General features: G+C 64.7%; 55 protein-coding genes and 1 pseudogene (1 of these 56 cut by a window edge). 31 read left to right on the forward strand and 25 right to left on the reverse strand.

Annotated features, from left to right (window positions below):
• Positions 1–316 (forward strand): annotated as a pseudogene (locus ABWL39_RS17060) (D-glycero-beta-D-manno-heptose 1-phosphate adenylyltransferase); the annotation flags it as partial.
• Positions 317–421: 105 nt separating this feature from the next.
• On the opposite strand, the gene ABWL39_RS17065 reads toward ABWL39_RS17060, so the two are convergent.
• Positions 422–568 (reverse strand): lipoprotein, encoded by a 147-nt coding sequence (locus ABWL39_RS17065; protein ID WP_367794059.1) that lies wholly within the window; start codon positions 566–568, stop codon positions 422–424.
• A 74-nt stretch (positions 569–642) separates the two neighbouring features.
• Between ABWL39_RS17065 and cyaY the strand changes: the two genes are divergently transcribed.
• From cyaY to ABWL39_RS17105, 8 genes are all read left to right on the forward strand, one after another.
• Complete coding sequence (gene cyaY / locus ABWL39_RS17070; RefSeq protein ID WP_367794062.1) at positions 643–954, forward strand: iron donor protein CyaY; 312 nt, start codon at positions 643–645, stop codon at positions 952–954.
• Positions 955–968: 14 nt separating this feature from the next.
• Positions 969–1,346 carry a YqaA family protein gene (locus ABWL39_RS17075; protein WP_367794065.1) on the forward strand — a complete coding sequence of 126 codons (378 nt, stop codon included), beginning with the start codon at positions 969–971 and terminating at the stop codon, positions 1,344–1,346.
• Between the two features lie 108 nt (positions 1,347–1,454).
• A complete protein-coding gene (locus ABWL39_RS17080) occupies positions 1,455–5,285 on the forward strand; it encodes a DUF3683 domain-containing protein (protein WP_367794067.1) in 3,831 nt (1,276 codons plus the stop codon).
• Positions 5,286–5,470: 185 nt separating this feature from the next.
• On the forward strand, positions 5,471–5,956 hold the full coding sequence (locus ABWL39_RS17085) for an asparaginase domain-containing protein (protein WP_367794069.1): 486 nt from the start codon (positions 5,471–5,473) through the stop codon (positions 5,954–5,956).
• 207 nt (positions 5,957–6,163) lie between these two features.
• Positions 6,164–6,547 (forward strand): HIT family protein, encoded by a 384-nt coding sequence (locus ABWL39_RS17090; protein WP_367794333.1) that lies wholly within the window; start codon positions 6,164–6,166, stop codon positions 6,545–6,547.
• Positions 6,548–6,588: 41 nt separating this feature from the next.
• Positions 6,589–8,202 carry a hypothetical protein gene (locus ABWL39_RS17095; protein ID WP_367794072.1) on the forward strand — a complete coding sequence of 538 codons (1,614 nt, stop codon included), beginning with the start codon at positions 6,589–6,591 and terminating at the stop codon, positions 8,200–8,202.
• 15 nt (positions 8,203–8,217) lie between these two features.
• Positions 8,218–9,192 carry a quinone oxidoreductase gene (locus ABWL39_RS17100; protein ID WP_367794075.1) on the forward strand — a complete coding sequence of 325 codons (975 nt, stop codon included), beginning with the start codon at positions 8,218–8,220 and terminating at the stop codon, positions 9,190–9,192.
• A gap of 328 nt (positions 9,193–9,520) precedes the next feature.
• Positions 9,521–11,191 (forward strand): thiamine pyrophosphate-binding protein, encoded by a 1,671-nt coding sequence (locus ABWL39_RS17105; RefSeq protein ID WP_367794078.1) that lies wholly within the window; start codon positions 9,521–9,523, stop codon positions 11,189–11,191.
• Between the two features lie 86 nt (positions 11,192–11,277).
• Here the strand turns inward: ABWL39_RS17105 and ABWL39_RS17110 are convergent, their stop codons facing one another.
• Genes ABWL39_RS17110 through hda form a run of 3 tightly spaced genes read right to left on the reverse strand, consistent with a single transcriptional unit; the run spans position 11,278 to position 13,296 of the window.
• The gene (locus ABWL39_RS17110; protein WP_367794081.1) at positions 11,278–11,847 is read right to left on the reverse strand and encodes a hypothetical protein; all 570 of its coding nucleotides are present in this window, start codon (positions 11,845–11,847) and stop codon (positions 11,278–11,280) included.
• Between the two features lie 5 nt (positions 11,848–11,852).
• Positions 11,853–12,518 (reverse strand): HAD family hydrolase, encoded by a 666-nt coding sequence (locus tag ABWL39_RS17115; protein WP_367794084.1) that lies wholly within the window; start codon positions 12,516–12,518, stop codon positions 11,853–11,855.
• Between the two features lie 19 nt (positions 12,519–12,537).
• On the reverse strand, positions 12,538–13,296 hold the full coding sequence (hda, locus tag ABWL39_RS17120; RefSeq protein ID WP_367794087.1) for a DnaA regulatory inactivator Hda: 759 nt from the start codon (positions 13,294–13,296) through the stop codon (positions 12,538–12,540).
• A gap of 138 nt (positions 13,297–13,434) precedes the next feature.
• Between hda and purM the strand changes: the two genes are divergently transcribed.
• From purM to ABWL39_RS17140, 4 genes are all read left to right on the forward strand, one after another.
• Positions 13,435–14,481 carry a phosphoribosylformylglycinamidine cyclo-ligase gene (purM, locus tag ABWL39_RS17125; protein ID WP_367794089.1) on the forward strand — a complete coding sequence of 349 codons (1,047 nt, stop codon included), beginning with the start codon at positions 13,435–13,437 and terminating at the stop codon, positions 14,479–14,481.
• A 244-nt stretch (positions 14,482–14,725) separates the two neighbouring features.
• Positions 14,726–15,358, forward strand: coding sequence for a phosphoribosylglycinamide formyltransferase (gene purN / locus ABWL39_RS17130; RefSeq protein WP_367794091.1), 633 nt, complete (start codon positions 14,726–14,728; stop codon positions 15,356–15,358).
• Positions 15,359–15,378: 20 nt separating this feature from the next.
• On the forward strand, positions 15,379–16,584 hold the full coding sequence (locus ABWL39_RS17135) for a DUF3108 domain-containing protein (RefSeq protein ID WP_367794093.1): 1,206 nt from the start codon (positions 15,379–15,381) through the stop codon (positions 16,582–16,584).
• A 49-nt stretch (positions 16,585–16,633) separates the two neighbouring features.
• Complete coding sequence (locus ABWL39_RS17140) at positions 16,634–17,881, forward strand: RsmB/NOP family class I SAM-dependent RNA methyltransferase (protein WP_367794095.1); 1,248 nt, start codon at positions 16,634–16,636, stop codon at positions 17,879–17,881.
• Between the two features lie 12 nt (positions 17,882–17,893).
• On the opposite strand, the gene fliD is transcribed toward ABWL39_RS17140, so the two are convergent.
• Positions 17,894–19,309 carry a flagellar filament capping protein FliD gene (fliD, locus tag ABWL39_RS17145; protein ID WP_367794097.1) on the reverse strand — a complete coding sequence of 472 codons (1,416 nt, stop codon included), beginning with the start codon at positions 19,307–19,309 and terminating at the stop codon, positions 17,894–17,896.
• A gap of 435 nt (positions 19,310–19,744) precedes the next feature.
• Complete coding sequence (locus ABWL39_RS17150; protein WP_367794100.1) at positions 19,745–21,238, reverse strand: YdgA family protein; 1,494 nt, start codon at positions 21,236–21,238, stop codon at positions 19,745–19,747.
• Positions 21,239–21,439: 201 nt separating this feature from the next.
• Here ABWL39_RS17150 and ABWL39_RS17155 point away from each other — a divergent pair, with 201 nt between their 5' ends.
• From ABWL39_RS17155 to ABWL39_RS17170, 4 genes are all read left to right on the forward strand, one after another.
• The gene (locus ABWL39_RS17155; protein WP_367794103.1) at positions 21,440–22,729 is read left to right on the forward strand and encodes a mechanosensitive ion channel family protein; all 1,290 of its coding nucleotides are present in this window, start codon (positions 21,440–21,442) and stop codon (positions 22,727–22,729) included.
• Positions 22,730–22,891: 162 nt separating this feature from the next.
• Positions 22,892–24,073 carry a fatty acid desaturase gene (locus ABWL39_RS17160; RefSeq protein ID WP_367794106.1) on the forward strand — a complete coding sequence of 394 codons (1,182 nt, stop codon included), beginning with the start codon at positions 22,892–22,894 and terminating at the stop codon, positions 24,071–24,073.
• Between the two features lie 193 nt (positions 24,074–24,266).
• The gene (locus tag ABWL39_RS17165; RefSeq protein WP_367794108.1) at positions 24,267–24,614 is read left to right on the forward strand and encodes a RidA family protein; all 348 of its coding nucleotides are present in this window, start codon (positions 24,267–24,269) and stop codon (positions 24,612–24,614) included.
• Entirely contained in the window at positions 24,578–25,204 is a 627-nt protein-coding gene (locus ABWL39_RS17170) for a YceI family protein (RefSeq protein ID WP_367794111.1), read from the forward strand. The genes ABWL39_RS17165 and ABWL39_RS17170 overlap by 37 nt, the downstream gene beginning before the upstream one ends.
• Before the next feature lie 12 nt (positions 25,205–25,216).
• Here the strand turns inward: ABWL39_RS17170 and ABWL39_RS17175 are convergent, their stop codons facing one another.
• Positions 25,217–26,272, reverse strand: a complete 1,056-nt coding sequence (locus tag ABWL39_RS17175) for a trans-acting enoyl reductase family protein (protein ID WP_367794114.1) — start codon at positions 26,270–26,272, stop codon at positions 25,217–25,219.
• Positions 26,273–26,345: 73 nt separating this feature from the next.
• On the reverse strand, positions 26,346–27,671 hold the full coding sequence (locus ABWL39_RS17180; RefSeq protein ID WP_367794117.1) for a 3-oxoacyl-ACP reductase: 1,326 nt from the start codon (positions 27,669–27,671) through the stop codon (positions 26,346–26,348).
• A gap of 279 nt (positions 27,672–27,950) precedes the next feature.
• Between ABWL39_RS17180 and ABWL39_RS17185 the strand changes: the two genes are divergently transcribed.
• Positions 27,951–28,847, forward strand: coding sequence for a DMT family transporter (locus ABWL39_RS17185; RefSeq protein WP_367794120.1), 897 nt, complete (start codon positions 27,951–27,953; stop codon positions 28,845–28,847).
• 7 nt (positions 28,848–28,854) lie between these two features.
• Here ABWL39_RS17185 and ABWL39_RS17190 read toward each other — a convergent pair whose 3' ends face one another.
• From ABWL39_RS17190 to ABWL39_RS17225, 8 genes are all read right to left on the reverse strand, one after another.
• Positions 28,855–29,835 carry a serine/threonine protein kinase gene (locus tag ABWL39_RS17190; protein ID WP_367794123.1) on the reverse strand — a complete coding sequence of 327 codons (981 nt, stop codon included), beginning with the start codon at positions 29,833–29,835 and terminating at the stop codon, positions 28,855–28,857.
• A gap of 36 nt (positions 29,836–29,871) precedes the next feature.
• Entirely contained in the window at positions 29,872–31,101 is a 1,230-nt protein-coding gene (locus ABWL39_RS17195) for a 6-phosphofructokinase (protein ID WP_367794125.1), read from the reverse strand.
• Between the two features lie 118 nt (positions 31,102–31,219).
• Complete coding sequence (gene adk, locus ABWL39_RS17200; RefSeq protein ID WP_367794128.1) at positions 31,220–31,876, reverse strand: adenylate kinase; 657 nt, start codon at positions 31,874–31,876, stop codon at positions 31,220–31,222.
• 99 nt (positions 31,877–31,975) lie between these two features.
• Entirely contained in the window at positions 31,976–32,749 is a 774-nt protein-coding gene (gene kdsB, locus ABWL39_RS17205) for a 3-deoxy-manno-octulosonate cytidylyltransferase (RefSeq protein WP_367794131.1), read from the reverse strand.
• 16 nt (positions 32,750–32,765) lie between these two features.
• Positions 32,766–32,945: a Trm112 family protein gene (locus ABWL39_RS17210; protein WP_367794134.1), complete on the reverse strand. Its 180-nt coding sequence runs from the start codon at positions 32,943–32,945 to the stop codon at positions 32,766–32,768.
• Entirely contained in the window at positions 32,926–33,936 is a 1,011-nt protein-coding gene (lpxK, locus tag ABWL39_RS17215) for a tetraacyldisaccharide 4'-kinase (RefSeq protein ID WP_367794137.1), read from the reverse strand. Before lpxK ends, ABWL39_RS17210 begins: the two co-directional genes overlap by 20 nt.
• An 82-nt stretch (positions 33,937–34,018) precedes the next feature.
• The gene (locus ABWL39_RS17220; protein WP_367794140.1) at positions 34,019–34,438 is read right to left on the reverse strand and encodes an ExbD/TolR family protein; all 420 of its coding nucleotides are present in this window, start codon (positions 34,436–34,438) and stop codon (positions 34,019–34,021) included.
• A 12-nt stretch (positions 34,439–34,450) separates the two neighbouring features.
• Complete coding sequence (locus ABWL39_RS17225; protein WP_367794143.1) at positions 34,451–35,059, reverse strand: MotA/TolQ/ExbB proton channel family protein; 609 nt, start codon at positions 35,057–35,059, stop codon at positions 34,451–34,453.
• A gap of 366 nt (positions 35,060–35,425) precedes the next feature.
• Between ABWL39_RS17225 and xseA the strand changes: the two genes are divergently transcribed.
• Positions 35,426–36,772, forward strand: a complete 1,347-nt coding sequence (gene xseA, locus ABWL39_RS17230) for an exodeoxyribonuclease VII large subunit (RefSeq protein WP_367794336.1) — start codon at positions 35,426–35,428, stop codon at positions 36,770–36,772.
• Positions 36,773–36,812: 40 nt separating this feature from the next.
• On the opposite strand, the gene ABWL39_RS17235 is transcribed toward xseA, so the two are convergent.
• Complete coding sequence (locus ABWL39_RS17235) at positions 36,813–37,733, reverse strand: alpha/beta fold hydrolase (RefSeq protein ID WP_367794146.1); 921 nt, start codon at positions 37,731–37,733, stop codon at positions 36,813–36,815.
• Positions 37,734–37,962: 229 nt separating this feature from the next.
• Between ABWL39_RS17235 and ABWL39_RS17240 the strand changes: the two genes are divergently transcribed.
• The 5 genes from ABWL39_RS17240 to ABWL39_RS17260 are packed head-to-tail and all read left to right on the forward strand — an operon-like array spanning position 37,963 to position 40,501.
• Complete coding sequence (locus ABWL39_RS17240) at positions 37,963–38,436, forward strand: SRPBCC family protein (RefSeq protein WP_367794149.1); 474 nt, start codon at positions 37,963–37,965, stop codon at positions 38,434–38,436.
• 38 nt (positions 38,437–38,474) lie between these two features.
• On the forward strand, positions 38,475–38,672 hold the full coding sequence (locus tag ABWL39_RS17245) for a hypothetical protein (protein ID WP_367794152.1): 198 nt from the start codon (positions 38,475–38,477) through the stop codon (positions 38,670–38,672).
• A 59-nt stretch (positions 38,673–38,731) separates the two neighbouring features.
• The gene (locus ABWL39_RS17250) at positions 38,732–39,436 is read left to right on the forward strand and encodes an aspartate/glutamate racemase family protein (RefSeq protein WP_367794155.1); all 705 of its coding nucleotides are present in this window, start codon (positions 38,732–38,734) and stop codon (positions 39,434–39,436) included.
• Positions 39,437–39,491: 55 nt separating this feature from the next.
• A complete protein-coding gene (locus ABWL39_RS17255) occupies positions 39,492–40,184 on the forward strand; it encodes an AzlC family ABC transporter permease (protein WP_367794158.1) in 693 nt (230 codons plus the stop codon).
• Positions 40,181–40,501, forward strand: coding sequence for an AzlD domain-containing protein (locus tag ABWL39_RS17260; RefSeq protein ID WP_367794161.1), 321 nt, complete (start codon positions 40,181–40,183; stop codon positions 40,499–40,501). Before ABWL39_RS17255 ends, ABWL39_RS17260 begins: the two co-directional genes overlap by 4 nt.
• On the opposite strand, the gene ABWL39_RS17265 is transcribed toward ABWL39_RS17260, so the two are convergent.
• The 6 genes from ABWL39_RS17265 to ABWL39_RS17290 all read right to left on the reverse strand — a co-directional run bounded on the left by ABWL39_RS17265 (position 40,498) and on the right by ABWL39_RS17290 (position 46,132).
• The gene (locus tag ABWL39_RS17265; RefSeq protein WP_367794164.1) at positions 40,498–40,695 is read right to left on the reverse strand and encodes an Arc family DNA binding domain-containing protein; all 198 of its coding nucleotides are present in this window, start codon (positions 40,693–40,695) and stop codon (positions 40,498–40,500) included. The two genes, ABWL39_RS17260 and ABWL39_RS17265, sit on opposite strands and share 4 nt — an antisense overlap.
• Entirely contained in the window at positions 40,695–41,549 is an 855-nt protein-coding gene (locus tag ABWL39_RS17270; RefSeq protein ID WP_367794166.1) for an SPFH domain-containing protein, read from the reverse strand. The genes ABWL39_RS17265 and ABWL39_RS17270 overlap by 1 nt, the downstream gene beginning before the upstream one ends.
• A gap of 94 nt (positions 41,550–41,643) precedes the next feature.
• A complete protein-coding gene (gene miaA / locus ABWL39_RS17275) occupies positions 41,644–42,582 on the reverse strand; it encodes a tRNA (adenosine(37)-N6)-dimethylallyltransferase MiaA (protein WP_367794169.1) in 939 nt (312 codons plus the stop codon).
• Complete coding sequence (locus tag ABWL39_RS17280; RefSeq protein ID WP_367794172.1) at positions 42,579–43,343, reverse strand: hypothetical protein; 765 nt, start codon at positions 43,341–43,343, stop codon at positions 42,579–42,581. The genes miaA and ABWL39_RS17280 overlap by 4 nt, the downstream gene beginning before the upstream one ends.
• 47 nt (positions 43,344–43,390) lie before the next feature.
• Positions 43,391–45,205, reverse strand: a complete 1,815-nt coding sequence (gene mutL, locus ABWL39_RS17285) for a DNA mismatch repair endonuclease MutL (RefSeq protein WP_367794175.1) — start codon at positions 45,203–45,205, stop codon at positions 43,391–43,393.
• Positions 45,206–45,319: 114 nt separating this feature from the next.
• Positions 45,320–46,132, reverse strand: a complete 813-nt coding sequence (locus ABWL39_RS17290) for a cytochrome c (RefSeq protein ID WP_367794339.1) — start codon at positions 46,130–46,132, stop codon at positions 45,320–45,322.
• Positions 46,133–46,545: 413 nt separating this feature from the next.
• Between ABWL39_RS17290 and ABWL39_RS17295 the strand changes: the two genes are divergently transcribed.
• Together ABWL39_RS17295 and ABWL39_RS17300 are read left to right on the forward strand one after the other, a co-directional pair.
• The gene (locus ABWL39_RS17295; RefSeq protein ID WP_367794178.1) at positions 46,546–46,968 is read left to right on the forward strand and encodes a hypothetical protein; all 423 of its coding nucleotides are present in this window, start codon (positions 46,546–46,548) and stop codon (positions 46,966–46,968) included.
• Positions 46,969–47,109: 141 nt separating this feature from the next.
• Complete coding sequence (locus tag ABWL39_RS17300; protein ID WP_367794181.1) at positions 47,110–49,887, forward strand: MASE3 domain-containing protein; 2,778 nt, start codon at positions 47,110–47,112, stop codon at positions 49,885–49,887.
• A gap of 7 nt (positions 49,888–49,894) precedes the next feature.
• Here ABWL39_RS17300 and ABWL39_RS17305 read toward each other — a convergent pair whose 3' ends face one another.
• Positions 49,895–51,229, reverse strand: coding sequence for an N-acetylmuramoyl-L-alanine amidase (locus ABWL39_RS17305; protein ID WP_367794183.1), 1,335 nt, complete (start codon positions 51,227–51,229; stop codon positions 49,895–49,897).
• Entirely contained in the window at positions 51,205–51,693 is a 489-nt protein-coding gene (gene tsaE, locus ABWL39_RS17310) for a tRNA (adenosine(37)-N6)-threonylcarbamoyltransferase complex ATPase subunit type 1 TsaE (protein ID WP_367794186.1), read from the reverse strand. Before tsaE ends, ABWL39_RS17305 begins: the two co-directional genes overlap by 25 nt.
• A 33-nt stretch (positions 51,694–51,726) precedes the next feature.
• Between tsaE and queG the strand changes: the two genes are divergently transcribed.
• The 5 genes from queG to purB all read left to right on the forward strand — a co-directional run.
• A complete protein-coding gene (gene queG / locus ABWL39_RS17315) occupies positions 51,727–52,794 on the forward strand; it encodes a tRNA epoxyqueuosine(34) reductase QueG (RefSeq protein ID WP_367794189.1) in 1,068 nt (355 codons plus the stop codon).
• The gene (locus ABWL39_RS17320; RefSeq protein WP_367794192.1) at positions 52,791–53,648 is read left to right on the forward strand and encodes a hypothetical protein; all 858 of its coding nucleotides are present in this window, start codon (positions 52,791–52,793) and stop codon (positions 53,646–53,648) included. The genes queG and ABWL39_RS17320 overlap by 4 nt, the downstream gene beginning before the upstream one ends.
• An 85-nt stretch (positions 53,649–53,733) precedes the next feature.
• A complete protein-coding gene (murI, locus tag ABWL39_RS17325; RefSeq protein ID WP_367794194.1) occupies positions 53,734–54,543 on the forward strand; it encodes a glutamate racemase in 810 nt (269 codons plus the stop codon).
• Between the two features lie 146 nt (positions 54,544–54,689).
• Positions 54,690–55,163 (forward strand): hypothetical protein, encoded by a 474-nt coding sequence (locus ABWL39_RS17330; RefSeq protein WP_367794196.1) that lies wholly within the window; start codon positions 54,690–54,692, stop codon positions 55,161–55,163.
• 174 nt (positions 55,164–55,337) lie between these two features.
• A protein-coding gene (purB, locus tag ABWL39_RS17335) for an adenylosuccinate lyase (protein ID WP_367794198.1) crosses the window boundary here: on the forward strand, positions 55,338–55,822 show its start. 886 nt of this gene lie beyond the right edge of the window; 485 of the gene's 1,371 nt are visible here — the first part of the coding sequence; the start codon lies at positions 55,338–55,340; its stop codon lies off the right edge, out of view.

Genomic DNA, 55,822 nt, shown 5'->3' on the forward strand with positions numbered 1-55,822 from the left:
GATCGTTGCGGTCAACACCGATGCATCGGTCAAGCGACTCGGCAAGGGCGAGGACCGGCCGATCAATTGCACCGAAGACCGCAAGGCGGTGCTGGCTTCGCTGGAAGCCGTGGATCTGGTCGTCGAGTTTGATGAGGATACCCCCCTTGCTGTAATCCTCGAGAGCAAGCCAGATGTGCTCGTGAAGGGTGGGGACTGGGCTATCGACAAGATAGTCGGAGCCAAGGAGGTCCAGGGCTGGGGCGGGCAGGTCTATTCGATCCCGTTCCTGTTCGAACGCTCGACGACAGCGACGATCAAGAAAATTCGCGGGTAAAGGCGCGACGTATTTGCCTTGCACCGTTATGCTGGCAGGCAAATGAGATGGCGGGGGCGCCCTTAGAGGGCATCGTCGAGATGGGGGCTACTTGCCGCTGCGGACCTAGGGTTTGGCTTGAGGTGCCGTGCTGGTTTGATCGGGCTTGGGAAGGAATAATGGGCCCTTGTAACCGCAGCCGGCCAAGGCGAGCACGGTGAGTGTCAGCAGGCAGATCAGGCGCATGGTAGGGCTTTGTGGCAAAATCGACATGTTAACATGAAGCGCCAAAAACCACCTTTACCACGCATATTCATGCGAATGGTTCTTTTTTCGAGAGCGGATGGATGACCGAAAATGATTTCCTGGAGCAGGCCGAGGCCGTATTTGAACGAATTCAGTCGACGATAGACGGCGGTGATTCGGATATCGAGTGCAATCTCAACGAGGCGGTGCTTGAGCTGGAACTCGATGATGGTGGCAAGATCATCATCAACCGTCATGCTCCTAATCAGGAGCTCTGGATTGCGGCAAAAACCGGTGGTTTTCATTTTGGCTGGCGCGATGGTGCTTGGCGCAACACCCGCGATGGTTCGGAATTCTTTGCCAGCTTGTCCGATCTGATTCAGCAGCTTGCTGGTGAAACGCTTCACTTCTGATGGTTGAGTGGGGGTTGGCCGGTCTGTTCATATCGGCCTTTGTGTCTGCTACCGTGCTGCCTGGCAATTCAGAGCTCGCGCTGCTCGCCATCCTCAAGCTTTTTCCACAACAGTGGACCGGTGCATTGATCGTAGCCACGTTAGGCAACACCTTGGGCGGGATGACCTCCTACTGGCTTGGCTGTCTCGCCCCCAGGCTGGAGGAGCGCCGTGGCGTGGCTTGCGTCAAGCGCTGGGGCGCGTGGAGCCTCTTGCTCTCCTGGGTGCCCATCGTAGGCGATGCGCTCTGCCTCGCTGCGGGGTGGTTGCGACTGGGATGGCTGGCGTGCTCGCTGGCCATGCTCGTCGGCAAAGGGGCCCGATATGCTGCAATTGCATACCTGAGTCTTTAAATCCCTACGGATCATATTGTTTTCCTGAAATTTTTTGTTAACCAAGCGCTCAGTTCCGGTAAAATTTAGCACTTTCCTTGTGCTTTGCAGCAAACCCACTGGCCCATAATGAACGCTCGATTGCGCGAAATACCCTATAACTACACCTCGTTTTCTGACCGGGAAATCGTTATCCGCTTGCTTGGCGAAGCTGCCTGGCAACAGCTCGACCTGCTGCGCGAAGAGCGCAAGACCGGTCGTTCGGCGAGGATGCTGTTCGAAGTGCTCGGCGATATCTGGGTGGTGCAGCGCAATCCGTATCTGCAAGACGACCTGATGGAGAACCCGAAGCGGCTCACCGCGCTGGTCGAGGCCATGCGCCACCGTCTGGGCGAAATCGAGACGCGTCGCCAGGGTAACCCGCAGGTGGGTGAATTGTTGCGTGCCGCGGAGCAGGCCGTTGGCCGCTTCCACATGTGGTTCGACGAGACACGTGCCTTGCGCGGCAAGATTCAGAAGCGTATGGGCGGCATCACGCGCAGGGACAACATCCTGTTCGATGGCTTGGCGCGCGTGTCGCATGTCACCGATGCCACCGACTGGCGTGTCGAATACCCGTTCGTCGTGCTGTCACCCGATACCGAGGCAGAAATCGCGCCCCTGGTGAAGGCCTGTATCGAGCTTGGCCTGACGATCATCCCGCGTGGTGGCGGCACCGGCTATACCGGCGGCGCGGTACCGCTGACGCCGTTCTCCGCTGTCATCAATACGGAAAAGCTCGACCGCCATCTGGGTGTCGAATACATCGACCTGCCGGGCCTCGAAGGCAAGCGCGCGACTATTCAATGCGGTGCCGGCGTGGTGACTGCCCGGGTCAGCGAGGCGGCATCGGCTGCAGGCCTGGTGTTCGCCGTTGACCCGACCTCGGCGGAGGCCTCGTGTATCGGCGGCAATGTTGCCATGAATGCCGGTGGCAAGAAGGCTGTGCTGTGGGGAACGGCGCTCGACAATCTGGCCTCTTGGCGGATGGTCGACCCCGATGGCCACTGGTTGTTCATCGAGCGTATCGATCACAATTTCGGCAAGATTCATGACGTCGACGTTGCTAGATTCCGCGTCACGCGGCTCAAGGAAGATGGCAAGACGACGCTGTCCGAAGAGGTGTTGGAGATACCCGGGCGCCAGTTCCGCAAGGTGGGTCTCGGCAAAGATGTGACCGACAAGTTCCTCGCTGGCCTGCCCGGCGTGCAGAAGGAAGGTACTGACGGCATCATCACCTCGGCGCGCTTCGTGCTGCATCGCATGCCGAACCAGATTCGCACCGTCTGCCTGGAATTCTTCGGCGAGGTGTCGCGTGCGACGCCAGCCATCGTCGAGATCAAGGATTATCTCGATGCCCACCCCAGCGTGCAGCTGGCTGGCCTGGAGCACCTGGACTGGCGCTATGTGCGTGCTGTTGGTTATGCCACCAAGGCCAAGTCGCGCGGTCGCCCCAAGATGGTGTTGATCGCCGACATCGTCTCTGACGACGAGAGTGCCGTCGGCGAGGCCGCATCGCATGTGGTCAAGCTGGCCAATGCGCGTGCCGGCGAGGGCTTCATCGCCGTCAGCCCGGAGGCACGCAAGAAATTCTGGCTCGACCGGTCGCGCACTGCCGCGATCGCGCGCCATACCAACGCCTTCAAGATCAACGAGGACGTGGTCATTCCGCTCGACCGCCTCGGCGATTACTCCGATGGGATCGAGCGCATCAATATCGAGCTGTCGATCGGCAACAAGCTGAAGCTGATGGACAAGCTCGATGGCTTCTTCCGTGGCGACTTGCCGGTGGACGATGCCGATGCACCGGCGATCGGCCATGACGAGCTGATCGGCGATCGCCGTGCAGCGGCGCTGGACCTGATCGGTGCGGTGCGCGAGCGCTGGCAGTGGATTTACGACAATCTCGACTCGGCTTTCGAGCTCTACCTGTCGTCTTATCCCGCTGCGCCGCTGGAGAAGGATCTCGAGTCCGAAGAGACGCCGCAGAGCGTGTTCCACGCACTGCGCGACTTCGTGCTGCGCGTGAGCTGGAAGCGCGAACTGCTGGAAGACCTGGAGGCGCTGTTCTCGGGCAAGACCGACGAGCCCATCCTCAAGGCGGTGCACCAGATTCACCAGCGCATTTTGCGGGGCCGCGTATTCGTGGCCTTGCACATGCATGCGGGCGACGGCAATGTGCACACCAACATTCCGGTCAACTCCGACGATTACGAGATGCTGCAGGCAGCCCACCATGCGGTGGCGCGCATCATGGTGCTGGCGCGCGATCTCAATGGCGTGATCTCGGGCGAACACGGCATCGGCATCACCAAGCTGGAGTTCCTCACCAACGAGGAAATCTCCCCCTTCGTCGACTACAAGAAACGCGTTGATCCGAACGGCCATTTCAACAAGGGCAAGCTGCTGCCGGGCGCCGACCTGCGTGCCGCGTATACGCCTTCGTTCGAGTTGCTCGGTGTCGAATCGCTGATCCTCGAGCAGTCCGACATCGGCAAGATCGCTGATTCGGTGAAGGACTGCCTGCGTTGCGGCAAGTGCAAGCCGGTGTGTTCGACGCACGTGCCGCGCGCAAACCTGCTCTACAGCCCACGCAACAAGATTCTCGGTGTCGGCCTGCTGACCGAGGCCTTCCTCTACGAGGAACAGACCCGTCGTGGCGTCAGTCTCAAGCATTTCGACGAGCTGAGCGATGTGGCCGACCACTGTACCGTCTGCCACAAGTGCGTGAATCCCTGTCCGGTGAAGATCGACTTCGGCGACGTGTCGATCGCGATGCGCAACTTCCTGCGCAAGACCGGCAACAAGAAGTTCAACCCTGGCACGGCCGCTGCCATGGCCTTCCTCAACGCCAAGGACCCGGCAACGGTCAAGCTGATCCGCAAGGGCATGATCGAGTGGGGTTCCAAGGCGCAACGCCTCGGCAACAAACTGTTGTCCAACCTCGGCAAGGCTCAGACTGCCGCGCCGCCGTCCACCGTCGGCAAGCCCGAGGTGAAGGCCCAGATTATCCACTTCTTCAACAAGCCGATGCCAGGCAACCTGCCGAAGAAGACCTCGCGTGCGTTGCTCGATATCGAAGATCAGTCGACCGTGCCGGTAATCCGCGATCCGCAGAAGACGGCGGAGGACTCGGAAGCCGTGTTCTACTTCCCCGGTTGCGGCTCGGAGCGCTTGTTCAGCCAGGTGGGGCTGGCCACGCAGGCCATGCTCTACCATGTCGGTGCGACCACGGTGCTGCCGCCTGGCTATCTGTGCTGCGGTTATCCGCAAACCGCGAGCGGCAATGATGACAAGGGCCAGCAGATCACCACCGAGAACCGGGTGTTGTTCCATCGTGTCGCGAACACCTTGAACTACCTCGACATCAAGACCGTGATCGTGTCTTGCGGCACCTGCATGGATCAGCTCATGAAGTACCAGTTCGAGCAGATCTTCCCGGGCTGTCGCCTGCTCGACATCCACGAGTACCTGCTGGAGAAGGGCGTCAAGCTCGATGGTGTGAAGGGCGTGAAATACATGTACCACGACCCCTGCCACACGCCGATGAAGACCTATCAGCCGATGAAGGTCGTCAACGAGCTGATGGGCGACAAGGTGGCCTTGTCCGACCGCTGCTGCGGCGAATCGGGCTCGCTGGCCGTGAGCCGCCCGGACATCTCGACCCAGGTGCGCTTCCGCAAGCAGGAAGAGCTGCAGAAGGGCGTCGACGCAATCCGTGCCGAGCATGCGGATGAGCTGGTCAAGGTACTGACCTCGTGCCCGGCCTGCCTGCAGGGCCTGAGCCGCTACAACAACGACGTCGGTACCGATGCCGACTACATCGTGGTGGAGATGGCCAAGGAGATCCTCGGTGACAACTGGCTCGTCGACTATGTCGGCAAGGCCAATAGCGGCGGTATCGAGCGCGTGCTGCTGTAAGCGCGCCTAGCTCCGGCACCCACAGCCCGGCGCTCGCCGGGCTTTTTCATGTCTGCGTGGCTCGTGGGCAAAACCAGTACACCGCTTCGGGTAAACGAGTTAAAATATTCTGATGTAATATTTTGGCTGTGGGTTACCCGCCCGGAGCCGCCTCCGAACAAGAAACCCTCACCCAAGGTTTTCCCATGACGCTACGCATCATCACGACCGGCGGCACCATCGACAAGGTCTATTTCGACGCCAAGAGCAGCTACGAAATCGGCGATCCGATGGTCACCGACATCCTCGACGAGGGCCTGGCAACCGTGCTGCACACGGTACAGTCCATCCTGAAGAAGGACAGCCTCGAGCTGACCGACGAAGACCGCCAGCTCATCTACGATGCCGTGCTGGCCGCGCCCGAGCGGCACATCGTCATCACCCACGGCACCGACACCATGCCTATCACCGCGCTCAAGCTGAAGAGCATCGTCGACAAGACGATCGTGCTCACGGGGGCGATGGCCCCGGCGCGCTTTCGCCGCACCGATGCGATCTTCAACATCGGCTGCGCCGTGGCTGCGGCCCAGGCCTTGCCGGCCGGCGTCTACATCACCATGAATGGGCGCTTGTTCGAGGCCGGCAAGGTGCGCAAGAACCTCGATCTGGGGCGTTTCGAAGCGACCGAGTGAGCCCGCTGGCGGCCGCCAACGATTGGCCCGGCCCGGCATGCAGCGGTATTGGTCGCCATATCGGCCATGGCGCCTGTCGCCATGGCAAAGCGGCCAGCAGGATGAGGTCGGGCGTGCTTTACTTTGAGTGTGTGGCGAAATGCCGCCCATCTGCTGTTGAAGGAGTGGAATTTGTCTTGCGAGCTATGTGATCAAGCCGGCGGCCCATTGTTGTGGCAGGGTGATAGGGCACGGGTGGTGCTGGTCGACGATGCCGATTATCCGGGCTTCTGTCGTGTCATCTGGCAGGCCCATGTCAAGGAAATGACCGACCTGCCGGAGGCGGACCAGCTCCATCTGATGCGACTCGTGTTCGCGGTGGAAGCTGTGCTGCGCACCGTGTTGCAGCCTGAGAAGATCAATCTTGCCAGCCTTGGCAACATGACCCCCCATCTGCACTGGCACGTCATCCCGCGTTTCCGCGACGACCGCCATTTTCCGAGCCCCGTATGGGCTGCCGCTGCGCGTGAACAATCCGCGCAGGCCTTGCCCGACGGCTGGCAGGTGCGACTGCGCGAGTCGCTGTCGGCCTGTCTCGATGCACTGGGCTGATGTCCCTGGCCATGGAATGACCGATACCAATGGATGACCTGTTGAACCTCCCCGCTCTGAACGACACGTTGACCCCCGATTTCGTCGATCAGCGCAGCTGCAGGCAGTGGCTGGCGCTGCTGCCGATGATCAATGTGCCGCAGGCCCACATGGAGTTGCTCGAGGCGCTGGACAAGCTCAACCAGTCGAGCATCGTGCCGCTGGACCGGCTCAAGACCATGGAAATGCTGCGCGACACCGTGGCCTTCCTCACCGATGCGAACGCCAAGCGCTATGTCGGCCGCGCCTTGCCGCTGACCACGGTCGAGCGTGACATCTGGTCGGGCAACGTCAAGCTCTGGCTGGCCTTTGCCTGCAGCTACAAGCACTGCCTTAAGGCCGCACTCGATGGCGACGCCGGCGTGCAGGAATTCATCGCGCTGGCCAACCACCGCTGCCTGCGCTACGTCGGCCTGGCCATCCGCGAACACCTGATGGCATATCAGGAAGTGCCGCTGTCGCTATGGCGCGAGCTACACAATATGTATCGCATCGCCGAGCGCGGCCACGCCCTGCGCGGCGTGAAGGATAGCCTCAACAGCCAGGCGCCTGCGTCGAGCTGCGCCGCCGCCTATGTACAGGCGCTGCTGCTCGATACCGTCAAGCCGTCCGGTAGCTCGGTCAAGCAGATCATCTGGCTCGACCGCCTGCTCGATCGCTGGGCCAATTACGTGACGGTGCATACCGAGTTACCCGCGACGAGCCTGACCCGCATCGTGGTCGACCTGGAGGGTGGCGGCATACAGCATCGCGATGTCGGGAACTCGCCGCGGCTGCGTTATCTCGATACCAGCCAGCTGGCGAAGAGCCTGAGCAAGCGCATCAAGCTGCTGCGCATGGGCGAGACCCCGGTGCAGCTGGGGCTGGGCGAGGAGTTCACGGCCGACGTGTGCGAGCCGCTGCTCGTCACCTGCTTCCAGCAATGGTGCAAGGGCGGGGATGAGCGCAGCTATCAGCGGCGCAAGGCGACAGCGATCGTCGACATCGCGCTCGGCATGGCAGCGATCCACTACTTCCTGAGCGGCGAGGTGTTCGACCAGCCCAGCAAGCCCAATGAGGTCAGGGGGCAATCGCTCGAGGCCTTCCAGATCTTCGGCCATGCCGGCGAGCACTCGGTCAGGACCGTCGCCACCGGTGTGGGCTTCGTCGCCGAGCGCTGGGATGTCTACGACCAGAGCGCGCTGGGCTATGGCCTGTGCAAGAGGGTGGGCGAGGGCGAGCGCCTGAGCCATAACCAGCTGCTCGGCATCCGTGCCGAGGAGGGGGGCGATTACCTGCTCGGCATGACACGCTGGATTCAGCAGATGGAGGATGGCCGGCTGCTCGTCGGGGTGCGCATGCTGCCGGGCATTCCACGCGCTGTAGCGGTCCGGGCGACGGGTTTGAGCCCGACCGGCAACAACCTGTTCGTCGCATCGCTGCTGTTGCCCGGCGTTGCCGCGCTGCGCTCCGACATGAGCCTGCTGCTGCCCCCGAGCTGGTTCCGCGCCGGGCGCATCATCGAGGTCATGCATGACGGTAAATCGCGTCGTGTGCGCATGACGCAGCTCATCGAGCGCGGTCCGGATTTCGAACGTATCGCCTTCGAGGCGATCGCGCAGAACGCAAACGGCTAGCAACGAGACGGGAACATGCCAAAAGCCATCCAGATATATCAAACCGGCGGGCCGGACGTCATGCAATGGCTCGATGTCGAGGTCGGCGAGCCGGGGCCGGGTGAGGTGAGGGTGCGCCATCACGCGGTCGGCTTGAACTTCATCGATGTTTATTTCCGCACCGGGCTGTATGCCACGCCGCTGCCAACCGGCCTGGGCAAAGAGGCTGCCGGCGTGATCGAGGCTGTCGGCGAGGGTGTGACGGCACTGCGCCCGGGGGACCACGTGGCCTATGCAGGTGGCCCTCTGGGTGCCTATAGCGAGGCGCGCGTCATGCCAGCCGAGTTTGTGGTCAGACTGCCCGACGCGATCGGCTTCGAGACGGCCGCGGCGATGATGCTGCAAGGGTTGACCGCGCAATACCTGCTGCGGCGCACCTATCGGGTGCAGCCCGGCGACACCATCCTGATCCACGCCGCGGCGGGCGGCGTGGGCCTGATCGTCTGCCAGTGGGCAAAGGCGCTCGGCGCGACAGTGATCGGCACCGTCGGGTCGGACGACAAGGCCGCCCTGGCCCGTGCCCACGGTTGCGACCATGCCATCGTCTATACGCGCGAAAACTTCACCGAACTCGTGCGCGAGCTGACCGGCGGCGAGGGCGTGGCGGTGGTCTACGATTCCATCGGCCGCGATACTTTCATGGGCTCGCTCGACTGCCTGCGACCGCTCGGCATGATGGTCAGCTTCGGCAATGCCTCGGGCCCGGTGGAGCCGATCTCGCCGCTGCTGTTGTCGCAGAAGGGCTCGTTGTTCCTCACGCGCCCGACACTGTTTGCCTACATCGCCAAGCGCCACGATCTGGAGGCGATGGCACAGGAGCTATTCGACGTGGTGGCGAGCGGCCAGGTGAAGATCGCGATCAATCAGCGCTATGCCTTGCGGGACGTGGCGCAGGCACATAGCGACCTCGAAGCGCGCAAGACTACCGGCTCAACCGTGCTGCTGCCGTGAGGCGGGCGGGCACCGCCATGTTGGCAGCGCGCCAGGCCTGCCCCGGTGCTATCCAGGGCGTATGAACGCGCCGTCGCCACATTGACCGATTGAGAGTACGGCGGACATGCGTGCGATTCACACTGGCACGTGATGGGCCTGCTCGAACACCGGTAGCCGCCGCTGCCCGCTATGCGGAACAAAATCCGCGTGGCAGCGTGCCAGCCGCCGCCGACGCGCCGGACCCACCGGCCGCTGCGCTATGCTGTCATCTGTCGCGATGCCATCCTGGCTTCGCGGAAAAATGGCGGTGCGGCCCATGATGCCGGCACCCGACGGAGGATGCCGCATGGCCCACACCCCACCCAACGGCGCACAGGCGCTGGTCGAGTCCCTGCTGATCCACGGCGCCGATACCGGCTTCTGCGTGCCCGGCGAGAGTTATCTCGCGGTGCTCGACGCGCTCTATGACGTGCGCGAGCGCTTCAAGCTCGTCGTCTGCCGCCAGGAGGGCGGCGCGGCCTATATGGCCGATGCCTATGGCAAGCTCACCGGCAAGCCCGGCATCGCCTTCGTTACGCGCGGCCCCGGCGCGACCAATGCCAGCGTCGGTGTGCACACGGCGTTTCAGGACTCGAGCCCGATGATCCTGTTCATCGGCCAGGTCGCGCGCGAGGCGCTCGAGCGCGAGGCCTTCCAGGAGATCGACTACCGCCGCATGTTCGGCCAGATGGCCAAGTGGGTGGCGCAGATCGACGATGCGCGACGCATCCCCGAATTCGTCTCGCACGCCTTCCATATCGCCACCAGCGGCCGGCCCGGGCCGGTAGTGCTGGCCCTGCCCGAAGACATGCTGCACGATGCCTGCGAGGTCGCGCCGCCACAGCCCTATCGCCGCATCGCCGCAGCACCGCGCCCGCAGGACATGGCCGAGCTGCAGGCCATGCTGGAGGCGGCCGAGCGGCCGTTGATGATACTCGGCGGGCGCGGTTGGACGCATGATGCCTGCGCCGACATGCGCCGTTTCGCTGAAAACTGGCGGCTGCCGGTCGCCTGCGCCTTCCGCTATCAGGACCTGTTCGATAGCGAGCATGCGCAATACGTCGGCGACGTGGGCCTGGGCATCAACCCCAGACTCAAGGCCCGCATCCAGCAGGCCGACCTGGTGCTGGCCGTGGGCCCACGCCTGGGCGAATCGACGACGAGTGGCTACGAGCTGTTCGACATCCCGCGGCCGCAGCAGAAACTGGTTCATGTCCATGCCGGGGTGGAGGAGCTGGGGCGCGTCTACGCCGCCGACCTGCCGATCAACGCGGGCTACCCTGAATTCGCCCTGCAGGCCGCGTCCCTATTGCCTGGCGCGGCACCGCGCTGGGCGGGCCTCACCGACGAGGCGCGGCAGCAATACCTGAGCTGGAGCGAGCCGACCGCCACGCCGGGTGCGGTGCAGATGGGCGAGATCATGCGCTGGCTGTGCGCGCGCCTGCCGGCGGATGCCATTGTCACCAATGGCGCCGGCAACTACGCGATCTGGCTGCATCGCTTTTTCCGCTACCGCCAGTTCGCCACCCAGCTCGCGCCTACCAGCGGCTCGATGGGCTATGGCGTGCCCGCGGCCGTGGCGGCCAAGATCGTCACCCCGGCGCGGATGGTCGTGTCGTTCTCGGGCGACGGCTGCTTCCTCATGAATGGCCAGGAGCTGGGCACTGCCGTGAAATACAACGCCGCCGTGGTGTTCATCGTGGTCAACAACGGCATGTACGGCACCATCCGCATGCACCAGGAGCGCAACTACCCCGAGCGCGTGATCGCCACCGAGCTGGCCAACCCGGATTTCGCCGCGCTGGCGCGGGCCTATGGCGCGCACGGCGAGGTTGTCGAGGCTACCGCCGACTTCGCGCCGGCCTTCGAGCGCGCCGTGACGGCAGGCCGGCCGGCACTGATCGAGCTGCGGGTGGACCCGGAGGCGATCACGCCGGCCACCACCATCACGCAGCTGCGGCAGGCGGCGCAGCGCTGAGGTCTGGCGCGGCGATGTGTTGACGCGCGGTCGGCAACGCGAAGCCGCATGAGAGACGGGGCCAGCTGGCCCCGTTTTTTTCCACCCTATGCGGCGCGGGCCGCCCAGAGCGCTGCGCCAGCCATGAGGCCGGCGCCAGCCCCGGCAACGACGTCGATCAGTTTGTGACGTTGCAATACCAGGCGCGACCAGGCCACCAGGCCGACGAACAGCAATCCGCCGATGAACCATGGCCGTGTCTCCCACAGCAGGGCCGTGCCGAGCGCGGCGAATGCCGTGTGGTGCGATAGCTTGAGCCAGCTGCTGAGCAGGCTGGCGAGCGCGATGATGGCGGCGGAGACGGCAAGGCCGAGGCTCAGATCGCTCGGGCCGGTAAGGCCGAAGGCCAGCGCACAGGCAATGCCCAGTATCGCCAGCAGGAAGCGGTGCAGGCTACGGCGTTCGCCGGGCTGGCTGGCATCGCTGTCGCGCCAGCGGCCAGCCGTGACCTGATAGGCGGAGAAGGCAGACATCAGCGCACCGAGCAGAGCCAGGGCGCCCAGCACCGGCCACAGCCCTGCGCCTCCGTGCAGGTGGGCCGACAGGGCGATGGCTGCGGGCAATGCGACCAGCGGGTGGCCGACGAGCGACAGCCCCCGGGCGATGCGCTGGCGCAACGGGATCAATGGGTGTGGATGATGGGCCAGCCTTGCTCTTCGGCAACGGCCTTGAGCATCGTGTCGGGATTGACGGCTACCGGGTGGGTGACACGTTCGAGCAGCGGCAGGTCGTTCTTCGAGTCGCTGTAGAACCAGGTTTCGTCGAAATCATCGAGCGTCCGCTCGCGCTCGGCGAGCCAGTGTTCGAGCCGCGTGATCTTGCCGGCCTGAAAGCTCGGGATGCCGGTCGGCTTGCCGGTGTAGCGGCCTTCCACGACCTCGGCCTCGGTGGCGATCAGGTGCTCGATCCCCAGTTCATCGGCGATCGGCGAGGTCACGAAACGGTTGGTGGCGGTGATGATCATCACCAGGTCGCCCTGCGCCTTGTGGCCGGCGACGAGCTCGCGCGCCTTGGCTGTGATGATGGGCAGGATGTGTTCGGCCATGTAGTCGGCATGCAGCGTGGCAAGCTCATCCATGGTGAAGCGTGCGAGCGGCGCGAGGCTGAAGGCGAGGAATTCGTCCATGTTCAGCGTGCCGGCCTTGTATTGCTCGTAGAAGGCGTCGTTCTGGCGCTGCGTGGTGGCGGCGTCGAGTATGCCGCGCTTGATCAGGAAACGCGGCCACTCGACATCGCTATCGCCGGCGAGCAGGGTGTGGTCGAGATCGAAGATGACGAGTCGTTGCATCGGTGTTCCCCGTTGGGTATCAAAAGAGTGCTTGCTGGCCCTGGTGCGCCTGCCGCTGCAGCACCTCGCGCAGTAGTGGCAGGGTGACCTGACGCTGCTGTTCGAGCGAGGCGCGGTCGAGTTCGTCGATCACGGCCAGCAGCGAGGGCAGGTCGCGCCGCCAGCGCAGCAGCAGGTAGTCGCAGACTTCCTGGTTCAGGCTGAAGCCGCGTTCGCTCGCATGCTGTTGCAGGGCCTGGATCTTGTCCGTGTCCGACAGCGGCTGCAGCTGGTAGACCAGGCCCCAGCCGAAGCGTGTCGTCAGGTCGGCCCGCAAGGGCAATTGCGACGGCGGGCACGGGCCGGCGGCTACCAGCACGCCGCGCGCCTCGCGCAGCCGGTTGTAGATGCTGAATACGACGACCTGCGCGGCAGGGCCGAGATGCTCGACATTGTCGAGCGCGACGCAATCGTACTCGCCCAGCGCATCGTCCGGCTCGAACAGCTGCGCGCAATCGACATAGGCCGCGAGCTGGCCGGCTGCCTGCGCCTCGCGGATAGCCGCCTGCAGCAGGTGGCTGCGCCCAGAGCCCGGTTCGCCCCACAGGTACAGCATGCGCTCGGCCTGCGCCGACGTCAGCGCCGCCATCAGCGCCTCGCGCGCCTGCTCGTTACCGCCGCCGATATAGTTATCGAACGACGCGGGCAGGGCCGGGTGCAGATTGAGCAGCAGTTGTTTCACGAGGGCGGTGTGGAATGCGTGCGGCAGCCGTGCTGCCGGGCAGCGTTCGGCGGTCATTTCAGGTAAAATGCTGTTTTTTGAGGCGAACGCCTCGTTTCCTATACTGATTCGAGTATAAGAAAACCGCAATTTAACCACAGTTTGGCGTCTCCCGACGATCTCGGGTTGCGCCGCAACGATTGAAGCGAGAATCCCTTGAGCACCGCCAACCCAACTTCCCTCAGCTATCGCGATGCAGGCGTCGATATCGACGCAGGCGATCAACTGGTCGAGAACATCAAGCCTTTTGCCAAGCGCACTATGCGCCCGGAAGTGCTCGGCGGGATTGGCGGCTTCGGTGCACTGGTCGAAATCTCGAAGAAATATAAGGAGCCGGTGCTGGTATCCGGTACCGATGGCGTCGGCACCAAGCTCAAGCTCGCGTTCGAGCTCGATCGCCATGACACCGTCGGCATCGACCTGGTCGCCATGAGCGTCAACGACATCCTGGTACAAGGTGCCGAGCCGCTGTTCTTCCTCGACTACTTCGCCTGCGGCAAGCTCGACGTGTCGCGCGCCACCGATGTGGTCAAGGGCATCGCCGCCGGCTGCGAACAGGCTGGTTGCGCGCTGATCGGTGGCGAAACGGCCGAAATGCCGGGTATGTACCCGGTCGGCGAATACGATCTGGCCGGCTTTGCCGTTGGTGTGGTGGAGAAGGCCAATATCATCACCGGCAAGACGATCCAGCCCGGCGATGTGGTGCTGGGCCTGAAGTCCAACGGCGCACACTCCAACGGCTACTCGCTGGTACGCAAGATCATCGAGCGCAGCAACCCCGATCTGAACGCCGAGTTCGACGGCGGCAAGTCGCTGGCCGACTGCATCATGGCGCCGACGCGCATCTACGTGAAACCTTTGCTGAAACTGATGGCCGAAATGCCGGTCAAGGGCATGGCGCACATCACTGGCGGTGGCATCACCGAGAACGTGCCGCGCGTGCTGCCCGACAACGTGGTCGCGCAGATCGACAAGAATGCATGGCCGCTGCCGAAGCTGTTCCAGTGGCTGCAGGCCGAGGGCCGCGTGGCAGAGGGCGAAATGTATCGCACCTTCAATTGCGGTATCGGCATGGTCGTCATCGTCGCGACAGAGCTGGCGGATAAGGCGCAAGCGCTGCTGGCGGCCGAGGGCGAGACGGTTTATCGCCTCGGCACGGTGCGTGCACGCAACGGCGACGAGCACCAGACACAAGTCGCGTAACCGGCGTCCGCTACACTGATGCCGCCGGCCGTGCTGGCGGCATTGTTATTTTTGGTGCCTTCGAGACGAGGCCAAAAGCCAAGTCCGAAGATCACTTATTTAACGCTGTATTGAGTACCGTCGAGGCGCGGCCGTAGGCCAAACCCGACGCGATTGGATAGTGAATTCCGTGCCTTCGCGGTGAGCGTGAGGCGCGCCAGAGCAAGCCAATGGGCTGGCACATCAGCCCGTCAACATAGAGCATATGAAGAAAGTCGTTATTCTCATCTCCGGCCGTGGCAGCAATATGGAGGCCATTTTGCGGGCACAGCCACCGGTCGAGTTCGCCGCCGTGATCTCGAACAAGGCCGATGCGGCGGGGCTGGAGACCGCCCGTGCGCATGGCATCCCGACTGCGGTGCTGTCGCACAAGGGCTTCGATAGCCGCGAGGCCTTCGATGCCGAGCTGGCCCGGCTGATCGACGGCTATACGCCGGACCTGATCGTGCTGGCTGGCTTCATGCGCATCCTGTCCGAAGGCTTCGTGCGCCATTACGAAGGCCGCATGATCAATATCCACCCCTCGCTGCTGCCGGCCTTCACCGGCCTCAACACCCATGCGCGTGCGATCGACGAAGGCTGCAAGTTGCATGGCTGTACCGTGCATTTCGTCACGGGCGAGCTCGACCACGGGCCGATCATCGCCCAGGCCGCCGTGCCGGTGCTCAACGACGACACGCCCGAGACCCTGTCCGCGCGCGTGCTGGTGCAGGAGCACCGCCTCTACCCCGAAGCGGTGCGCTGGTTTGCGGAAGATCGCCTGAGCCTGCTGGACGGCAAGGTCCGCGTCCGTCTCGACACGGTGGACCCGTCGGCTTCGCTGCGGTTTCCGGCCTAGTGCAGGTCGCCCAGAACTGAATGAAGCGCTGGCTGACCCGAACTCTGATCTTTGCGGCGATCCTGTCGGTGATCGGCCATTTTCTCACCATTTTTGGTGAAGATATCTGGTCCATTGCCGACGCGCTGCTCAACGGCAAGGAAATCGAGGTCCGCAAGACCGAGCGCCAGCTCGATGAACAGGAGATCGCGCTCGAAGGGGCCGCAATCGGCGACAAGCCCAAGCTCAAGCCGCTTGTGGACAAGCTCAACGTCTACCTGGTGCCGGCGGCGTCGCTGAAGCCGAAGGCAGCCAAGGCGGCGCACAAGCCGGTGGTGGCACCCAAACCACGGCCTGCGCCCAAACCGGCGCCCAAGCCAGAGGCCCAGGCCAAGCCCGTCGAGCTGGCGGCGGTGCCGACAACGGATACGGTTGCCGCATCGACACCGTCCGAGGCACCAACACCCGTGCCGCCCCCTGCCGCTGCCGTCACCCCCCCCGCGGCAGACGCCCCGGCGCCGCCCGCCGCGGTGGCCGTCGCCGAGCCTGCGGCGCCCCAGGATGCGCAGCTGTCGCAGGGCAAGGCCTTCCCGGCTGATGTGAAGATTCATTACCTGCTCTATGGTGTGCTCGAAGGCGCGATGAGCTGGAAGCAGGACGGCAACCACTACACGATAGAACTCAACGCGGCCGGCTTCGGCAAGAGCATTTCACTGCGCAGCCGCGGCACGATGAGCAAGGACGGCCTCAAGCCCGACGAGTATCTGGAGTTCCGCGACAACAAGCTCGACAGCCCCAAGTTCGTGGTGAAGTTCGACTGGGCCAACGGCGTGGTCAACTATGGCGAGCCCAATGCGCTGAAGAACGACAAGCTCGAGAAGATCGGCTACGACATGCTGTCGCTGTTCTTCCAGGCCGCGATCCGGGGCAAGACGCTGATGTCGTCGGATGTGCAGATCGTCACCGGCAAGAAGATTTATCACCAGAAGTTTCATATCGAAGGCGAATCGACGATTCACGTTCAGGGCGCGGGCGATATCACCGCGCTGGCGCTCAACGGCGAGAACGAGCGTGGCAAGTTCGCCTTCTGGCTGGCGCCCGGCTGGCACAACCTGCCCGTGCGCGCCAAGGTCGATGCGTCCGATGGCCGTTCGTTCGTGCTCGATGCCAGCCTGGTCGAGGTCAACGGCAAGACGCTGCTGGCCCGCCCCAAGCGCGAACCACCCCGGCCGCGCAAAGATCGTTGATCCATAATGCTGGGTAGGCCCACCCGGCGGACATCATTTAAGGTTCCTCATGACACCGACTCAATTCGACGCCACCCTGACCGCGCTGCGCGCGCTGCTGCCGATGACCCAGCCTGCAGATGCGGTACTGTCGCGCTTTTTCCGTGAGCATCACAAGCTCGGCCCGACCGACCGCAATGTGATCGCCGAGGCGCTGTTCGGCATCCTGCGCCGCCGCATGATGCTTGAAGCCGTGATCGAGAAGCCGACGCCACGCGCCCTGCTGCTGGCCTACCTGGTCAAGCTCAACGGCATGAACCCCAAGGCGCTTGCCGATTACGCGCCCGAGGCCGACATCAAGGCGCTGGGCCGGGTCAAGGCGATCAAGGCGGAGGAGCTGCCGATCAACGTGCAGGCCGAGTTCCCGCAGTGGCTCTACGACAGGCTCAAGGCCCTGATGGACGACGAGGCCATCCTCGCCTTCGGGCGCGGCTTCCAGCAATCCGCGCCGCTCGATCTGCGCGTCAATACGCAGCTTGCCAACCGTGACGAGGTACTCGCCGCGCTCGGTGCCGGCGGCGGCGATGTCGTGCCGACCCCGTATTCGCCGCTGGGCCTGCGCCTTGCCGGCAAACCTGCCTTGAACAAGCACCCGCTGTTCCTCAACGGCAAGATCGAGGTGCAGGATGAAGGTAGCCAGCTGCTGGGGCTGCTGCTGGCGCCCAAGCGCGGCGAGATGGTGGTGGATTTCTGTGCCGGCGCCGGTGGCAAGACCTTGCTGCTTGGCGCGCTGATGGCGTCCACCGGCCGTGTCTATGCCTTCGACGTCGCGGAAAAGCGCCTCAGCAACCTGAAGCCCCGCCTCAAGCGCTCGGGCCTGTCGAATGTGCATCCGCAACTGATCGCGCATGAACACGATGCGCGCATCAAGCGCCTTGCCGGCAAGATCGACCGCGTGCTGGTCGACGCGCCGTGCTCGGGGCTGGGCACCTTGCGCCGCAATCCCGACCTGCGCTATCGCCAGTCCGCGCAAAGTGTGACCGAGCTGACCGCCAAGCAGGCATCGATTCTCGCGGCAGCGGCCAATCTGTTGAAGGTGGGCGGGCGGCTGGTGTATGCGACCTGCTCCTTCCTGCCGGAAGAGAACGAACGGATCGTCGAGGCTTTCCTTGCGGCACACCCCGATTTTGCGCTGGTACCGGCCGGTGAAGTGCTGGCGCAACAGAAGATTGCGCTGGAGATGGGGGATTACCTCAAGCTCACACCGCACCAGCATGGCACCGATGGCTTCTTTGCCGCCGTGCTGACACGGCGCTAGCCGCAGCCGCCGTCAGACGCCCGAGACAGCCAGGTAACGGCTGATCCCGGCGCTGCTGCCTTGCCGCGGCGCGTAGTTGAACAGCGATTGCAGCGACTGCGCCGGCACGCCGTAATAGCTTTGCGTATCCGGTGTGCGCAGGATGTCGCGCGTCGTCTGCAGGCTCGCCAGCGAGCGTTCGAGCGACTTGCTGGCAAAGCTGAGCTCACCTTGCGGGCTCAGCGTGCGGTCGATCGCACTGCCGAGACTGCTGGCGGTATCGCTCAACAGCTTGGCGGCGCCTTCGGGAGCTGCCGCAAAGGTGCTGGCCAGTTTGTTCTGATCCACCGTCAGCTGGCCGTTGTTGTTGCGGGTGATGCCGATGTCCGCCAGGGTCAGCTGGTTGCGGCCGATGCCGCTCGTTGCGTTGGCGAGCTGGGTATCGAGCTGCGTCAGGCTGCGATTGATCAGCGAGTCGTCGCGCAAGGCGGCGGTACCCTGCTGCAGCTGGTTGACCGCGTTGACGAATTGCTCCGCCGACTGGCTGAAGGTTTTCTGGTCGCGTGCGACATTCAGCGTGGTCTGGCCCGTGCCGCGCAGTTCCAGTGTCAGCCCGGTGATCGCGTTGCCGGTGGTGTTGCCATTGCTGACGAAGCCGCGCCCGTCGATCGTCAGCTGCGCATTGCTCGCTGCCGTGGTCTCAGTCAGGTTGCGGCCATTGCCCGCCGTCGCGGTCGTATCGAAAGCCAGCTGCGATAGGCCGCTGCTGTCCGTATTCTTGCCATCGTTGTCGCTTACCGTCAGCCGCACCGTGTTGTTGCTGCCGGCCCGTGCTGCCGTGAGCTGCAGCTTTGCGCTGCCGTCATCGGCCGTGACGACGCTCGCGGTGACGCCGGCCTTCGCATTGTTGATGGCTGCCGCGATGCCGCCGAGCGTGCCGTTGCCACTCGTGATGTTGACCGTACTGCTGGAGGATGCGCTGAAGCCATTGCTGCTGGTGCTGCCGATCTCGATCTTCAGCGTGCCGCTGCCGACGATGGTGCTGTCGGCGTTGCTGACGGGCTGGCTTTGCAATACCTGCTGCGTGGCGAGCTGACTGACGCTGAGCTCGATGGCGGGGCTATCCTTGGCGGCTGTGCTCGCCGTGGCGCGAGCCACGTTCTCGTTGCTCGACGTCGCCCGCAAGGGTGCGACCGAATCGAGGCTGGAGAGTGACGAGAGGGTGGTGCGGAACGTGTCGAGGGCAGACCGCAGCTTACCCACATCGGAGAGACGGACCTGCGTGCTATCGACGGCGCGGTTGAGACTTTGATTGCTCCCGGCCGCCAGCAGACCGTTCCCTTGACCGCGTAAACGGCCAATTTCGCTGTCGCGCAACAAATCTGTCGGCTGGAGGACCCCATAAGGGTTGTAGAGGCCGACATACGCAGAGTTGATCGAGCCGATCATGCGATCGCTCCTGGACACGTTACCGCACTACAAAGTCTAGACGCTCGATGACGGTGAGGTGATTGATTTGACGCATTGAACGAAAATGGCCGATTGCCAAATGAAATCGGGCTGGATGCAGGGGGCTGTCTCTTGAAATCCTGCGGGCCGTTGATACCAACGCCGGTGAGGCCGGGCCAGCCATCGCTGTCGGATACGCTTTGGCCGCCCGTTTTGTGCTGCTTCGAATCGCTGCCGCCCACCCGGTCGCCCGCGCAGGAAGTTATCCCATGAGTGCTGGATGGTTTTCGTTATCTGGCGCCTCATTGAGTGGTTCCCGCCACGCGCCACGGCGCGTGTGACGCGAGTGGGGGCAAAAAACACATGCCCGCCAGATTCATCGTGGCGGGCATGTTGGTGGTGGCGAGTCAGCCGGCCGGCGGCTTCCAGTCGAACTCAGTGAGTCGTGGCTTGTGCCGCAGGGAGCGGCTGGGGCGCCTGCCACGGGAGCGGCACATCCTGGCCGTTGATGTCGAGCCGGCCCTTGGCCCAAGCCGCGGTGATGACCAGGGTCTGGCCTTCGTCGCGGATCAGCTTCTGCTCGATCAGGTTGGCGACCTGGCCCTGCACCAGTTGGCGCGCCAGGTTGTCCATCTCGGCTACCTGCTCCGGCGTCATGTCGCGGCCCGAGCGGCTGATCAGTACATTGCGCACGAGCAGGCGCACATAGGCCTCGACCACCGGTTTGGGCAGGCGCAGATCGGCGTGCGCCGAGATCTTGTTCAGCAACTGCACCGGCTGTTCCAGGTCCTGATCGACAAAGCCTGTCAGCTTGATGTCGCCCTTGGCCTTGACCTCACCCTCCGGCAGCTTGATGCTGAGTGACTTGAGCTGGAGTTCCGGGTCGTTGCGCAGCAGCGGCAGGCCGTTGTCCTTCAGTAGCGCCATGGCTTTGCCTGCGGCCTGGTCGTCGGTCAGCGCCTCGCGCTGCAGCTGGGTGATCGAGGCGTCGAGCTTGGCCAGCGTCGGCGCATGCAGGTGCCGCGCTGCGCCTTCGAGCGCTGCCGGGCCGTAGCGCTTGCCGTCGAGCAGTAAGGCGCCGAAATTGAGCTGGCCGTCGGCGTTGATGAAATCACCCTGCGCCGAGCTGACGGTGCGGTAGCTGATGTTTTCGAGCGTGGCGGCGAACGGTGTCGATTCCTTGATGTCGACGGCAACCGACTGCAGCGAGGCATGGCTGTCGCCGAGCAGCAGGCCGGCCACGCCGCGCGTCGTCGCGCCGCCAAAGCGCAATGCCTGGAGGTTGACGGTTGCCTTGCCCGCGGCATCGAGCGCCAGGCCGGGCATCTGGCCGTCGATGCGGAAGCGGTCGTAGCCACCGTTGTAGGCGAAGGTGGCGTTCAAGCCCTTCCAGCCGATCTTGATGCCGCTGATCGCCTCTTCGTAGTTGACGCTTGGCACGCGCACCGCGATTTCGCCGTCGTTGTTGAAGCCGACCCGGTTCTCGAACGACACCGGCGGCTGGTTGCCGAAGAAGGGTTTGAGCTTGGTCTTCATGTCGTCCGACAGCAGCAGCTCGGTCGTCACCACGGCCTTGTAGGGGCGCGGATCGAACTGGGCCAGCAGCGGGAAGGGGCCGTGCCTGACGTGCTGGCGATAGCTGAGCGTGATCGGCTGATAGGGCTTGTCGGCGTATTTGAGATAGAGCTGGTAAGGCCAGGTCAGGCTATCCGAGAGCTCCAGTGTGACCTCCTGCTCGGCCGAGAACCAGCCGCGATGGTAGGCCGCCGCCTTGATCTTGAAATAGGGCAGCTTGGAGAGTTGCTGCTCCTGTTCTTTCAGCGCACGCTCCGCTGAAATGCCCGCCCACCAGGCGGCGCCGGAATACACCAGTGCCACGCCGACCAAGCCGGCCCCGAGGCCGATTGCTACCCTACGATTAAGCGCCAAGCTGAACTTCCTGCGAACGTTGCGTTCTTGATGGGTTGAGCCCTGCCAGCGCAAAGCGCGAGGCGGCGGGCCGAAATTTCCGCAGCGAATATGTTATCAGAGAGGCCGCGCCCCCGGGCGAACGGTTTGCCTCTGCCGGCGGGGCGCGGGCTGGCGAGTGCTAACATGCAAGCTGTCCCACACACGATGCACTGATTGACGATGGAAAACGACCAAATCCACAACCTGATAGCCGATGCGATCGACGACCTGCAGCACGTGGCGGTGCTGTGGCAGATCGGCGTGATCGTTGCCAGCCTGGGCCTGGCCTGGGTATTGAGCCGGGCGATACGCGGCTGGTTCCGCTCCGACCAGCCGGGCTGGGAGGTCGGAGCTGCCGGTATCAACCGCGCCCTGTTCCCGATCACGGCCCTGATGTTCGTCCTGCTCGGCCGTAGCGTGCTGTCCCATTTTTTCAGCGTCAAGATACTCAAGGTCGCGGTGCCGCTGCTGCTGTCGATGGCGGCGATCCGCGTGGCCGTCTACATGCTGCGCTATATCTTTCCGCAGGGGCGCCTGGTCGCGCGCTTCGAGCGCTATATTGGCATCGTGGTGTGGGCCGCGCTGGCACTGCACATCATGGGCTGGCTGCCGGAGGTGCTGTCGGCACTGGATGACCTGGGCTTCAGTGTGGGGCGCCACCGTGTATCGCTGCTGATCATTCTTTCCAGCATCCTGTGGTTCTCGCTGACGCTGCTGTCGGCGATGTGGCTCGGCAGCTTCATCGAGCAGCGCGTGATGCAGGCGAGCGACCTCGATCTCAATATGCGCGTGGTGCTCACCAAGATCATCCGCGCCCTGTTGATCGTGGTCGGCGTGATGGTGGCGCTGCCGCTGGTCGGCATCGACATCACCATGCTGTCGGTGTTCAGCGGCGCGTTTGGCGTCGGCCTCGGCCTGGGGTTGCAGAAGATCGCGAGCAACTACGTGAGCGGCTTCGTGATCTTGCTCGATCGCTCGATCCGCCCGGGTGACTTCGTGGTCATCGACAACAGGGCCGGCAATATCACCCGGCTGACCGCGCGCTATGTGGTCGTCAAAGGGCTCGACGGCTCAGAAGCGATCATTCCAAACGAGACGCTGGTCACGCAGACGGTGGTCAACCGCTCCTACACCGATCGCAATACGGCGGTTGATATGGTGGTCCAGGTGGCGTACGAGAGCGACCTGCGCCAAGTGCAGCAGATCATGCTCGATGCGATCCGCGGCGAGCCGCGCGTGCTGGCCCAGCCGGGGCCGTCCGTCTGCCTGGAAACCTTCGCCGACAGCGGCGTCAACATGAAGGCGGTGTTCTGGATCAAAGACCCGGAGAACGGCCAGCTAGGACTCAAATCGAACATCAATTTCAAGATATGGGATGCCTTCAAACAGGCGGGGATTGAAATCCCCTACCCACGCCGCGACATACAGCTGCTTAACGCGGCGGAGTTGACGCAAGTCAATGCGCGATGACGCATTCGGATAAATCCGCATTGATGGAATGGCTTTACAAGATATAATTTCGCCATTAAGTCCGTGAGAAAAATAAGAATTTTCTAATGCGCAACGAAGTTGCGCTGTTTTACACTGTTGTCGGGTAGGCGAGCTTGCCTGCCATTTGAAGAAGGAATATGCATGGAATTCTTGAACGGCCTGATCGATCTCCCCTGGTGGGGCTATATCGTGGTCACCCTGGTGTTGACCCATATCACGATCGCATCGGTGACGATCTTCCTACACCGCCATCAAGCTCACCGTGCGCTGGATTTGCACCCGATCGTGAGCCATTTCTTCCGTTTCTGGCTGTGGCTGACCACGGGCCAGATCACCAAGGAATGGGCATCGATCCATCGCAAGCACCATGCGCGCTGCGAAACCGCGGAAGACCCGCACAGCCCGCAGATCTACGGCATCAAGAAAGTGTTCTGGGAAGGCGCCGAGCTCTATCGCGCAGCCGCCAAGGATAAGTCGATCATGGAGAAGTACGGCCATGGCACGCCTGACGACTGGATCGAGCGCAACCTGTATACCAAGTACAGCGCTTGGGGCCCGACCACTATGGCTATCATTGATCTCGCGCTATTCGGGCCGAACGGCATCTGGATGTGGGCCGTGCAGATGATCTGGATCCCCGTGACGGCTGCCGGCATCATCAACGGCATCGGCCACTACTGGGGTTACCGCAACTTCGAATGCGAAGATGCGTCGACCAACGTCCTGCCGTGGGGCATCATCATCGGCGGCGAAGAGCTGCACAACAACCATCACACCTTCGGCACTTCCGCCAAGCTGTCCAACAAGTGGTGGGAGTTCGATATTGGCTGGATGTACATCCGCATGATGGAGATCGTCGGTCTTGCCAAGGTACGCCGCGTCGCGCCTAGCGTGAAGGAAGGCGCTGCCAAGGCTGTTTGTGATGCCGACAGCCTGCAGGCCATCATCGCCAACCGCTACGAAATCGCGGCCAAGTACGCCAAGGAACTGAAGGCGACTGTCGCGGCCGAAATCGAGCGCGTCGGTGCCAACGTCAAGATGCCGCAAAACCCGGTCAAGCAGATGCGTGTGTGGCTCAAGCAGGATGCCAAGGATACGCCCGAGCAGGAAAAGCAGACGCTGCAAGCGCTGCTGGCCCAGAGCAAGGTGCTGGAAACGGTCTACCACATGCGCCAGGAGCTGACCGCGCTGTGGGAGCGTTCCTCGTCCTCCAAGGAGCAATTGCTCAAGCAGCTGCAGGACTGGTGCCATCGTGCCGAGGCGTCGGGCATCGAGCCGCTGCGTCAGTTTTCGCTGCGCCTGCGCTCGTTCGCCATGGCTTGAGCGCCGGACGATCCGCTATGATCAAGGGCCGGGTGCATACCCGGCCTTTTTTGTTGTCGGGCGCGATGGCCGCGCATCGGTATCGAGGCCAGACTATCTACTGCATGTCGTTGGGTGCATCGCTGCCATCCCCGGCCGCCGAGTGCAACTTCCCTGTGGTAGCGGGGCCTCGTATCATGAACAGGAGTGAAGCATGAGCATACAAAGAATCGACGTCGGCCCAAGGCTGTGCGAGATGGCGATACACAACGGCACGGCCTATCTGGCCGGGCAGGTGCCGGAAGATACCTCGCTCGATGCGCGGGGCCAGACAGCCCAGGTGCTGGGCTTTATCGATACGCTGTTGGCCCGTGTGGGCAGTGACAAGACGCGCATCCTCTCGGTCCAGATCTTTCTTGCCGACCTGGCGGACTACGACGCCATGAATCAGACCTGGGACGAATGGGTACCCCAGGGCCACACACCGGCCCGCGCCACGGTGCAGGCAAAACTGGCCAATCCGGCATGGAAAGTCGAGATCGTCGTCACCGCAGCGGTCTGATCGCTGCGGGCCTGCTGTGCGCCGCGAGCATCGCGTCGGCGGCGCCTGAGCGCTATGTGATCGACCCGGCCCATACCTACCCAGGTTTTGCCATTGGCCATCTCGGCATCTCGCAGCTGCGCGGGCGCTTCAACAAGACCACCGGCTGGATCGAACTGGATCGGCAGGCCAAGGCTGGCAGGCTGGATGTCACCATCGACGTGACCTCGCTCGATACCGGGTTGGCCCCGCGTGACCGGAATTTGCTGCAGGGCACGTTCGGCGCGGCGCTGTTCGATGCCGAACGTTTTCCGGAAATGCATTACCGGGCCGACAGGATGGTTTATGACGGCGATGTACCGGTAGCCATCGATGGCGAACTGACGCTGCTTGGCGTCACGCGGCCCGTCATGCTGGTGGTGCGGGGGTTCCAGTGTGCATTCAACCCCTTGCGCCTGGCGCAAGGCTGTGGTGCCCAGGCGACGGCGCGGCTCAAGCGCAGCGAATTCGGCATGCTCGGGCTGGAGAGCTGGATTGCCGATGAAGTCGATCTCGTCATCGATGTCGAGGCCTACCCGGAAACCCTGCCGACCGCAGGCCGTGCGCGATGATCGTGCGCGGGCTTAAACGATCTCGACCTTGCCCGACCCCGGTATGCTCTCGACCAGTTGCCAGCCGCATAGCGTCGATGGCGTGAAATAGCCACCCGTGGCCGGCGGCTGCGCCAGCATGCGTTGGATGACCGTCAGCGAGCCGTCGATGGTGAGCTGGTAACCGTTTGCTGTGCGGACTCGCGCAACTTTGACCTGGCCGGCTGCGTTGCGGGCCTCCCCCCAGACGTGGGTGGGCGTGTTGCGTCGCATCGCTTCACCCGGGCCCTGCACCCGCCGCTCGACCATCGTCTTCAGCAGCCGCTGGACCATGCCCCAGCGCATCAACGGGCGCAGCAGATTGAGGCGCCGCATCTGCGCGATGGCGTGCGGCGGTGTTGCCATGTACACCTCGATATTGGGGACGCCGGTACTGTAATAGGCCGTGGCGACATCCCCCCACGGGATGGTCGATGCCATCAACACTCCGCCGCCGAAGTCGATTTCGCGCGTCTTGTAGGCAAACGGCACAGTCGTCACCCGGCCGTTCTTGCGCACCTTGCCGCCGAGCGCCATGCCCTCGACCGAGGTCTTGGCGGTGCCTGGCGAGAGGCGGCTCTTCGAGGCGAAGCCCAGCGCCAGCTCGGTGGCATCCGGCAGCGCCTCTTTCAATGCGCTGGCCACGCAGTCGGTCGGGATGACATCGAAGCCGACACCGGGGCAGAGCACCACGCCGGCAGCCTGCGCAGCGGCATGCTTGCTGTGGGCGTATTCGAACACGCCGATCTCGCCGGTGATGTCGAGGTAGTGCACGCGGTGCTTGAGGCAGGCCGAGATCATGGCCTGGCTCGTGGCCGAGAACGGGCCGGCGCAGTTGAGCACGAGCCCGATGCCGGCCAGTGCCCGGTCTACCGCCTGTTCATCGTCGAGGGGGAAGATGCGTTTCTCGCAGCCAAGCTGGCGGGCAAGCTCGGCGATGGCGCCGTCGCGCCGGCCGGCAAGTATGGGCTTCATGCCCAGGTGTACTGCCTGCTTTGCGATCAGGCTGCCGGTGTAACCGTTGGCGCCGTAGATCATCCACGCTTGCATCGTTCCCTTCCTCCTGGTTGTTCGTGTCGTCGCCCGGATTGCCGCCCCGGCCCCGTGGTGTCGACGTTTTCGCCTAACGCCCCATCACATTCAGGCCACAGATACGGATGGTTTCACCGGTGACGCCCACCGCCTCCGGGCGCACGAGAAACGCGACCAGCTCGGCTACATCGCGCGGCTGGCCAGCCTGGCCCAGCGCGTTGAAGCGGCGGGCGATCTCGCGCACGGCGAAAGGCATCTGGGCCGTCATCGGCGTATCGATGAAGCCCGGCGCCACGGCATTGATGGCCGCGCCACGTTCGGCAAGCTTGCCCGCCATGGCGCGCACGTAGCCGACGATGCCTGCCTTCGCTGTAGCATAGTTGGTTTGGCCGGCATTGCCCGCCAAGCCGGAAATCGACGACAACATGACGATGCGCGCATGGGGTGCCAGATGCCGCTCAAGCATGGCCTCGGTAACGCGCATGGCCGCATACAGATTCACGTCCAGTACGGTCTGCCAATCCTGCCGCGACAGGTTGCGGAAGGTGCGGTCGCGTGTGACACCCGCATTGTTGACCAGCACGTCGATACCGTCCGCAAACGGTATCAGCAACGGGGCCAGTTGTTTGCCCACGTCTGGCGCTGCCAGGTCGAGCTCGATCGCATGCCCGCCGAGCTCCGCCATGCGGGCCCCCAGTGTGGCGCCACCGGGCCGATCCAGGCCGATCACGCGCATGCCCTCTTCGGCCAGGCGCTGGGCAATGGCGAGGCCGATGCCCTGGCCCGCGCCGGTGACGAGCGCCGTCTGCCGGTCGAGCGATCGTTCAGTGGGGGCACGCTCGCCGCCTAACATGCCCGACACGTTGATGACCTGCCCGGACACATAGGCCGAGCGCCGCGATGCCAGGAAGGCCAGCCACGGCGCCAGGCTGGGGGCGGCGCCAGGCGCTGCAGACAGCACGTTGACGGTCGAACCCTTGCGGCCGATTTCCTTGGCAAGGCTGCGGCAAAAGCCGGTGATCGCTTCGGCGACTACAAAGGCATCGGGGTCGTCGCGATAGGCCGTCACGAAGATCACGCGGCTGTTTGGCCCGAGCGTCGAGAGGCGAGGGCAGAGCAGGCCGTAGAGATCGGCCAGATTGTCGGCGCTGGCCCAGCCCGACACATCGACCACCAGCGCCTCGCGCAACGGGCCGCCCTCAGGGGTGCCACGCTCGCCGAACAGCGCGGGCTGCGCTTCGGTGGCTGCCTGCAGCATGGGGCCGCACAGGATGGCACGGAGCGGGAGCTCGGCCATCTCGGCCGTGCGGAACGGGCCGTCGGCACGCAATAGCTCGGTCGCTATCGGCAGCGGCAGTCCGATGGCGCGCAACATGCGCAGCCAGCGCGGATTTACGGGGGGCGATAGGTGGTCCATGTGGTCTCGGTGTCGGGTCGGTTGTGGGGGCTCAGTCGGCAATCCTGTTGTGTGCCGTTACCTGCGGGCACCCAGGCCGGGCAGGCATTGCCCGTGGCGGCGCGTGCATCGTCACTTAGGCAGTTCCCCAACTTGAGCGCCGATGCGAGGCGCGGGTAGTATCGGCTGGCGTTGGCAGGCTCTACTGCCTGACGCTACCGCTTTCTTTCGACATCGGATGCCAGTGTAGCAGACCCGCCCGTGGCTGCTGACGGCATTGCGCAAGGATTCCCGCACGCTATGCAATCCCAGCGAAAAGCCTATCTGTACGGTCTGTCGGCCGTGCTCTGCTGGTCCACGGTGGCCACCGCGTTCAAGCTGAGTCTTGCGCACCTTTCCCCGGCGCAGCTGGTGCTGCATGCCAGCGCGACGTCGGCATTGTTCCTGGTGGGCTGGCTGGTGCTGCGTGGGCGCGGTGCCGAGCTGCTGGCTGGTATCCGTAGCGATTGGCGCAGCTCGCTGCTATTCGGCGCGCTCAACCCCTGCATCTACTATCTGGTGCTGTTTCAGGCCTACAGCCGGCTGCCGGCACAGGAGGCGCAGGCCATCAACTACACCTGGGCGCTCACCATGGCCCTGCTATCCGTGCCCATCCTCAAGCAGCGGCTCAGGGCTTTTGACCTGCTGGCCGCCGCCTGCTGTTATCTGGGCGTGCTGACCATCGCCACCCACGGGCGGCCGTTTTCGCTCGAATTTTCCAACCTCGGCGGGGTGGCGTTCGCACTCGGCAGCACCCTGCTATGGTCGGCTTACTGGCTGTTGAATACGCGTGATCGGCGCGAACCCTTGCTCGGGCTCGCGCTCAATTTCCTGTTCAGCCTGCCGTTGATCGCGGCGTGGTGCGCCTGGCGTGGAGAGCTGGCCTGGCCGGCCTGGCAAGGCTTGGCGGGTGCCGCCTATGTCGGCGTGTTCGAGATGGGGCTGACTTTCGTGCTGTGGCTCAACGCGATGCGCCTGACCCGCAGCGCGGCGCGCATCTCCAACCTGATCTTTCTTTCGCCGCTGCTGTCGCTGTTCCTGATCCACTTCTTCGTGGGCGAGCCTATCCTGTCGTCGACGCTGGTCGGCCTCGGGCTGATTCTCGGTGGGCTCGCCTTGCAGCAATTGGGCGCACGCAGCGAGCAGGTGGCCGGCTGATCGGCTGTTACACCACCAAGGGCGGCTCGTCGAGTGCAGCCATCTGTTCGCGTAGCGCGAGGATGTGGTCCTGCCAGAAGCGTTGCGTGTTGAACCAGGGAAACGCCGCCGGAAAGGCCGGGTCTGGCCAGCGCCGCGCGAGCCAGGCTGCGTAGTGCATCAGACGTAGCGTGCGCAGCGGCTCGATCAGACTGAGCTCGCGCTCGTCGAAATCGCTGAACTGGGTGTAGCCATCGAGTATTACGCCGAGCTGGCGCTGCTGGACCGAGCGTTCGCCACTGATCAGCATCCACAGGTCCTGAATGGCCGGCCCCATGCGGGCATCGTCGAAATCGACGAAATGCGGGCCGTCGGGCGTCCACAGGATGTTGCCTGGGTGGCAGTCGCCATGCAGGCGCAGCGCCGTGATGGCGCCGGCATCCGCCCAGCGTTGCGCAAGCCTTGCCAGCAGCTGTTCGGCCAGCGTCTGGTAGGGCAGGCGCAATTCGGGCGGCAGGAAGTCGTGTTCGAGCAGATAGGTGACCGATTCCGCACCAAAACTCGCGACATCGATGGCTGGTCGATGCTGGAACGGCATCACACGGCCGATCGCATGGATGCGGCCCATGAAGCGGCCCAGCCATTCGAGCGTGCCTTCGTCTTCAAGCTCGGGCGCGCGCCCCGCCCGGCGGGGGCTTAGCGAGAAACGAAAGCCCTGGTGGACGAACAGGGTCCTGCCTTCGTGCACGAGTGGTGCCACCACGGGGATTTCGTTTTCGGCCAGCTTGAGCGTGAACGCGTGCTCTTCGTGGATGGCCTCGTCGGACCAGCGCCCAGGCCGGTAAAACTTGGCGATCAGCGGCGGGCCTTCTTCCTGGCCGACCTGGTAGACGCGGTTCTCATAACTGTTCAGCGCCAGCAGGCGGCCGTCGCAACGAAAGCCGGTGGCATCGACCGCGTCGAGTAGTGTGTCCGGCGTCAGGGCATCATAGGGGTGAGCGGTTTCCATGGCGGCATTCTACGCGCCCCAGCGCAACAACGGGGCTTATCGCCGCGCTTTGGCGTGCCAGCCGAATTGAGGTTGAAAATAATCGGGCAGGCCGTCGCGGAAGGGTGGATAGGCCTCGCCCTCGATCAGCGGCTGCAGCTGGCGGCGGCCGGCGACGCTGAGGTGAAAGCCTTCTTCGTCGAGAAACTCGCGCGGCAGCAGCCGGTCGCCGGTGATGACCTGCGCGAGCGGCACCGGGACGATGTCCCAGCGGTAAGGCGCATCGGCCAGACGGCGGATGGCTGGCATGAAGTCGCGCTGGCCCGCCAGGGCAAGTTCGATCGCCGCGCGGCCGACGGCCTCGGCCTGGGCGCAATCGGTGGCCGAGGCAAGATGGCGCGCGGCGCGCTGCAGGTAGTCAGCCACCGCCCAGTGGCATTTGTAGCCCAGCCGACTGGTCAAAAGTCGTGCCAGCAGCGGGGCGATGCCGCCCAGTTGGCGGTCGCCGGCCGCATCGCGCTCGCCGATCGCGTGTATCGGCTGGCCGTCGGCGTCGGCCAGACCCTCGGCGACGGCGATCGAACAGTAGCCGATGGTGTCCACCGTCGCTTGCACCTTGGCCAGGAAGCGGACCTCATCGAACGCGATCTCGGGGCACAGCAGCAGGTGGGGGCCTTCTTCCGGTGCCCGCGAGGCCAGGCCACATGCGGCGGTCAGCCAGCCGGCATAGCGGCCCATGGTTTCGAGGATGAACACCTTGCTCGAACTGCGCGACATCGAGGCCAGATCGAGGCTGGCTTCCTGGATGGCCGTCGCCAGGTATTTCGCGGTCGAGCCGAAGCCGGGGCAGCAGTCGGTATGCGGCAGATCGTTGTCGATGGTCTTGGGAATGTGGGCCGTGATCAGCGGATAGCCGGCCGCCCGCGCCGCCCGCGCGATGTCGAGGCAGGCATGGGCGGAGCCGCCGCCGCCGTTGTAAAAGAAGTAGCCGATGTCGTGGGTGCGGAACACATCCAGCAGGCGGGCCAGGTCTGCGTCGTTCAGCACGTGACGGCAGGCACCGAACGCACCGCCCGGCGTGCAGGCCAGACGCGCGAGGTCGTCGCTGGTGAAGGCGCCGGTGTCGAACAGCATGTCATCGAGCGCGCCGAGCACGCCATCGTGCGCGGCGAACAGCTTGCCCGGCTGCTGCAGCTTGCGCCATGCGCGTATCAACCCGACGGCAGAGGCATTGATGACGCTGGTGACACCGCCGGCCTGGGCGTAGATGGCATTCACTGCGCTCATGTCGCATCCTCTCTTGGCTGATGCAACAGTTGTAACCGTGGCGTGGGCCGCTGGCAAGCGGGCAAAGAAAAACGCCTCACCCAGGGGGGAGGCGTTTGCGTGCTGCGTCGGTGCCCGATCAGGCGCCGAGTGCCTGGAACACCGCGTCGCGAATCGCGTCGACCGAGCCCACGCCGGCGACCTTGACGTACTTCGGTGCGTCGGCCGCACCGCTGTCGGCGATCTTCGAGTAGTAGCCGACCAGTACTTCGGTCTGCTCGTGGTACACGGCCAGACGCTTCTTCACGGTTTCTTCCTGGTCGTCGTCACGCTGAACCAGGTCTTCGCCGCTGTCGTCGTCCTTGCCTTCCACCTTGGGCGGATTGAACTTGACGTGGTAGGTGCGGCCCGATGCCGGGTGCACGCGACGGCCGCTCATGCGCTCGATGATGGCGCTGTCGGGTACGTCGATCTCGACCACGAAATCCAGCGCCACGCCGGCTTCGCGCATCGCGTCGGCCTGCGGGATGGTGCGCGGGAAGCCGTCGAACAGGAAGCCATTGGCACAGTCGGCCTGCTGGATGCGTTCCTTGACCAGGCCGATGATGATGTCGTCACGCACCAGGCCGCCGGCATCCATGATCTTCTTGGCTTCCAGGCCAAGCGGGGTGCCGGCCTTGACGGCCGCGCGCAGCATGTCGCCGGTGGAGATTTGCGGAATGCCGAACTTGTCGCAGATGAACTTGGCTTGCGTGCCCTTGCCCGCGCCCGGTGCGCCCAAAAGGATCAGTTTCATGTGTTTTCCCTGTTGTTACGGGACGTTGCCGTCCCATTCTCTTTAACCTGTAGCGTTATGGCCTTGCCAGCCGGCGAGCCGGCGGATCTGGCTATGGTTTTACTGATCGTGCATCCCGGCCACGAGGGCGCGGACCCGTTCCAGGTCTTCTGCCGTATCCACGCCCGGTGCTGGGGCTGAGGCGGCGATATGGACGCTGATCGGGTGGCCATGCCACATCACGCGCAATTGCTCCAGCGCCTCATACTGCTCGATGGCGCAGGGCGCGAGCGAGCGGTAGGTACGCAGGAAATGGGCGCGATAGGCATAGATGCCGATGTGCCGGAAGACCGGTAGGCCGGCCGGCAGGGCTTCGCGGTTTTGGGCGAAGGCATCCCGTGCATACGGGATAGGGGCGCGGCTGAAGTACAGCGCGCGGCCAGCGTGGTCAAGCACGACTTTGACCACATTGGGGTTGAATAGGTGTTCCGCCTCGTCGATGGCATGGCAGGCGGTGGCCATGGGGGCCTCGGGATGCTCGGCGAGCTGGCGTGCCACGGCGTCGATCAGCGCCGGGTCGATCAGCGGCTCGTCACCCTGCACGTTGACGACGATGGTGTCGTCGGGCAGTGCCAGCTTGTCGGCTACCTCGGCCAGCCGGTCGGTACCGGAGGCGTGGTCGGGCGAGGTCATCACCGGCTCGAAGCCACAGCCACGCACCGCGTCGGCGATGCCAGCGTGGTCGGTGGCGACATACACGGCGCGCGCGGCCGACAGCCTGGCACGCTCGGCCACGCGCACGATCATCGGCTTGCCGCCGATATCGAGCAGCGGCTTGCCGGGCAGGCGCGTGGAGGCATGTCGCGCCGGGGTGACGACGATGAATTCGGTCATGGAGATGCCGCCCTGCTTACACTTCTTCTTCTGCAGGCAGCTGGCGCGCTTCTTCTTCCAGCATCACGGGGATGCCGTCCTTGAGCGGGAAGGCAAGGCGATCGGCCTTGCAGACGAGTTCGGATTCCGCCTTTTTGTACACGAGCGGGCCCTTGCAGATCGGGCAGACGAGAATTTCAAGCAGCTTGGGGTCCATGCATCTTCCTCAGTGTATCGGCGACGAACTGGGCCAGGTCTGGCTCCACTTCTGCCGACACCGGTAAGGCCCAGATTCTAGCATCTTTTGCGCCGCAACATTTAACCGCGTCTTTTTCCGTCAACAAGATAGCGTCGGCGTCGGGGAAGGCCAGGTCCGACGGCGCATAGGCGTGGTGATCGGGAAATGCATGGCATTCCGCCTCGATGCCGAGCCGTTTGAGATGGTCAAAAAAGCGTTGTGGATTGCCGATGCCGGCCACCGCCACCACACGCATGCTCTGGAAATGGCTGGCGCTGGCGCAGAGTGCCGGATCGGCGAGGTTGGTGAAGCGCTCACCCTGCAGGCGCATGCGAAAACGGGGGGTGGAGGCCGGCGTGGCGACCTCTGCCTGCCCGTTCAGCACGACGGCCGACACCCGGCGCAGGCGCCGGTACGGCTCGCGCAGCGGGCCGGCAGGCAGCAGCAGGCCGTTGCCGAAAGCGCGCGCCGTATCGACCACGCACAGCTCGATGTCGCGCTGCAGGCGATAGTGCTGCAGCCCGTCATCGCAGACCAGGATGTTGCAGCTCGGGTGCTCGGCCAGCAGCGCCCGGCCTGCGGCCGCCCGGTCGCGGCCGACGAACACCGGGCAGCCGGTGCGCTGGGCCATCAGCACCGGCTCGTCGCCGACGTCGGCTGGCGCCGAGGCTGGCGTTACCGCGGCGATACCGCGAATCTGGCCACCATAGCCGCGGCTGATGATGCCTGGCCGATAACCGAGCTGGCGCAAGCCCGCCACCAACGCGATCGTGAGGGGGGTCTTGCCCGCGCCGCCGACCGTGATGTTGCCGACCACCACGACCGGCACCGGCAGTTTCACCGACTGTTTCCAGCCGGCCTGGAACAGGCCACGGCGTATGCTGGCGACGGCGCCGAACAGCAGCGTCAGCGGCAGCAATGGCAGAGTGAGCGCGGAAGTACGGTACCAGAGCCGTTCGATGGCAGACATGGGGCGGGTGGAGGGGGAAAGCCCGAAGCATAAAACAAAACCGCCCACGAGGGGCGGCTTGTCCTGCGCGACCGGGCCTTGCTTACTGGCCGGTGGATTGCGTCGCGAAAGTGATGCGGGCGAAACCGGCGAAGCGCGCGGCCTCCATGACATTGACCACCGACTGGTGAGTGGCCTTGGCATCGGCGTTGATGATGATGACCGGGTCCTTCTGGGCGCCGGCGGCTTTCTTCATCTCGACGCTGAAGGCTTCCGGGCTCTGGAAGGCAATCAGGGCGTTGTTGATCATGTAGCGACCGTTCGCATCCACCGCGACGTCGAGCTCGGCAGGCTTGTCTGCGGGCTTCTCGGCATCGGCCTGCGGCAGGTTGATCTGCATTTCGGCGTAGCGCGAGTAGGTGGTGGTGACCATCAGGAAGATCAGGATCACCAGCAGCACGTCGATCAGCGGAATGAAATTGATCTCCGGCTCTTCGTGCAGCTTGCCTTTGCGGAAATTCATGGCTGGCTCCGCTTAGATCTTGCGTTCGCCATGGACGACTTCGACGAGCTTGATCGCCTGCTGTTCCATATCCACGGTCAGCGAATCGATCTTGCCCTTGAAGTGGCGGTAGAAGCCCATCGACGGCACGGCCACGACGATGCCCATGGCGGTGTTGTAGAGCGCCACCGAGATGCCGTGAGCGAGCACGGCCGGGTTGTTGCCGGTAGGCGCTTGCGAACCGAAGATCTCGATCATGCCGATCACGGTGCCCAGCAGGCCCATCAGCGGCGACAGCGACGCGATGGTGCCAAGCGTGGTGAGGAAGCGCGACAGGTCGTGCACTACGGCCGAGCCAGCTTCTTCGATCGACTCTTTCATCACGTCGCGCGAGCTGTTGACATTGCGCAGGCCCGCCGCGAAGATGCGGCCCAGTTGCGAGCCGTGGCCCAGCTTGGTGAGCATTTCCTGGCTCACGCCGCCCGAGCGGTAGTCCTGCACCACCTTGTTCAGCAGGCCCTTGGGCGCGACGACGTCGTTGCGCAGCGACAGCAGGCGCTCGATGATGATGGTGACGGCGGCGATCGATGCCAGAATCAGTGGATAGATGGGCCAGCCGGCGGCCTGGATGATGGATAACACGGTGACTCCGTTCCTCGCGAATTCGTTGATACGCTTGGCGCAACGGCGGCCAGGCGCTTGTTTCAAGGGTGCTAACTTTAGCCGGTCGGTGTGGCTTCGGCAAGTATGCACTTGTCAATATTTGCCGCCTGCCGGCGCGCTGTGGATACCTTGGTGGGTTTATCGTGCCAGGCTTGTAAGAAATGTGGATAAGTTTGTGGATTGACACGGAGAAAACCGCTCCCGGCCTGGCCATATCGGCAGACTGGTCCGTTTTTAGAGTGTCAATTCTAAAATAATCCTAGGTAAAACAAATCTTTACCGGTGTTGGCTTGCGCCTGCGGCAGCGATTGCGCTCAGGCGGCACGGACGCCGGGTTGTGGATGAATCCCCGTGGCCTCATTGGATAATGCAAGTCGGGTGCTCAGCGTATCCGAGCTCAACCGCAGCGTTCGGGCACTGCTCGAACAGAATCTCCCGCTGGCCTGGGTGGGGGGGGAAATCTCCAACCTGACCATCGCGGCGTCCGGCCACTGGTATTTCTCGCTCAAGGATGCGCAGGCCCAGGTGCGCTGCGTGATGTTCCGGCACAAGGCAGCCCTGCTCGACTTCCGCGCGACGGAGGGCATGCAGGTCGAGGTGCGTGCGGTGCCCGGGCTCTACGAGGCGCGCGGCGAATTTCAGCTCGGCGTCGAGTTCATGCGCCGTGCCGGCCTCGGTGCGCTGTTCGAGGCATTCGAGCGGCTCAAGGCCAAGCTGCAGGCCGAGGGGCTGTTCGACGCGGGGCTCAAGCGGGCGCTACCGCGTTTCCCGCGGCGCATCGGCATCGTCACCTCACCGGCTGCCGCGGCGCTGCGCGATGTGCTGACCACCCTGAAGCGGCGCATGCCCAGCCTTCCCGTCGTGCTCTACCCGTGCCAGGTGCAGGGGGTAGAGGCCCCGGCACAGATCGTGCGGGCGATCGAGGCGGCAAGCCGGCGCGGCGAGTGTGATGTGCTGATTGTCTGCCGTGGTGGCGGCGGCATCGAGGACCTGTGGGCGTTCAACGACGAGGCGGTGGCGCGCGCCATCGCCGGCTGTGCGATGCCGGTGGTGGCTGGGGTCGGGCATGAAACCGATTTCACCATCGCCGATTTTGTGGCCGACCACCGGGCGCCGACGCCGACCGCGGCCGCCGAGCTGGTCAGCCCCAACCGCGAGGCCCTGTGCGCCCATCTGGATCAGTTGCAGCGGCGCCTGGCACGCGACATGGAGCGGGGCCTGGCGCTGCGCGCGCAACGCGTGGATTACCTGTCGCGGCGGTTGGTGCACCCGGGCCAGCGCCTGGCACAACAGGCGCGTGACCTCGATGCGCTGCAGCTGAGGATGGCCTGTGCCGCTGGTGGCCTGCTCGCGCGAGCCGAGCTGCGGCTCGCCAATGCGCAACGCCGTTACCGGATGGTCCGGCCTGCTGTCGCGGCCGGCCAGTTGCGCGTCGAGCAGCTGGCGGCGCGTCTTGCGCGCGGCTGGCACCATCTGCACGAGCAGCAGGTGGCGCGGCTGGCCTCGTGCCAGGTCCAGCTCAAGCAATTGAATCCGCAGGCAGTGCTGGAGCGCGGCTACAGCATAGTGCGCGACATCGACGGCCGCGTGGTGCGGGCTGCAGGCGATGTCCAGCCGGGCGAGCTGCTGCGGCTGACGCTGCACCAGGGCTGGCTCGACGCGCAGGTGCTGGCGGGCAGCCGGGAGCCCTGAGCCGGGGAGCGCCTGGCGTGGTGGTGCAGGGCGAGGGCGTTCAGCTGCCGATGAAGGCGCGATAGCGGTCCGCCGTCGCGCCGGGCTGCTCCAGCATCGGCAGGTGGCCGACGCCCGGCAGGATGACCACCTTGGTGGGTACCTGCTTCAGGCCCTGCTGCAGCACCGGCACGCTGGATACGTCCAGCACCTTGTCCTGGTCGCCCCACACGATCAGCGTCTTGGCCTTGATCTTGGGCAGCTCGGGTTCGAGCGGCAGCTGCTGGTCCCACAGCTCCTTGAATATCTTGCGATTGAACTCGCGGTGGTCGTAGGACTTCTGCGCGAAGTAGTGCTTCATGAAGTCGGGCAGATAGGGCGGGTCGGCGAAGATCAGCTTGAGGAAATCGCCGTAACGTTCCGGGTCGTCGATGATCAGCATGTTCTTGCCGCTCGACACGGCTTTCAGGAACGGCGATTGCGTCGGGCTGTTGATGCCGGCGGTGTCGAACAGCGCGAGGCTCTTCACGCGGTCGGGGTAGGTGGCGGCGAACCACGCCGCGATGTAGCCGCCCATCGAGTTGCCTACCAGGTGGGCCTTGGCGATGCCCTGTTGATCGAGCAGCTGGCGAATCCGCTCGACCTGCCTGGGAATGCTGTAGGACGCCGTGGTGATGCGGCTCGAATCGCCAAAACCGGGCAGGTCGGGGGCGATGACGTGGTAATCCTTGGTCAGATAGCGCGAGAAGCGCGTCCAGTTGTCGGCATCGCCGCCAAAGCCGTGCAGCATCACGATCGGCTCGCCGGTACCACCTTCCAGGTAGTAGACGATGTGGCCGTCGATCTCGGTATGCTTGCGTTCCAGCCCCGAGAGCGTGCGCTCGAGCCCGAGCGCGGCCTGTACCGATTGCTCGGAGCTGCAGCCCTCAGTATTGAGCAGGCTCATGGCGATCAGCGATGCCGTGACGATGCGTAGCAACATGGGTGTTGTCCGACAGGTTGGGTTGCCTGAATTGTAGCCCTGATGCGGTTCTGCGCGGAAGTGAAAATATTGACGTTGGCATTTTTTGTGGCCATGTAACTGCGGTGCACCATACCCAATGCTTGCCCATGGAACCATTGCCGTGCGCGGCCGGGCCACCGTCTGGCCGCCCCCGCCGCGCGAACTTTGCCCGGGGCTGATATGCTGTGCGGCCCGAGGAGTGAACCAGATGCAATTCGAACACATCGTCGTCATCAACGACCCGAACAACCCGATGCTGGCTGACCTGAGTCCGAGCCAGATATGGCAGGGCCTGGTCATGCGCGTCGAGGCGCCGCAGCTGTTTCTTGACAACGTCGAGCGCGTCACCATCGAGGAACGCGGCGACAGCCTGATCGTGCGCGAGATGCAGCTGGGTAAGCTGCTGGTGCGTGACCGCATCCACCTCGAGCCTGCCCGCCGCATGCATTTCGAGACCGAGCCGTCCGAGCTGCACGGTGGCGGCAAGCTGACCGTAACGCTCGAGAGCCCGGCCGCGGGCACGCTGCTGCTACGCTTTGCCTATGAGACGCCGCACGACGATACCGCCGATACCGAGGACGCCAAGCTGCTCGGCTATCTGAAGGCAGCCTACCGTGCCAACGATGTCGATGCGGTGCGCAAGATCCGCGAACTGGCCGAAGCGGGCAAGCTCGGCGATTGAGCAGAAACGAACCGCGAGGCGGTTCCATTCAGGAGTAGATGATGAAAAAACACGGTAATACCATCAAGCCACGCGATGTTGCGGCCATGGCGCTCGCCCATTGCCGGGGCGGGGCGCACGACAAATCTCCGGGTGCGAAACGACAGGCGGCGAGGCGCGATCTCGCACGGGAAATGGCGGCCCTCAACGGCCGGCGCAACAAGGGCTCGCAAGAGCCCTTTTTCATGGCCGCGTGACAGGCTTTCAGGGCGGCGGCGTGGAAGGCTAAAATGGCACGACAAGGAGGATGTGCTGTATGAGAACAATCGGTGTGATCGGCGGCATGAGCTGGGAATCCAGCCAGCTTTACTATCGTCTGCTCAACCAGAAGGTGAAGGAGCGCATGGGCGGCTTGCACTCGGCCAAGCTGCTGATGTCCTCGCTCGATTTCGCGGAGCTCGCCGCGATGCAGGAAGACGGCCACTGGCACCAGATCGGCGTCAAACTCGCGCATGAGGCGCGGCGGCTGGAGCTGGCCGGGGCCGACTGCATCCTGGTCGCGGCCAATACCATGCACAAGGTCGCCGACCAGATCGAGCACGTGCTGACCGTGCCGCTGATCCATATCGCGGATGCCACGGCCCAGGCCGTCAAGATGCGCGGCATCCGTCGCGTCGGCCTGCTCGGCACCAAGTACACCATGGAGCAGGAGTTCTACGCCGGCAGGCTGACCATGCAGCACGGGCTCGACGTGCTGGTGCCGACGGTGGAGGACCGCGAGCTGATCCACCACGTGATCTACCAGGAGCTGTGCCAGGGTCGTTTCGATGGCGCCTCGCGCCGGCATTTCATCGAGATTATGCAGGAGCTCGTCCGGCGCGGCGCGCAGGGCATCATCCTGGGCTGCACCGAGATCGGCCTGCTGATCACGCAGGACGACAGCGCCGTGCCGCTGTTCGATACCGCGCAGCTGCATGTCGAGGCCGCCGTGGAGTTCGCGCTCGAGCACATGCCGCGCTGACTTGCGTGTTTCCCGCACAGACAGCGGTGTCGCACCCGTGCTCCAATGCGGCACCATGAATCAGCCTCGACAACAGGAATTCTGGCGCGGTGCGCGCGATACCTTTGCCATGATGGTGGCGGCGGCGCCGTTCGCCGTCATTTTTGGCACGCTGGCCGGCAGCGCCGGCCTGTCGCTCGCGCAGGCGCAGGCGATGTCGTTGGTGATGTATGCCGGCTCGGCGCAGTTCATCGCCGTGTCGTTGTTCGCCTCGGGCACCGGCCTCGCGGTGATGTGGCTCACCACGCTGGTGGTCAATCTGCGCCACCTGCTGTATGCCGCCACGCTGTTGCCGCATGTGCGGCACCTGCCGCAGCGCTGGCTGGTGCCGATGGGCTTCTGGCTCACCGACGAGACCTTCGCCGTGGTCAACCACCGCTACAGCGAGGCCGGCTCGCGCGAGTACGCGCACTGGTACTACGTCGGTGCGGCGCTGCCCTTCTATCTGAACTGGAATGCCTGGACGCTGCTCGGCCTCACTATCGGCCAGCTGTTCCCGGGGCTGGCGAAGATGGGGCTCGATTTCGCCATGTCGGTGACCTTCATCGGTATCGTCGTGCCCTCGCTCAGGAATCGCCCGATGCTGGCCGCCTCGCTCTCGGCCGGCCTGGTCGCGCTGCTGGCCCATGCGTGGCCCTACAAGCTCGGCCTGATGGCCGCCGCCGCGGCTGGCGTCGCGGTCGGCCTGCTGCTGGAGAAGCGCCAATGAACTACTGGCTCGCCATCGTCGGCATGTCGCTGATCACCTTCGGCATCCGTTACGCGCTGTTCGCCTTTGCCGCCAGTGTGCGCTTTCCGCCGACGCTGGAACGCGCGCTGCATTACGTGCCGCCGGCCGTGCTGTCGGCCATCGTTTTCCCGGCCGTGCTGATGCCCGACGGCCATACCCTGGCGCTCGGCTGGCGCAACCCCTACCTGATCGGCGCAGTGGTTGCCATCACCGTCAGCGCGCTGACGCGCAAGCTGCTGCTGACCACCATCGTCGGCATGGCGGTATTCTTCGTGTGGAAGATGGCCGTGGCTTAGCCCGGCTCGTCGTCCGGCAAGGCCGGCGGCGGCAGTTCGTCGCGTTGCCCCAGGCGCTGCCGCATGAAGTCGCGCAGCGCGTATTCGATCTGCGCGTTGACGCTGCGCAACTCGGCCTCCGCCAGGCGTTCATACCAGTCGAGCAGGCTCGCATCGACGCGCAACGCAAACCCCTTCTTGCCGCCCTTGCTCATCAGTTGTACAGCGTCCCGGTATTGACGACGGGTTGGGCGTCCTTGTCGCCACACAGCACCACGAGCAGATTGCTGACCATCGCGGCCTTGCGCTCGTCGTCGAGCTCCACCACCTGCTTTTCGGAGAGCGATTTCAAGGCGGACTCGACCATGTCCACCGCACCGTGCACGATCTTCTGCCGCGCGGCCAGCACGGCCTCAGCCTGCTGGCGGCGCAGCATCACGCCAGCGATCTCGGGGGCATAGGCAAGATGGGACAGGCGCGCGTCATCGATCGCGATGCCGGCCTGTTCGACATGTTTCTGGATCTCCGCCACGAGGCAGCGCTGGATTTCCTCCGGGCTGCCGGACAGCGAGGCGTCGCTGTCCTCGGGGTTATCGTAGACGTACTCGCGCGCCAGGTGGCGGATAGCCGATTCGGCCTGAATTGCGATGTAGTTCGCATAGTCGTCGACCTCGAAGACCGCCTTCGCGCTGTCCTCCACCCGCCACACGATCACGGCGCCGATCTCGATCGGGTTGCCGCGCTTGTCGTTGACCTTGAGCGTCTGGCTGGCGAAATTGCGCCGGCGCAGCGAGACCTTGCGCTTGCTATAGAACGGGCTGCTCCAGCGCAGGCCTTCGGCCGTCACCGTGCCGACATACTTGCCGAACAGCGTCAGCACGGCCGATTCGTTGGGCTGCAGCATGTACAGGCCCGGCGCGACAACGAGCAGCGAGAGCACCGCCAGCGCAATGCCGATGATTGGCGTGCCGGCCAGCAACAGATAGGCGGCGCAAAGCTGCGCCAACAGCAGAAATACGAGGGCGGCAATGCCAGAAAGGCTGCCGGTGTCCTTGTCGCTACTTGCCATGATGGCTCCATTTGATATCAGAGTGATATCACTCTAGTGCTGAAAAATGGCAAATGCAAGTGCGACCTGCGCAGGCTCCCCGCTCGGGGAACCGCTAGCCGGCCAGCCAGTGCTCGATGTGGCGGCGGACTTCGGCGGCCAGGTCGGGGCGCAGGCAGTCGATTTCAACCGTGTCGCCCATGCCGCGAAGCCAGGTCAGCTGCCGCTTGGCGAGCTGGCGCGTGGCAAAGATGCCCTTGTCGCGCATCGTCGCGTAATCGACCTCGCCTTCGAGGTATTCCCAGGCCTGGCGGTAGCCGACGCAGCGCATCGACGGCAGGCCGGCGTGCAGCGCCGGGTAATGGGCGCGCAGTCGCTGCATCTCGTCGAGAAAACCCTGTTCCAGCATCTGGTCGAAGCGCTGCTCGATGCGCTGATGCAGCACCGCGCGCTCGGACGGCACCAGCGCGAGTTTCAGCAGCCGGTAGGGCAGCGGTGTGCTGGTCTGGCGCGCAAGCAGCGCCGACATCGGCTCGCCGCTCAGGCGGTGGATCTCGAGCGCGCGCTGGATGCGCTGGCTGTCGCCGGGCTGCAGCCGCGCCGCGGTCTCGGCATCGACCTTGGCCAGCTCGGCGTGCATCGCCGGCCAGCCGCGCACGGCGGCCTCGGCATCGAGCTCGGCGCGCACGGCGGGGTCGGCCTGCGGCAGTTCGGACAACCCCTCCTGCAGCGCCTTGAAGTACAGCATGGTGCCGCCGACCAGCAGCGGCACCTTGCCGCGCGCGGTGATCTCGGCCATCAGCGCCAGCGCGTCGCCGCGAAATTGCGCTGCCGAGTAGCTATCGGTTGGGTCGATGACGTCGATCAGGTGGTGCGGTGCGCGTTCGAGCGTGGCCGCGTCGGGCTTGGCGCTGCCGATGTCCATGTCGCGGAACACCAGCGCCGAGTCGACGCTGATCAGTTCCAGCGGCAGGGTTTGCACGAGTTCGACCGCCGCGCCGGTCTTGCCGCTCGCGGTGGGGCCCATGAGAAAGATGGCGGGAGGGTGTGTCATGTCAGGCGTCGCAACAACTGGCTAATGGACATCGCCACCGCAACCGAGAGCGCGATGGCAGGCAGGAAGGCCCAGCCGCCGAGGGGTTCGAGCAGGCTGGCGAGCAGCATGGAAAAGGCGCCGAGCCCGGTCATGCCGGCGCCGAAGCCCTTGAGCTGCACCAGCAGCGCGTCGCGGCCCGCGTTGGCGAGCGTGAACGCCGGCATGACCGAGCTGGCCACCGGGAACACCGTCAGTACGCCGGTCAGCGACGAGCCGATGCGCGTGGCGACGGCAGTGAGCCCGATCACCAGCAGCAGCGCCGCCGCCATGCGCGCCGCGAGCTCCAGCTTGGGCAGATGGGCGCCGCGCGGCGTGGCCGATGGCTTGGGTATCGCCAGCGTGCCGGCAATCAGTACTACGATCGCGCCGATACCGAGCCAGGCCTGGCCGATCAGGCCCGATTCGCTGAACGCGATGCCGACCGCGAGAAAGCCCAGCCAGCCGGCCAGCAGGCTCGCGAGCCAGCCGCGCCGCGCGCTGACCCAGGCCATCAGCAGCAGGTGGGCCGTGATCGCCCACAGGCCGGCCGGGATCGCGCGCGCCGAGGCGGCGGCAAAGCTCGCGCCGTGCTGCAGCCACAGCGCCGCGACGATCGGGCCGGCGACCAGCGGCAGCCCGCCGAGCAGGCCGGCCACGGCTTGTCCCCAGCGCTTGCCGGCGAGGCTGGCGAGCCCGATGAACAGCGGGGCGCCGAAGAATTTGATGACGAGGACTTCCATGATGCGTTTCTACTCGAATTCTGGCCGTTGCCGACCGGGCTGCGCGCTCACTGGCCGCGCATGAACAGCTTGTCGAGCTCGCCCATGCTGAGCCGGAACCAGGTCGGCCGGCCGTGATTGCACTGGCCAGAGCGCTCGGTGGCCTCCATGTCGCGCAGCAGTGCGTTCATCTCGGTCAGCGTGAGCTGGCGGTTGGCGCGCACTGCGCCGTGGCAGGCCATGGTGGCGAGCAGCTCGTTGCGGCGCTCGGTGAGCACGCGGCTGGCGCCGACCTCGCGGATGTCCTTGAGCACCGCGCGCGCCAGCTCGGCGGCGTCGGCCTGTTGCAGCATCACCGGCACGGCGCGCACGGCGAGATGGGTGGGCGAGGCGATGCCGATCTCGAAGCCTAGCCTCGGCAGCAGCTCACCCTGTTCCTCGACGGTGGCGACGTCGAGCCGGTCGGCCTGGAACACCACCGGGATCAGCAAGGGCTGCATTGCCAGCGAATCGGCGTCGAGCGCCGTTTTCAGCCGCTCGTAGACGATGCGCTCGTGCGCCGCGTGCATGTCGACGACGACCAGCCCCTCGGCGTTCTGCGCCAGCACGTAGATGCCGTGGAGCTGGGCGATCGCGTAGCCGAGCGGCGGCACCACCAGGTCGGCGGGGGCGGCGTCGGTGCTTGACGACGCTGCCAGAACCGGGCTGAGCGCCAAGCCTGGCGCCGCTGACAGGCCCGCGCCAGGATTGGCTTTGAGGCCACCGAACAGGGTTTCGTAGAAATTGCGCGGCTCGTGTGCCGCGAGCGGCATCGCGGCCTGCTCGTAGCGCGGATATTGGCTGGATGCGATCGGCGCGGCGCCGCCCGCATCGACCACCGGCACCGCCGTCCCCGCCGTGGTCAGCGCCAGCGCCTTGTGCAGCGCGTGGAACAGGAAACGGTGGACCGGCTGCGATTCGCGGAAGCGCACCTCGATCTTGGTCGGGTGGACGTTGACGTCGACGCCTTCCGGGTTCAACTCGAAGAACAGCGCATAGGCCGAATGGCGGTCGTGGTGCAGCACATCCTTGTAGGCCTCGCGGATCGCATGGGCGACGACCTTGTCGCGCACGAAGCGTCCGTTGACATAGAAGTACTGCGCGTCGCGGCTCGATTTCGACAGCGTCGGCGAGCCGGCCAGGCCGTACAGGCGCAGGCCGCCGGCGCTCTCGTCGAGCGTCAGCGCCGACTGGGCGAAATCGGCGCCGAGTATGGCGGCGATGCGCTTGTCCAGCGGCTGCCTCGGCAGGCGCCACTGCGCCTTGCCGTTGTGGAACAGGGTGAAGGCGACATCCGGGTAGGCGAGCGCGATGCGACGGAACATGTCCTCGCAATGCGCGAACTCGGTGCCCTCGGTCTTGAGGAACTTGCGCCGTGCCGGGGTGTTGTAATACAGGTCATGCACCTCGACGCGCGTGCCGGCGGCGAGCGCCGCGGGCTGCGGCTCGGAGAGGGTGCCATCGAGCGTATCGACCTGCCACGCCATGTCCTGCCCGGCTGCGCGGCTGGTCAGGGTCAGCCGCGACACCGAGGCGATCGAGGCCAGCCCTTCGCCGCGGAAACCGAGCGTGGCGACCTTCTGCAGGTCGTCGAGCGAGGCGATCTTGCTCGTGGCGTGGCGTGACAACGCCAGCGCCAGCTCGGCCTTGGCAATGCCGCCACCGTTGTCGGTGACGCGGATCAGCTTGATGCCGCCCTGCTGCAGGTCGACCTGGACTTCGCCGGCGCCGGCGTCGAGGCTGTTCTCGAGGATCTCCTTGAGCGCCGACGCGGGGCGCTCGACCACTTCGCCAGCGGCGATCTGGTTGATCAGGTGGTCGGGCAGCAGATGAATGACGGGCATGGCGGAACGGCTTGGCGCAAAACGCGATTATACCAGCCTGATCCAACACCACCCGCCGGGCATTCACAGGGCAGCCGGGCAGCGCGATGGCGCTGCGATGCCGCGTCTTGCTCCTTACCTGACCTTGCGTGTCGCCATGTGCTTGAGATAGCGCATCAGCTGGTTCAGCTCGGTTTCCGACAGGGTGTCCTCGCTGAACGCCGGCATCTGCGCCTTGCCCCAGCTGCGCAGGCTCTGCGGGTTGCGGATCAGCACCTGCAGATAGGGCTCGCGCAGGTATTCGGTGGGGTTGCGCGGTACGTTGAGGTCGGGGCCGAGGTTGGCGTCGCCGGCGCGGTTCAGCGTGTGGCAGGCCATGCAGTGCTTCTGGAACATGGCAAAGCCGGCGCGTACCGGGCTGTCCGCCGCCAGCGTGGCGGCCGGGGCGAGCGCCGGGTAGCGCTCCTCGATCGCGGCGACGCGGTCGATGCGGGCGATCTGGTACGGCCATTGCTCGGGTGTAACCTTGCTCTTCTCCGGGTTCAGCCACACCAGGTAGAGCGGGCCCGCGCTGGCGCCGTCGCCGCCTGGCTTGACCGGCGGCCAGCGCGCCTCGTCGGGCTCGATCGCCAGCCATGGCTCGGCCCCGTTTTCATTGAGCAGCAGGCTTGCCGGCAGGGTGGCGGCAAAGCCGTCGAGCGCGACGATGCGCACGGTATCGCTGGCCTTGAAGCCGGCCTGCTTCAGCAGCGGCGCGAACGGCACGGCGCGGTAGCGCATCGGGCGCTGGTAGCTGACGTCGTTGGGAATATCGATGTCGCGCGCCTCGCTGTGCGACAGCAGCGCCGGTTTTTCGAGTTCGAGGTGGGTATTGCCATTGTTGATGCTGAGCATGGCGGCGCCTACCAGGCCTGGCAGGCTCAGCAGGGCGGCGAACAGATGGCGCAACGGCATGCGCATGGTCGATCTCCGAGGGTTGGACTTCAACATGATAGACGCCGCCGGCCGCCGGCGGGAGGGCGGTGGTTCGGGGTGCGAAGGCCCGCGGCGCACGCCCGTCGGTGGCAGGTCAGGCTTATGCAATTTGCATTGGCGTATCCGTGCCTCGATCCGGCTGCGTGCCGGCCGGGCATCGTGGCAGGTGCCATCCGGCTCCTTGGCTTGCCTGCAAAGGCTTGTCCACAGCCGGTTTTCATGGTCCTGAACGTAGCGACGGCGGGGGCCGGGCCGAAACGGATGCCGGCCACGGCCAAATGCCGTCCATATCCCGAAGAAAATATATTTAATGCCATTTGAATTTCATGGGGCCACGGTTATGATGTCAGTACAACAAAGAAAACATCACGCAAAGGAGCTTTCCCATGGGAGATATCAACTTTCGGCTGCCCTTGCCGCCGCGCCCGGAGAACGTCACCGGTCAGGTCGAAATGGTGCCGCTGAGCTTGTACAGGCTGTTCGGTGAGGAGCACGGCAGCATCGTCATGCTGTGCATGGACAAGCTTGAAGCCCGCATCCGCCGGGATCGCGGCAGCCTGTCGAGCCTGATCAACGATCTGGGCGAGCTCAATGTGGTATTCAACCACATCGACGAGGGCCGGCCGATCATGATGCCGGTGCTCAATTCGCGCCGCCGCGACGTGACACGGCAGATGATCGTCGATGCCGGGCGGCACCAGCTCTACGCGCTGCGCAACCGCGGGCTGGACCAGTTGCCGGTCATCGTGCCGCAAGGGCTGATGGCGCAGTTCGAGGCACAGTTCGGGGTGCGCGGCACGAGCCAGTAGGGCCCGCCAAACAGGGGAGAGTCGGGGTTGACACGGGTGGCGAAGCGGTCTGGGCTGATATAAGCTGACCGTGATATACCCGCCGCGGCAGCTGCCCGTCGCCCTTGCGGAGGCATCCCGTCATCCCTGCCCAGGACTGCCATGCACCCTGTCGTCGACGACCCGAAATCCAAGGCGCTGCGCTATATCGGCGCGAGTGTCTTGCTCTTCATCCTTGCCGTGATGCTGCCCCCTTACCGCCTGTTCGAGGAACGGCAGGCAAGCATGCTCGAGCTTCACCTGCTGCTTGAGCTGTTTTCGGTCATCGTCTGCGTGCTGGTGGCCGCGGTGTCGTGGTATTCCTTCGACCATGAAGAGCGGGCGGAAACCGGGCTGCTGGCTGCCGGCTTTCTCTCCGTGGCGGTGCTCGACCTGGCGCACGCGCTGTCCTACGACGGCATGTCGCGTTTTGTCACCGACAATTCCACGCCCAAGGCGATCTTCTTCTGGCTCGCCGGCCGTAGCTTTGCGGTCGTGACGATATTGCTGGTCGCGCTGGATCTGCGCCTGATACGCGGGCGCCTGCCGTGGGTGCTGGGGTTCGCCATGGCCGCTATCACCGCGCTGTGGTTTGGCCTGTTCCATGCCGATGCGTTCCCGCTGACATTCATCGCGGGCCAGGGAGTGACGCCGTTCAAGTCGGCCTTCGAATACCTGTTGTGTGCGAGCGACCTGCTGATCGCCGTGCTGTTCTGGCGCAATGCCACCCCCCGCAACGCCGACCGCTTTTACCCACTGGCTGCGGCCAGCATCATCATGGGCTTTGGCGAGCTGGTGTTCGCGCATTACCGGGCACCGACCGACTTTCTCAATACCTTCGGCCACTCGTTCAAGGTGGCGAGTTACGCGCTCGTGTTCCAGTCCTTGTTCGTGTCGGGCATGCGTCGCCCCTTCTTGCGGCAGCTCAAGACCGAAGAGGCGCTGCGCAACAGCGAGGCGCGCCTGCGTACGCTGGGCGATAACCTGCCCGACAGCTATGTCTACCAATACACGCGCGACAGCGCCGGCAAGCCGCACTTCCTGTTCCTGAGCGCGGGGGTGGAAAAGCTGCACGGCATCAGCCCGGCAAGCGCCATGAAGGATGCCAACCTGCTGTTCTCGCTGATCGACTCGGCGCAGGAGCAGGCCTTGCGCGAGGCGGAGCTGCGCAGTGCCGCCACCCTGGGTGACTTCAGCGTCGATCTTCGGGTACGGGTGCCGCAAGGCGGTTGGCGCTGGCTGCAGATACGCTCACGGCCGCTGCGCGACGCCGCGGGCAACCTGCTGTGGGATGGCGTGGCGACCGACATCACCGAGCGCAAGCGCATCGCTGCCGCGTTGGAGGAAAGCCGTACGCGCCTTGCCGGCATCATCGATTCGGCCATGGACGCAGTGATCACCATCACCAGCGACCGCCGCATCGTGGTGTTCAATGCCGCGGCGGAACACATGTTCCAGTACCGCACCGCAGAGATGATAGGCGAGGAGATCGATCGCCTGATCCCGCCGCGTTTTCGCGAGGGGCACGCGGCCCAGATCACCGACTTTGGCGACACCGGGCGGACCAATCGCCCGATGGGTGCGTTCGGCGGCATCTTCGGCCTGCGCGCCAACGGCGAAGAGTTTCCGATCGACGCAGCAATTTCGCAGGTCACGGCCGGCGGCCAGCAGCTCTACTCCATCATCCTGCGCGATACGTCCGCGGCCAGGCAGGCAGAAGCCACGCGCCTGCAGCTGGAGGCCCAGCTGCGGCAGATGCAGAAGATGGATGCCCTGGGCACCCTGGCCGGCGGCGTCGCGCACGATTTCAACAATATCCTGGCCACCATCGATGGCTGCGCCGAGCTGGCCTCGCACGAGCTCGCCGCCGATCACCCGGCGCGGGCCCCGCTCGCTTCGCTGCGTACGGCCAACCGGCGCGGACGCGACCTGGTGCGGCGCATCCTGATGTTCAGCCGGCGCCAGCAACCGCAGCGTGCCCCGCTCGACATCGCTGCTGTCGTGGAAGAGGCGGTGCGCCTGCTGCGCGCTACCCTGCCGGCACAGGTCGCCATGGAGCTGACCAGTGCCGCGAACTTGCCGAGCGCCGTCGCCGATCGGACCGAGATCGAACAGATCGTCATCAACCTGTGCACCAATGCCTGGCAGGCCATGGGGGAGGGCGGCGGCCAGGTGAGGATCCGCGTCGAGTGTATCGATGTCGATGACACCCTGCCGGATCGGCCGCTCAACCTGCTGGCCGGCTCCTACATCCGGCTGACCGTGGCGGACAACGGGCCGGGCATGAGCCGCGAAACGCAGGCACGCATCTTCGAGCCCTTCTTCACGACCAAACCGGTAGGCACCGGCACCGGCCTTGGGCTGGCCGTGGTGCATGGCATCGTGTCCGGATGCGGCGGCGCGGTCAGCGTCAGCAGCGAGCCGGGGCAAGGGGCGACGTTCTTCGTCTACCTGCCCGCCAATGCCATGCCGGTGACGGCCGAGGTGGGGCAGCCCGCGCGCGAGGTGCCGCATGGCACCGGGCAGGAGATTCTCTATGTCGATGATGAGGAGTCGCTGGTCTACATCGCCGATCGCCTGCTGTCCCGTCTGGGCTACCGCGTGAGCGGCTTCACCGAGCCGGAACAGGCGCTGGCGGCCTTGCGCCGCGACCCCCAGCGCTTCGACCTGGTGGTGCTCGACTACAACATGCCGGGCAAGTCCGGCATCGAGGTGGCGACGGAAATACTCAGGCTACGGCCCGAGCTGCCGGTCATCCTGGTTTCCGGCTTCGTCTCGGACGAGCTGCGCGAACAGGCCTTACGCCTTGGCGTGCGCGAAGTCATGTACAAGCCGGATACGGTGCAGGAGCTTGCCGCCACCATCCACGGCCTGCTGAGCCGGCCGCACGGCGTGGCGTGACGTCGTATCAGGCCAGCTTGGTGCGCGCCAGCGGTGGGTTCTTGGCGAAGTAGCGCTTGATGCCGGAGCCGATGGCCTGCGCCATCTTGTACTGGTAGGCCTCGTCGAGCAGCTTCTTTTCTTCTTCCGGGTTCGAGATGAAGGCGGTCTCGACCAGAATCGACGGGATGTCGGGCGCCTTCAGCACGGCGAAGCCCGCCTGCTCGACCGCGCCGCGGTGCAGGGTGTTGATGTTGCCGATCTCGCCCAGCACGGCCTTGGCGAGCTTCAGGCTGTCGTTGAGCGTGGCGGTCTGGGTCAGGTCGAACAGCGTGTGGGCAAGGTAGGGGTCCTTCACGCCGACGAGCTTCACGCCGCCGATCAGGTCGGCATTGTTTTCCTTGGTGGCCAGCCATTTGGCCGCGGTGCTCGTGGCGCCTTTCTCGGACAGCGCGAACACCGAGCTGCCGCGCGCCTCGGGGCGCAGGAAGGCATCGGCGTGCACCGACACGAACAGGTCGGCATTGAGCTTGCGCGCCTTGGCCACACGGCCGGCGAGCGGGATGAACACATCCTCGTCGCGTGTCAGCACCACGCGCACGTTCGGGTTCTTTTCCAGTGTTTCCTTGAGCTTCTTCGCCACCGACAGCACGATGTCCTTCTCGCGCGTGCCGTTGGCGCCGATCGCGCCGGGGTCTTCGCCGCCGTGGCCGGGGTCGATCACCACGGTGATCAGACGGTCGACCTGCAGCTTGCGGCGGTCCACCGGCTCGTCGGTGTCGGCCTTGTCATTGGCGCGCGGTTCGGCGGGCTTGTCGTTGCGCGCCTGCCTGGGCTCTTCCTGGCGCGGCTTGGTCTCGTTGCGGGCAGCGCTGCCGAGCAGGGTTTCCGCGCTGGCTGGGGAGTAGAGGTCGATCACCAGGCGGTGCTGGTATTCGCCGACCGGCGGGATGGTGAACACCTGTGGTTTGACCTCGGTCTTGAGGTCGAGCACCAGGCGCACCACGCCGGGTTTGAAGCGGCCCGCGCGCAGCCGCTGGATGAACGGGTCGCTGCTCTCCACCTTGTCGCCCAGGGTCTCCAGCGCACGGCTCATGTCCACGCCCTCGATGTCGACGACCAGGCGCTCCGGATTCTTTACCGACATCGTCTTGAAGGTGAGCGTGTCGTTCGATTCGATGGTGACGCGCGTGTAGTCGCTCGCCGGCCAGACGCGCACGGCCGCGATGATCGGGGCGCTATCGGCCGCCATGCCGATACGCGTCAGCGACAGCAGCAGGGTGGCGGCGCCAGCCTTGAGCAGGCTGCGGCGGTTTGGGTCGATCTGGCCGTTGCCGGTCAGTGGTTCAAGGCTGTCAGACATGCTTCCCCGAGCGATGTGTGTGCAGCGATGCAAATTTCCCGGCCTTCTCCCGCCACCTCGAGCGCTATCGTCAGATCGGCGGGGGGCAGCAGGCCGGCGGCTTTGTCTGGCCACTCGACGAGGCAGAGCGACTCGGGATTGAAATAGTCCCTGAAGCCCGCGTCCTCCCATTCAAGTGGATCGCTGAATCTATACAAATCAAAGTGATACAAGTATAAGCTAGAAACTACGTAAGGTTCAACCAAGGTGTAGGTCGGGCTCTTCACTTTGCCCTCGAAACCCAGGCCGCGCAGGATGCCGCGCGTGAGCGTGGTCTTGCCCGCGCCGAGGTCGCCGACGAGATAGATCGTCAGCCCCGGGCGCAGGACGCGCGCCAACTCGCGGCCGCAGGCCAGGGTGGCGGCCTCGTCGGCGAGCGTGCGTAGGCAAGCCGATGGGTGACGGGTATCATCGTTCGTATGCATGAAGAATCTCCAACGCGCGGCGTGGCGCCTGACATGGCGGCGATCAAGGCCAGCATCAAGACATGGGCGCGTGAGTTTGGTTTCCAGGAAGCCGGCGTGGCGGGTGTGGATCTCGCCGATGCCGAGCCGGGGCTGCTCGCATGGCTCGAGGCCGGGTATCACGGCGAGATGGATTATATGGCAAAACACGGGCTGAAACGGGCCCGGCCGGCCGAGCTGGTGCCAGGCACGGTCTCTGTCATCGCCTGCCGCATGAACTATGCCGCCGCCGATGGGCGCGACCCGCAAGCCGCGCTCGACGACCCGCAGGCCGCCTACATCTCGCGCTACGCACTGGGGCGCGACTACCACAAGTTGCTGCGTAACCGCCTGCAGAAGCTGGCCGAGCGCATCGCCGCCGAGATCGGCCCCTATGGCTTCCGCGCCTTCACCGATTCGGCGCCGGTGCTCGAGGTGGAGCTCGGCACGCGCGCCGGCAACGGCTGGCGCGGCAAGCATACGCTGCTGTTGAGCCGAGAGGCGGGCTCGATGTTCTTCCTGGGCGAGATTTTCACCGATCTGCCGCTGCCGCCCGATGCGCCGCAGGCCGAGCATTGCGGCCGCTGCACCCGCTGCATCGAGATCTGCCCGACCCAGGCCATCGTTGCGCCGTACACCGTCGATGCGCGGCGCTGTATCTCCTACCTGACCATCGAATTGCATGGTGCGATACCGGCCGAGTTGCGGCCGATGATAGGCAACCGTGTCTACGGCTGCGACGATTGCCAGCTTGTCTGCCCCTGGAACCGCTTCGCGCAACACACCGAGCAGCCCGATTTCGCGATCCGCAACGGGCTGGACCGGGCCTCGCTGATCGAGCTGTTCGCCTGGAGCGAGGCCGAATTCAACGAGCGCATGGTCGGCAGCCCGATCTACCGGATCGGTTACGAACGCTGGCTGCGCAACCTGGCCGTGGGGCTCGGCAATGCGCCGGCCAGCGAGCCCGTGGTGGCGGCCCTGCAGGCACGTGCCGCGGACGCATCCGCGCTGGTGCGCGAGCATGTCGGCTGGGCGCTCGCACGGCATGGCGAGCCACAAATTGCCGATGCCGACCATCCATGAGAATTGCCCGCTCCCTGCTGGCCCCGCTGCTGCTGTGGGGCCTTGCGCTGGCGCTGCATGCCGAGCCGGCGGCGGTGATCGCGCCGAGCGATGTCTGGCGCGACTACCGGATGCTGCTCGGCCAGCGCGATCCGCTGACCCTCACCCAGTTCCGGGGCATGGGCACGCGCCGAGACGTGGTCGAGCTGGTGCTGGTGCAGCAGGCGCTGCGGCTGGGCGGGTGGCGCGAAGGCATACGCCCGGTCGAGGCAACGGCCTATTCGCGCATTCTGCGTGAGATCGCCGACGGGCGAGCGCTGGTGAGCGGAACCACCGCCTGGCGAGCCGATCTTGCTCCGCTGGGGGCGGAGGTGTACATCAGCCGCGCGCTGATCGGGCCGGGGCAGTCCGTGGCCGGCTTCTACACCGTGCCGGGCAATGTGCGGGCGCTGGCGGCCCGCAACCTGGACGAGGTGCGCCAGCTGCGGGCCGTGTCGAACCGGCAATGGCGCGCCGACTGGGAGGTGCTGAGCCGGCTCGGCCTGCAGGAGCTGTATGACGTGGCGGCCTGGCCGTCGATGGTCGCCATGCTGGCGGCGGGGCGGGCCGACGTGGTGCTGGCGCCGTTTCAGCCCGGCAACACCATGCAGTTCAAGACCGGGGGCGCCACGCTGGTGCCGGTTCCCAACATCAAGGTGAGCCTGCCCGGCAGCCGGCATTTCGCGGTGTCACTGCTGGCCCCGCAGGGGCATGAGGTCGCACAGGCGCTCGATCGCGGCTTGGCACTGCTGCAGCAGCGTGGCGTGATCCGGCGCGCCTATGAACAGGCCGGCTTCATCAACCCGCGCGTCGCAGGCTGGACAACGCTGAACTGAACGCACACCCTGCGTCTATCCCCAAGTGTGTGCGCATCGGCGTCGGTGTATCATGCGCGCTTTGCCGTCTCGTCTCTCTCTCTCTATGTCATCACAAGCTAGCGCCCCGATCGGGGTGTTCGATTCCGGCGTGGGCGGGCTGACCGTGGTCCGCGCCCTGATGGAGCGGCTGCCGTTCGAGGATATCGTCTACTTCGGCGACACGGCCCGCGTTCCATATGGCGTGAAATCAGTCGACACCATCAAGCATTTCACTGCGCAGATCACCGAGTTCCTGCTGGAAAAACGCGTGAAGATGCTGATCATCGCCTGCAACACCATGGCGGCGGTCGCGGCCGACGTGGTCAAGCGCCTGGCCGACGTGCCGGTGCTCGACGTGATCGAGGCCGGCGCACGCAGCGCGGTTGCGGTGACGAAATCCAACGCGATCGGCGTCATCGGCACGCCGACCACGATCAATAGCAATGCCTACGCACGCAACATCCACCTGCTCAACTCCGCCACGCGCGTCTATTCCCAGGCCTGCCCGCTGTTCGTGCCGCTGGTGGAAGAGGGCTGGCTCGATCACCCGGTGACGCGGCTGACCGCGCACGAGTACCTGCGCCCGGTGTTCGTCGAGCAGATCGATACGCTGGTGCTCGGCTGCACCCACTATCCCTTGCTCAAGCCGCTGTTGCAGGAAGTCGCCGGCCCGCACATCACGCTCGTCGATTCGGCCACGGCGATGGCCGAGCAAACGGCGCAGTTGCTGGGCGAGCAGGGGCTGGCCAACGACAAGCGCCATGCACCCGACTACCGCTTCTTCGTGACCGATATCCCGCTGCGCTTCCAGACCATCGGCGAGCGTTTCCTGGGGCGTTCGCTGGCGCAGGTCGAAATGGTCAAATGGAACTGAGCGCGGGCCTCGCCGCGCGGCGCCCGGGCTTGGCGCATGAGCTGTGAAAAAAAACTGACACTATATCGGTGATTACTTATAATCAATCCAAATCTAGAGTGGATGATCTAATCCACATGTCTGGCCACTAATTCAGAGGAACCCACATGAGCATGACTTCCCTCGACCTGATCAAGCGCATCACCCTCGCCGCCGCCGTGGCGGGTCTTGCTGCATGTGCCACGCCGCCTGGCGGCGCCACGCCAGAGCAGGCGGCCGAGACGGCACAGCCCGCGGCCGCTCCCGTCGAGGCCGCGCCGGTGCCTGCCGCCGTGCAACCGGCACTGGTCGGCAATTATGTGGGCAAGTGGATCGTCGATGGCCTGGGGCAGTCGGGCAAGGCCGAGTTGAAGATCACCGGCGTCGATGGCAACAAGATCACCGGCGAGGCCACCTGGTTCGATACCCCATTCGGCGACCTGACCGAGCCTATCGAAAAGAGCGAGATCAAGGCCGATGGCAGCATCTACGTCCATCATGCGAACAACGCGGAGTACCTGCTGAAGCCGCAGGGCAAGCGCTTGGTCGGCAACTTCAAGTACGAGGTCTACACCGGCACGCTGGACGTGGACAAGCAATAATCCGGCTCCAGTCCGGCGCGAAGGGCGGCAGCAGTGCCGCCCTTTTTCTTTGCCTGATCGGTGTACCCGGCAATCCGCTGGAGCGGATATAAATCACGCCAAAACAGTGGTTTATGCCTGCCGTGCGGGTCGTGCTAAAATAGCCGACTTTGTCGATATCCTTGGGTCAGCCATATGAATCTATCCGCGCTCACTGCTCTGTCGCCGCTGGACGGCCGTTATCAATCGCAGGTCAACGGCCTGCGTCCGCATTTCAGCGAGTATGCGCTGTTCCATAACCGCATCAGGGTGGAGGTCGAGTGGCTGAAGGCGCTCGCCGCCGAAAGCGCAATCGGCGAGATCGCTCCGTTCTCGGCCGCGACCATCGAGCAGCTCGACTATGTCGTGGCGCATTTCAGCGAAGCCGACGCCGAGCAGGTCAAGGCCATCGAATCGCGCACCAACCATGATGTGAAGGCGATCGAGTACTGGCTCAAGGAGCGCCTCTCCGACAACCCTGAGGTGATCCGCGCCAGCGAGTTCATCCACTTCGCCTGCACCTCGGAAGACATCAACAACTTGAGCCACGCGCTGATGCTGAAGGCCGGCCGCGACACGGTGCTGCTGCCCCAGCTCGACGCGATCCTGCACAAGATGACCGAGATCGCCCACGATCTCGC

The organism is Chitinivorax sp. PXF-14 (assembly GCF_040812015.1).
Lineage (GTDB): Bacteria > Pseudomonadota > Gammaproteobacteria > Burkholderiales > SCOH01 > JBFNXJ01.

What these genes read in the sequence shown, in the direction of transcription:
- lpxK (WP_367794137.1), bottom strand. Translation starts at nt 33,936, where the DNA reads ATGTCTGCCATCGAACGGCTCTGGTACCGTACTTCCGCGCTCACTCTG.
- ABWL39_RS17080 (WP_367794067.1), top strand. Translation starts at nt 1,455, where the DNA reads ATGAACGCTCGATTGCGCGAAATACCCTATAACTACACCTCGTTTTCT.
- ABWL39_RS17170 (WP_367794111.1), top strand. Translation starts at nt 24,578, where the DNA reads ATGGAAAGTCGAGATCGTCGTCACCGCAGCGGTCTGATCGCTGCGGGC.
- miaA (WP_367794169.1), bottom strand. Translation starts at nt 42,582, where the DNA reads ATGACACACCCTCCCGCCATCTTTCTCATGGGCCCCACCGCGAGCGGC.
- ABWL39_RS17085 (WP_367794069.1), top strand. Translation starts at nt 5,471, where the DNA reads ATGACGCTACGCATCATCACGACCGGCGGCACCATCGACAAGGTCTAT.
- ABWL39_RS17155 (WP_367794103.1), top strand. Translation starts at nt 21,440, where the DNA reads ATGGAAAACGACCAAATCCACAACCTGATAGCCGATGCGATCGACGAC.
- ABWL39_RS17165 (WP_367794108.1), top strand. Translation starts at nt 24,267, where the DNA reads ATGAGCATACAAAGAATCGACGTCGGCCCAAGGCTGTGCGAGATGGCG.
- ABWL39_RS17255 (WP_367794158.1), top strand. Translation starts at nt 39,492, where the DNA reads ATGAATCAGCCTCGACAACAGGAATTCTGGCGCGGTGCGCGCGATACC.
- ABWL39_RS17245 (WP_367794152.1), top strand. Translation starts at nt 38,475, where the DNA reads ATGATGAAAAAACACGGTAATACCATCAAGCCACGCGATGTTGCGGCC.
- tsaE (WP_367794186.1), bottom strand. Translation starts at nt 51,693, where the DNA reads ATGCATACGAACGATGATACCCGTCACCCATCGGCTTGCCTACGCACG.
- ABWL39_RS17140 (WP_367794095.1), top strand. Translation starts at nt 16,634, where the DNA reads ATGACACCGACTCAATTCGACGCCACCCTGACCGCGCTGCGCGCGCTG.
- ABWL39_RS17295 (WP_367794178.1), top strand. Translation starts at nt 46,546, where the DNA reads ATGGGAGATATCAACTTTCGGCTGCCCTTGCCGCCGCGCCCGGAGAAC.
- ABWL39_RS17240 (WP_367794149.1), top strand. Translation starts at nt 37,963, where the DNA reads ATGCAATTCGAACACATCGTCGTCATCAACGACCCGAACAACCCGATG.
- ABWL39_RS17175 (WP_367794114.1), bottom strand. Translation starts at nt 26,272, where the DNA reads ATGCAAGCGTGGATGATCTACGGCGCCAACGGTTACACCGGCAGCCTG.
- fliD (WP_367794097.1), bottom strand. Translation starts at nt 19,309, where the DNA reads ATGATCGGCTCGATCAACTCTGCGTATGTCGGCCTCTACAACCCTTAT.
- ABWL39_RS17260 (WP_367794161.1), top strand. Translation starts at nt 40,181, where the DNA reads ATGAACTACTGGCTCGCCATCGTCGGCATGTCGCTGATCACCTTCGGC.
- murI (WP_367794194.1), top strand. Translation starts at nt 53,734, where the DNA reads ATGTCATCACAAGCTAGCGCCCCGATCGGGGTGTTCGATTCCGGCGTG.
- kdsB (WP_367794131.1), bottom strand. Translation starts at nt 32,749, where the DNA reads ATGACCGAATTCATCGTCGTCACCCCGGCGCGACATGCCTCCACGCGC.
- ABWL39_RS17105 (WP_367794078.1), top strand. Translation starts at nt 9,521, where the DNA reads ATGGCCCACACCCCACCCAACGGCGCACAGGCGCTGGTCGAGTCCCTG.
- ABWL39_RS17190 (WP_367794123.1), bottom strand. Translation starts at nt 29,835, where the DNA reads ATGGAAACCGCTCACCCCTATGATGCCCTGACGCCGGACACACTACTC.
- ABWL39_RS17330 (WP_367794196.1), top strand. Translation starts at nt 54,690, where the DNA reads ATGAGCATGACTTCCCTCGACCTGATCAAGCGCATCACCCTCGCCGCC.
- purN (WP_367794091.1), top strand. Translation starts at nt 14,726, where the DNA reads ATGAAGAAAGTCGTTATTCTCATCTCCGGCCGTGGCAGCAATATGGAG.
- cyaY (WP_367794062.1), top strand. Translation starts at nt 643, where the DNA reads ATGACCGAAAATGATTTCCTGGAGCAGGCCGAGGCCGTATTTGAACGA.
- ABWL39_RS17305 (WP_367794183.1), bottom strand. Translation starts at nt 51,229, where the DNA reads ATGTCTGACAGCCTTGAACCACTGACCGGCAACGGCCAGATCGACCCA.
- hda (WP_367794087.1), bottom strand. Translation starts at nt 13,296, where the DNA reads ATGACCGCCGAACGCTGCCCGGCAGCACGGCTGCCGCACGCATTCCAC.
- ABWL39_RS17100 (WP_367794075.1), top strand. Translation starts at nt 8,218, where the DNA reads ATGCCAAAAGCCATCCAGATATATCAAACCGGCGGGCCGGACGTCATG.
- ABWL39_RS17265 (WP_367794164.1), bottom strand. Translation starts at nt 40,695, where the DNA reads ATGAGCAAGGGCGGCAAGAAGGGGTTTGCGTTGCGCGTCGATGCGAGC.
- ABWL39_RS17135 (WP_367794093.1), top strand. Translation starts at nt 15,379, where the DNA reads ATGAAGCGCTGGCTGACCCGAACTCTGATCTTTGCGGCGATCCTGTCG.
- adk (WP_367794128.1), bottom strand. Translation starts at nt 31,876, where the DNA reads ATGAAACTGATCCTTTTGGGCGCACCGGGCGCGGGCAAGGGCACGCAA.
- queG (WP_367794189.1), top strand. Translation starts at nt 51,727, where the DNA reads ATGGCGGCGATCAAGGCCAGCATCAAGACATGGGCGCGTGAGTTTGGT.
- ABWL39_RS17235 (WP_367794146.1), bottom strand. Translation starts at nt 37,733, where the DNA reads ATGTTGCTACGCATCGTCACGGCATCGCTGATCGCCATGAGCCTGCTC.
- ABWL39_RS17195 (WP_367794125.1), bottom strand. Translation starts at nt 31,101, where the DNA reads ATGAGCGCAGTGAATGCCATCTACGCCCAGGCCGGCGGTGTCACCAGC.
- mutL (WP_367794175.1), bottom strand. Translation starts at nt 45,205, where the DNA reads ATGCCCGTCATTCATCTGCTGCCCGACCACCTGATCAACCAGATCGCC.
- ABWL39_RS17115 (WP_367794084.1), bottom strand. Translation starts at nt 12,518, where the DNA reads ATGCAACGACTCGTCATCTTCGATCTCGACCACACCCTGCTCGCCGGC.
- ABWL39_RS17300 (WP_367794181.1), top strand. Translation starts at nt 47,110, where the DNA reads ATGCACCCTGTCGTCGACGACCCGAAATCCAAGGCGCTGCGCTATATC.
- ABWL39_RS17210 (WP_367794134.1), bottom strand. Translation starts at nt 32,945, where the DNA reads ATGGACCCCAAGCTGCTTGAAATTCTCGTCTGCCCGATCTGCAAGGGC.
- ABWL39_RS17160 (WP_367794106.1), top strand. Translation starts at nt 22,892, where the DNA reads ATGGAATTCTTGAACGGCCTGATCGATCTCCCCTGGTGGGGCTATATC.
- ABWL39_RS17280 (WP_367794172.1), bottom strand. Translation starts at nt 43,343, where the DNA reads ATGGAAGTCCTCGTCATCAAATTCTTCGGCGCCCCGCTGTTCATCGGG.
- ABWL39_RS17185 (WP_367794120.1), top strand. Translation starts at nt 27,951, where the DNA reads ATGCAATCCCAGCGAAAAGCCTATCTGTACGGTCTGTCGGCCGTGCTC.
- ABWL39_RS17320 (WP_367794192.1), top strand. Translation starts at nt 52,791, where the DNA reads ATGAGAATTGCCCGCTCCCTGCTGGCCCCGCTGCTGCTGTGGGGCCTT.
- ABWL39_RS17180 (WP_367794117.1), bottom strand. Translation starts at nt 27,671, where the DNA reads ATGGACCACCTATCGCCCCCCGTAAATCCGCGCTGGCTGCGCATGTTG.
- ABWL39_RS17270 (WP_367794166.1), bottom strand. Translation starts at nt 41,549, where the DNA reads ATGGCAAGTAGCGACAAGGACACCGGCAGCCTTTCTGGCATTGCCGCC.
- ABWL39_RS17220 (WP_367794140.1), bottom strand. Translation starts at nt 34,438, where the DNA reads ATGAATTTCCGCAAAGGCAAGCTGCACGAAGAGCCGGAGATCAATTTC.
- ABWL39_RS17065 (WP_367794059.1), bottom strand. Translation starts at nt 568, where the DNA reads ATGTCGATTTTGCCACAAAGCCCTACCATGCGCCTGATCTGCCTGCTG.
- ABWL39_RS17250 (WP_367794155.1), top strand. Translation starts at nt 38,732, where the DNA reads ATGAGAACAATCGGTGTGATCGGCGGCATGAGCTGGGAATCCAGCCAG.